The organism is Pelovirga terrestris, assembly GCF_014773365.1.
In the GTDB taxonomy this organism is placed as follows: Bacteria; Desulfobacterota; Desulfuromonadia; order Desulfuromonadales; family Geopsychrobacteraceae; genus Pelovirga; species Pelovirga terrestris.
In genome coordinates this window covers 115,145-172,815 of record NZ_JACWUN010000002.1, presented here as the reverse complement: position 1 = coordinate 172,815, position 57,671 = coordinate 115,145, and the positions used below count along the sequence as shown (strand labels likewise).

52 protein-coding genes, 6 tRNA genes and 1 riboswitch (2 of these 59 running past the window's edge) are annotated in these 57,671 nt (G+C 52.9%); of the genes, 16 read left to right on the top strand and 42 right to left on the bottom strand.

The window, feature by feature from the left end; all coding sequences use genetic code 11:
• On the top strand, positions 1 to 391 hold the final stretch of the coding sequence (locus ICT70_RS02405; protein WP_191153786.1) for an energy transducer TonB. It extends 620 nt beyond the left edge of the window; 391 of the gene's 1,011 nt are visible here — the last part of the coding sequence; its start codon lies off the left edge, out of view; it ends in the stop codon at positions 389 to 391.
• Positions 392 to 412: 21 nt separating this feature from the next.
• On the opposite strand, the gene gcvH is transcribed toward ICT70_RS02405, so the two are convergent.
• From gcvH to ICT70_RS02370, 7 genes are all read right to left on the bottom strand, one after another.
• On the bottom strand, positions 413 to 799 hold the full coding sequence (gene gcvH / locus ICT70_RS02400; RefSeq protein ID WP_191153785.1) for a glycine cleavage system protein GcvH: 387 nt from the start codon (positions 797 to 799) through the stop codon (positions 413 to 415).
• A gap of 84 nt (positions 800 to 883) precedes the next feature.
• Positions 884 to 1,732 carry a bifunctional methylenetetrahydrofolate dehydrogenase/methenyltetrahydrofolate cyclohydrolase FolD gene (gene folD, locus ICT70_RS02395; RefSeq protein WP_191153784.1) on the bottom strand — a complete coding sequence of 283 codons (849 nt, stop codon included), beginning with the start codon at positions 1,730 to 1,732 and terminating at the stop codon, positions 884 to 886.
• A 310-nt stretch (positions 1,733 to 2,042) separates the two neighbouring features.
• A complete protein-coding gene (locus tag ICT70_RS02390) occupies positions 2,043 to 2,306 on the bottom strand; it encodes an FmdB family zinc ribbon protein (protein WP_191153783.1) in 264 nt (87 codons plus the stop codon).
• Between the two features lie 113 nt (positions 2,307 to 2,419).
• The gene (locus tag ICT70_RS02385) at positions 2,420 to 4,846 is read right to left on the bottom strand and encodes a TonB-dependent receptor (RefSeq protein WP_191153782.1); all 2,427 of its coding nucleotides are present in this window, start codon (positions 4,844 to 4,846) and stop codon (positions 2,420 to 2,422) included.
• Between the two features lie 52 nt (positions 4,847 to 4,898).
• Positions 4,899 to 5,201 (bottom strand): DUF167 domain-containing protein, encoded by a 303-nt coding sequence (locus ICT70_RS02380; RefSeq protein ID WP_191153781.1) that lies wholly within the window; start codon positions 5,199 to 5,201, stop codon positions 4,899 to 4,901.
• A complete protein-coding gene (locus ICT70_RS02375) occupies positions 5,201 to 5,731 on the bottom strand; it encodes a DivIVA domain-containing protein (RefSeq protein WP_191153780.1) in 531 nt (176 codons plus the stop codon). The genes ICT70_RS02380 and ICT70_RS02375 overlap by 1 nt, the downstream gene beginning before the upstream one ends.
• 27 nt (positions 5,732 to 5,758) lie before the next feature.
• Positions 5,759 to 6,043 (bottom strand): YggT family protein, encoded by a 285-nt coding sequence (locus ICT70_RS02370; RefSeq protein WP_191153779.1) that lies wholly within the window; start codon positions 6,041 to 6,043, stop codon positions 5,759 to 5,761.
• A gap of 243 nt (positions 6,044 to 6,286) precedes the next feature.
• On the opposite strand from ICT70_RS02370, the gene ICT70_RS02365 reads away from it, so the two are divergent.
• Positions 6,287 to 7,342 (top strand): 3-deoxy-7-phosphoheptulonate synthase, encoded by a 1,056-nt coding sequence (locus ICT70_RS02365; RefSeq protein ID WP_191153778.1) that lies wholly within the window; start codon positions 6,287 to 6,289, stop codon positions 7,340 to 7,342.
• Positions 7,343 to 7,460: 118 nt separating this feature from the next.
• Here ICT70_RS02365 and ICT70_RS02360 read toward each other — a convergent pair whose 3' ends face one another.
• Positions 7,461 to 7,781, bottom strand: coding sequence for a hypothetical protein (locus ICT70_RS02360; RefSeq protein WP_191153777.1), 321 nt, complete (start codon positions 7,779 to 7,781; stop codon positions 7,461 to 7,463).
• 164 nt (positions 7,782 to 7,945) lie between these two features.
• Positions 7,946 to 8,051, top strand: a riboswitch (TPP riboswitch).
• 37 nt (positions 8,052 to 8,088) lie between these two features.
• On the opposite strand from ICT70_RS02360, the gene thiF reads away from it, so the two are divergent.
• Genes thiF through thiE form a run of 5 tightly spaced genes read left to right on the top strand, consistent with a single transcriptional unit; the run spans position 8,089 to position 11,720 of the window.
• Entirely contained in the window at positions 8,089 to 8,919 is an 831-nt protein-coding gene (gene thiF, locus ICT70_RS02355) for a sulfur carrier protein ThiS adenylyltransferase ThiF (RefSeq protein WP_191153776.1), read from the top strand.
• A 7-nt stretch (positions 8,920 to 8,926) separates the two neighbouring features.
• A complete protein-coding gene (gene thiS, locus ICT70_RS02350; protein WP_191153775.1) occupies positions 8,927 to 9,127 on the top strand; it encodes a sulfur carrier protein ThiS in 201 nt (66 codons plus the stop codon).
• Positions 9,128 to 9,173: 46 nt separating this feature from the next.
• Positions 9,174 to 9,950, top strand: a complete 777-nt coding sequence (locus ICT70_RS02345; protein WP_191153774.1) for a thiazole synthase — start codon at positions 9,174 to 9,176, stop codon at positions 9,948 to 9,950.
• On the top strand, positions 9,947 to 11,077 hold the full coding sequence (gene thiH / locus ICT70_RS02340; RefSeq protein ID WP_191153773.1) for a 2-iminoacetate synthase ThiH: 1,131 nt from the start codon (positions 9,947 to 9,949) through the stop codon (positions 11,075 to 11,077). Before ICT70_RS02345 ends, thiH begins: the two co-directional genes overlap by 4 nt.
• 7 nt (positions 11,078 to 11,084) lie before the next feature.
• The gene (thiE, locus tag ICT70_RS02335; protein WP_191153772.1) at positions 11,085 to 11,720 is read left to right on the top strand and encodes a thiamine phosphate synthase; all 636 of its coding nucleotides are present in this window, start codon (positions 11,085 to 11,087) and stop codon (positions 11,718 to 11,720) included.
• A 198-nt stretch (positions 11,721 to 11,918) separates the two neighbouring features.
• Here thiE and ICT70_RS02330 read toward each other — a convergent pair whose 3' ends face one another.
• From ICT70_RS02330 to ICT70_RS02215, 24 genes are all read right to left on the bottom strand, one after another.
• Positions 11,919 to 12,806 carry a F0F1 ATP synthase subunit gamma gene (locus ICT70_RS02330; protein ID WP_191153771.1) on the bottom strand — a complete coding sequence of 296 codons (888 nt, stop codon included), beginning with the start codon at positions 12,804 to 12,806 and terminating at the stop codon, positions 11,919 to 11,921.
• A complete protein-coding gene (locus ICT70_RS02325) occupies positions 12,803 to 14,347 on the bottom strand; it encodes an alternate F1F0 ATPase, F1 subunit alpha (RefSeq protein ID WP_191153770.1) in 1,545 nt (514 codons plus the stop codon). The genes ICT70_RS02330 and ICT70_RS02325 overlap by 4 nt, the downstream gene beginning before the upstream one ends.
• Positions 14,344 to 15,198, bottom strand: a complete 855-nt coding sequence (locus ICT70_RS02320; protein WP_191153769.1) for a F0F1 ATP synthase subunit delta — start codon at positions 15,196 to 15,198, stop codon at positions 14,344 to 14,346. The genes ICT70_RS02325 and ICT70_RS02320 overlap by 4 nt, the downstream gene beginning before the upstream one ends.
• A gap of 4 nt (positions 15,199 to 15,202) precedes the next feature.
• Positions 15,203 to 15,475: a F0F1 ATP synthase subunit C gene (locus ICT70_RS02315; RefSeq protein ID WP_337906547.1), complete on the bottom strand. Its 273-nt coding sequence runs from the start codon at positions 15,473 to 15,475 to the stop codon at positions 15,203 to 15,205.
• Between the two features lie 58 nt (positions 15,476 to 15,533).
• Positions 15,534 to 16,232, bottom strand: a complete 699-nt coding sequence (locus ICT70_RS02310; RefSeq protein ID WP_191153767.1) for a F0F1 ATP synthase subunit A — start codon at positions 16,230 to 16,232, stop codon at positions 15,534 to 15,536.
• On the bottom strand, positions 16,213 to 16,536 hold the full coding sequence (locus ICT70_RS02305; protein ID WP_191153766.1) for an ATP synthase subunit I: 324 nt from the start codon (positions 16,534 to 16,536) through the stop codon (positions 16,213 to 16,215). The genes ICT70_RS02310 and ICT70_RS02305 overlap by 20 nt, the downstream gene beginning before the upstream one ends.
• Positions 16,529 to 16,867, bottom strand: coding sequence for an AtpZ/AtpI family protein (locus tag ICT70_RS02300; RefSeq protein ID WP_191153765.1), 339 nt, complete (start codon positions 16,865 to 16,867; stop codon positions 16,529 to 16,531). Before ICT70_RS02300 ends, ICT70_RS02305 begins: the two co-directional genes overlap by 8 nt.
• Positions 16,860 to 17,249: a F0F1 ATP synthase subunit epsilon gene (locus ICT70_RS02295; protein ID WP_191153764.1), complete on the bottom strand. Its 390-nt coding sequence runs from the start codon at positions 17,247 to 17,249 to the stop codon at positions 16,860 to 16,862. Before ICT70_RS02295 ends, ICT70_RS02300 begins: the two co-directional genes overlap by 8 nt.
• Entirely contained in the window at positions 17,239 to 18,669 is a 1,431-nt protein-coding gene (gene atpD, locus ICT70_RS02290; protein ID WP_191153906.1) for a F0F1 ATP synthase subunit beta, read from the bottom strand. Before atpD ends, ICT70_RS02295 begins: the two co-directional genes overlap by 11 nt.
• A gap of 482 nt (positions 18,670 to 19,151) precedes the next feature.
• Positions 19,152 to 19,228 (bottom strand) — tRNA-Asp (locus ICT70_RS02285).
• A 7-nt stretch (positions 19,229 to 19,235) separates the two neighbouring features.
• A tRNA-Val gene (locus ICT70_RS02280) sits at positions 19,236 to 19,311 on the bottom strand.
• Between the two features lie 23 nt (positions 19,312 to 19,334).
• Positions 19,335 to 19,411: transfer RNA gene (locus ICT70_RS02275), tRNA-Asp, on the bottom strand.
• A 112-nt stretch (positions 19,412 to 19,523) separates the two neighbouring features.
• Positions 19,524 to 19,796, bottom strand: coding sequence for an HU family DNA-binding protein (locus ICT70_RS02270; RefSeq protein ID WP_191153763.1), 273 nt, complete (start codon positions 19,794 to 19,796; stop codon positions 19,524 to 19,526).
• A 146-nt stretch (positions 19,797 to 19,942) separates the two neighbouring features.
• A complete protein-coding gene (gene lon / locus ICT70_RS02265; RefSeq protein ID WP_191153762.1) occupies positions 19,943 to 22,291 on the bottom strand; it encodes an endopeptidase La in 2,349 nt (782 codons plus the stop codon).
• Between the two features lie 102 nt (positions 22,292 to 22,393).
• Entirely contained in the window at positions 22,394 to 23,641 is a 1,248-nt protein-coding gene (gene clpX, locus ICT70_RS02260) for an ATP-dependent Clp protease ATP-binding subunit ClpX (RefSeq protein ID WP_191153761.1), read from the bottom strand.
• Positions 23,642 to 23,655: 14 nt separating this feature from the next.
• Positions 23,656 to 24,252 carry an ATP-dependent Clp endopeptidase proteolytic subunit ClpP gene (gene clpP / locus ICT70_RS02255; protein WP_191153760.1) on the bottom strand — a complete coding sequence of 199 codons (597 nt, stop codon included), beginning with the start codon at positions 24,250 to 24,252 and terminating at the stop codon, positions 23,656 to 23,658.
• A gap of 2 nt (positions 24,253 to 24,254) precedes the next feature.
• Positions 24,255 to 25,589, bottom strand: a complete 1,335-nt coding sequence (gene tig / locus ICT70_RS02250; RefSeq protein WP_191153759.1) for a trigger factor — start codon at positions 25,587 to 25,589, stop codon at positions 24,255 to 24,257.
• A 105-nt stretch (positions 25,590 to 25,694) separates the two neighbouring features.
• A tRNA-Leu gene (locus tag ICT70_RS02245) sits at positions 25,695 to 25,779 on the bottom strand.
• A 97-nt stretch (positions 25,780 to 25,876) separates the two neighbouring features.
• Positions 25,877 to 25,952 (bottom strand) — tRNA-His (locus ICT70_RS02240).
• 51 nt (positions 25,953 to 26,003) lie between these two features.
• A tRNA-Arg gene (locus ICT70_RS02235) sits at positions 26,004 to 26,080 on the bottom strand.
• Positions 26,081 to 26,181: 101 nt separating this feature from the next.
• On the bottom strand, positions 26,182 to 26,856 hold the full coding sequence (locus ICT70_RS02230) for a hypothetical protein (RefSeq protein ID WP_191153758.1): 675 nt from the start codon (positions 26,854 to 26,856) through the stop codon (positions 26,182 to 26,184).
• Positions 26,857 to 26,959: 103 nt separating this feature from the next.
• Positions 26,960 to 27,802: an energy transducer TonB gene (locus tag ICT70_RS02225; RefSeq protein WP_191153757.1), complete on the bottom strand. Its 843-nt coding sequence runs from the start codon at positions 27,800 to 27,802 to the stop codon at positions 26,960 to 26,962.
• Between the two features lie 48 nt (positions 27,803 to 27,850).
• Positions 27,851 to 30,010, bottom strand: a complete 2,160-nt coding sequence (locus ICT70_RS02220) for an LVIVD repeat-containing protein (RefSeq protein ID WP_191153756.1) — start codon at positions 30,008 to 30,010, stop codon at positions 27,851 to 27,853.
• Positions 30,010 to 32,004 carry an ATP-binding protein gene (locus ICT70_RS02215; protein ID WP_191153755.1) on the bottom strand — a complete coding sequence of 665 codons (1,995 nt, stop codon included), beginning with the start codon at positions 32,002 to 32,004 and terminating at the stop codon, positions 30,010 to 30,012. Before ICT70_RS02215 ends, ICT70_RS02220 begins: the two co-directional genes overlap by 1 nt.
• A gap of 242 nt (positions 32,005 to 32,246) precedes the next feature.
• Here ICT70_RS02215 and ICT70_RS02210 point away from each other — a divergent pair, with 242 nt between their 5' ends.
• Both ICT70_RS02210 and ICT70_RS02205 read left to right on the top strand, forming a co-directional pair.
• Positions 32,247 to 33,560, top strand: a complete 1,314-nt coding sequence (locus ICT70_RS02210) for a DUF6178 family protein (RefSeq protein ID WP_191153754.1) — start codon at positions 32,247 to 32,249, stop codon at positions 33,558 to 33,560.
• Between the two features lie 286 nt (positions 33,561 to 33,846).
• A complete protein-coding gene (locus ICT70_RS02205; RefSeq protein ID WP_191153753.1) occupies positions 33,847 to 35,109 on the top strand; it encodes an OmpA family protein in 1,263 nt (420 codons plus the stop codon).
• 90 nt (positions 35,110 to 35,199) lie between these two features.
• Here the strand turns inward: ICT70_RS02205 and ICT70_RS02200 are convergent, their stop codons facing one another.
• The 4 genes from ICT70_RS02200 to ICT70_RS02185 form a co-directional block, all read right to left on the bottom strand.
• The gene (locus ICT70_RS02200; protein WP_191153752.1) at positions 35,200 to 36,879 is read right to left on the bottom strand and encodes a B12-binding domain-containing radical SAM protein; all 1,680 of its coding nucleotides are present in this window, start codon (positions 36,877 to 36,879) and stop codon (positions 35,200 to 35,202) included.
• A 220-nt stretch (positions 36,880 to 37,099) separates the two neighbouring features.
• Entirely contained in the window at positions 37,100 to 37,756 is a 657-nt protein-coding gene (locus ICT70_RS02195) for an ABC transporter ATP-binding protein (RefSeq protein ID WP_191153751.1), read from the bottom strand.
• A complete protein-coding gene (locus tag ICT70_RS02190; RefSeq protein WP_191153750.1) occupies positions 37,753 to 38,919 on the bottom strand; it encodes an ABC transporter permease in 1,167 nt (388 codons plus the stop codon). Before ICT70_RS02190 ends, ICT70_RS02195 begins: the two co-directional genes overlap by 4 nt.
• Complete coding sequence (locus tag ICT70_RS02185) at positions 38,916 to 39,281, bottom strand: DNA-binding protein (protein ID WP_191153749.1); 366 nt, start codon at positions 39,279 to 39,281, stop codon at positions 38,916 to 38,918. Before ICT70_RS02185 ends, ICT70_RS02190 begins: the two co-directional genes overlap by 4 nt.
• A 269-nt stretch (positions 39,282 to 39,550) precedes the next feature.
• Between ICT70_RS02185 and ICT70_RS02180 the strand changes: the two genes are divergently transcribed.
• Positions 39,551 to 40,888 (top strand): radical SAM family protein, encoded by a 1,338-nt coding sequence (locus ICT70_RS02180; RefSeq protein ID WP_191153748.1) that lies wholly within the window; start codon positions 39,551 to 39,553, stop codon positions 40,886 to 40,888.
• Between the two features lie 21 nt (positions 40,889 to 40,909).
• Here the strand turns inward: ICT70_RS02180 and ICT70_RS02175 are convergent, their stop codons facing one another.
• The gene (locus tag ICT70_RS02175) at positions 40,910 to 42,016 is read right to left on the bottom strand and encodes a tetratricopeptide repeat protein (RefSeq protein ID WP_191153747.1); all 1,107 of its coding nucleotides are present in this window, start codon (positions 42,014 to 42,016) and stop codon (positions 40,910 to 40,912) included.
• 128 nt (positions 42,017 to 42,144) lie between these two features.
• Entirely contained in the window at positions 42,145 to 42,792 is a 648-nt protein-coding gene (locus tag ICT70_RS02170) for an L-fuculose-phosphate aldolase (protein ID WP_191153746.1), read from the bottom strand.
• 385 nt (positions 42,793 to 43,177) lie between these two features.
• Between ICT70_RS02170 and ICT70_RS02165 the strand changes: the two genes are divergently transcribed.
• On the top strand, positions 43,178 to 44,311 hold the full coding sequence (locus ICT70_RS02165; protein WP_191153745.1) for a M20/M25/M40 family metallo-hydrolase: 1,134 nt from the start codon (positions 43,178 to 43,180) through the stop codon (positions 44,309 to 44,311).
• A 36-nt stretch (positions 44,312 to 44,347) separates the two neighbouring features.
• On the top strand, positions 44,348 to 45,136 hold the full coding sequence (locus ICT70_RS02160) for an enoyl-CoA hydratase-related protein (RefSeq protein ID WP_191153744.1): 789 nt from the start codon (positions 44,348 to 44,350) through the stop codon (positions 45,134 to 45,136).
• A gap of 8 nt (positions 45,137 to 45,144) precedes the next feature.
• Here the strand turns inward: ICT70_RS02160 and ICT70_RS02155 are convergent, their stop codons facing one another.
• Positions 45,145 to 46,023 (bottom strand): PHP domain-containing protein, encoded by an 879-nt coding sequence (locus tag ICT70_RS02155; RefSeq protein WP_191153743.1) that lies wholly within the window; start codon positions 46,021 to 46,023, stop codon positions 45,145 to 45,147.
• Positions 46,024 to 46,201: 178 nt separating this feature from the next.
• Here ICT70_RS02155 and ICT70_RS02150 point away from each other — a divergent pair, with 178 nt between their 5' ends.
• The 3 genes from ICT70_RS02150 to ptsP all read left to right on the top strand — a co-directional run bounded on the left by ICT70_RS02150 (position 46,202) and on the right by ptsP (position 50,573).
• Positions 46,202 to 47,161 (top strand): ABC transporter ATP-binding protein, encoded by a 960-nt coding sequence (locus ICT70_RS02150; RefSeq protein ID WP_191153742.1) that lies wholly within the window; start codon positions 46,202 to 46,204, stop codon positions 47,159 to 47,161.
• A 2-nt stretch (positions 47,162 to 47,163) separates the two neighbouring features.
• Positions 47,164 to 48,147, top strand: coding sequence for an ABC transporter ATP-binding protein (locus tag ICT70_RS02145; RefSeq protein ID WP_191153741.1), 984 nt, complete (start codon positions 47,164 to 47,166; stop codon positions 48,145 to 48,147).
• 110 nt (positions 48,148 to 48,257) lie between these two features.
• Positions 48,258 to 50,573, top strand: a complete 2,316-nt coding sequence (gene ptsP / locus ICT70_RS02140; RefSeq protein WP_191153740.1) for a phosphoenolpyruvate--protein phosphotransferase — start codon at positions 48,258 to 48,260, stop codon at positions 50,571 to 50,573.
• Positions 50,574 to 50,720: 147 nt separating this feature from the next.
• Here the strand turns inward: ptsP and ICT70_RS02135 are convergent, their stop codons facing one another.
• Positions 50,721 to 54,173 (bottom strand): pyruvate carboxylase, encoded by a 3,453-nt coding sequence (locus ICT70_RS02135; RefSeq protein WP_191153739.1) that lies wholly within the window; start codon positions 54,171 to 54,173, stop codon positions 50,721 to 50,723.
• 435 nt (positions 54,174 to 54,608) lie between these two features.
• Positions 54,609 to 55,259 carry a putative metalloprotease CJM1_0395 family protein gene (locus tag ICT70_RS02130; RefSeq protein WP_191153738.1) on the bottom strand — a complete coding sequence of 217 codons (651 nt, stop codon included), beginning with the start codon at positions 55,257 to 55,259 and terminating at the stop codon, positions 54,609 to 54,611.
• 181 nt (positions 55,260 to 55,440) lie between these two features.
• On the opposite strand from ICT70_RS02130, the gene ICT70_RS02125 reads away from it, so the two are divergent.
• Positions 55,441 to 56,820 carry a sigma-54-dependent transcriptional regulator gene (locus tag ICT70_RS02125; RefSeq protein ID WP_191153737.1) on the top strand — a complete coding sequence of 460 codons (1,380 nt, stop codon included), beginning with the start codon at positions 55,441 to 55,443 and terminating at the stop codon, positions 56,818 to 56,820.
• Positions 56,821 to 56,823: 3 nt separating this feature from the next.
• Here the strand turns inward: ICT70_RS02125 and typA are convergent, their stop codons facing one another.
• A protein-coding gene (typA, locus tag ICT70_RS02120; RefSeq protein ID WP_191153736.1) for a translational GTPase TypA crosses the window boundary here: on the bottom strand, positions 56,824 to 57,671 show its 3' end. The gene runs 967 nt beyond the window's last position; the window shows 848 of its 1,815 coding nt (coding positions 968-1,815); its start codon lies beyond the right edge, outside the window — the gene reads right to left on this strand; its stop codon occupies positions 56,824 to 56,826.

The following is a 57,671-nucleotide window of genomic DNA, read 5'->3' as shown; positions in this document are numbered from 1 at the left end:
GCAGCAGGATCCGCGGGACAGAAATCGGCAACGGGATGATGTTGAGCCTGGTGAGGAGATTTGGCTGAATCTGCAGCACGACCGTTTGGTCTCTTTTTTCAGGCGCTTCCACGATCGGGTTGAGCGGGTCTGGAATTATCCTGCTGAGGCAGCGATGAACGGGATTGACGGTACCTTGGAATTACTGATTATCGTCAACAAGGAGGGAGAATTAATCGATGTCGATTTACGCCGCACCAGCGGCTCTGATTTGCTGGACTTCGAGGCGATTCAAGCCGTCTACCGGGCGGCCCCGTTTGGGCCGCTCGGCAGACATTATCCCCACGATCAGCTCCGGATCAGAGCTTATTTTGAGTATCGCTTATCCGGGCGCTATATTTATGGGCGGTAAAAAAGTAAAATCAGCAAATGACTATTCTTCATCTTCGATCATTTCTTCATAACTTGCAGCATCAAGCAGGTCATCAAGTTCAGCAGGATCAACCAGCTTCACCTTGATCAACCAGCCATCTTCATAAGGGGAGCTGTTAATGATTTCCGGACTATCGGGCAACTCATCGTTGATCTCAACGACATCACCAGTGACCGGCGCATACAAATCAGAAACCGTCTTGGCTGACTCAACCACGCCATAGGGCTTTCCTGACTGCAACTGATCACCCACTTCAGGCAATTCGAGAAAAACAATCTCACCTAATTGCTCCTGGGCAAAGTCGCTGATACCGATCAACGCGATATCATCTTCTGCCTGCACCCATTGATGCTCTTCGGAATATTTTAAATCATCCGGTATATCCATGAAATCCTCCCAAACCGGTTATCGGTGAGCGGTCAACAAAAGGGCAACAATTCTTTAAGTATCAACAACTTAAATCATCAACAGTTAGCTTGCGCGCCGCTTGGCACTTTCCAGGGTGTTCTGCAGGAGCATGGCAATCGTCATCGGGCCGACCCCGCCAGGGACCGGGGTAATTGCTGACGCACGTTCGGCGGCGGCGGCATATGCCACATCGCCCACCAGCTTTTTCTCACCAACCCGGTTAACACCAACATCAATGACGACCGCACCAGGTTTGATCCAGTCACCTTGAATCATCTCCGGACGTCCAACCGCAGCTATCACCACATCAGCAGCCAAAACCTTGGCGGCAAGATCCTGGGTGCGCGAATGGCAGATGGTGACCGTAGCATGCTCGGCCAGGCACATCAGCGCGACCGGTTTGCCGACGATATTAGAACGGCCGACAACCACCACGTTTTTACCCTTGAGATCAACACCGATGCGCTCCAGCATCACCATCACACCATAGGGTGTGCACGGCTTGAACAGCGCATTACCCGTGACCAGGCGACCAACATTGTAAGGGTGAAAACCGTCGACATCTTTAGCAGGAGAAATGGCTTCAAGTATCTTAGCTTCGTCAATCTGTTCGGGCAAGGGCAGCTGGACCAGAATTCCATCAATGCGGGCGTCTTGATTAAGGCGGGTTACCAGATCAAGTAACTCCTGCTCGGTTGTCGTTGCCGGCAACTTATGTTCCACCGAATAAATCCCTGCTGCGGCACAGGCTTTTTCTTTCATGGTCACGTAGACCCGACTGGCCGGGTCTTCACCCACCAGAACCACCGCCAGACCGGGGGTCACACCGTTGGCAATAAGTTGCTGTGTCTGTTGCGCTATCTCTTCACGAATTTGTCCTGCCAGGGCCTTACCATCAATAATCAGTGCCACTGTTTCTCCTCCCGAGTATGTTTCCCGATAACATAGAAATTTTGTAACTATTCACTACTGTCCTTGCGCAGGGTCGGGGTTCCTGTGGCAAGGGTGTTTGTCGCCATGGACGGCGACAACAAGCGGTCATGGATGACGAAAAGCGTCCCTTGACATAGGATCCGAGATCTTGCGCTGAACAGATACGAATTTTTTAACTCTAAACACAGGCATGTTCGTTTGTAAAGCAACCTCTAACGAAAAAAATGGCAAAAAAAATCCCCGTGATAATCAACGGGGACGTTTTTAAGGGATCATAGGATGAAGGGTCTCAGCCGTTAACTGCCTTCGGGCAACCGGCACAGGAATCGCCGGGAGCACTGCCGGCAGCCGGACAGCTTTCCGCCTTGGCCCCGGCATTATTATATCCCTGCTGATACCAGCCGCCCCCCTTCAGGGCAAAACCGGCAACAGAAATAGCTTTTTTCGCATGGCCGCCACATTTGACGCACTCTGATACCGGCTGGTCAGAAAATTTCTGACGAACTTCAAATCGGTGACCGCAATCTTCACACTGATATTCATATACTGGCATGTGATGAACCCTCCATCGGCTGTAAATAGTTATTGAACAACCTTGAATTTTAGTTATATGTCCAGGCATTTGTCAATATTCTATTGCGGATTTTTTTAACTGACGGCGGTTCGTCAAAAGACCATATTAAAGCCCAGATAAAAGCCGCGCCCGTGATTAACAATTCTGGTGTCATCCACCGACTGCCCGGTTTCTGCCCGCCCATTAAAAAGATTAAGGACTTCGCCAATCATGGTAACCGTGCGCTCATTGTACCGGTAAAGGTCAAATTCGATAGTCAGATCAGTTGTAGCGCCGCCCGATATCTTGTCGTATGTGTACGCTTGGGAATAACCACCCTCGGGATTGATCCAGAAATTGCTTGCTACCGTGTTGCTACCGGACGTTGTCCCATAGGGGGTTTCATCGCTGATCCGGCGATCAGCTACCAGTCCCCTACTCGAATCACGCCAACGCACCACCGACATCAAACGCAAACGATCCTGGTAAAAGCTGCTATTGAGGGTAACAGCAAGAATCCATGGAGCATTGTAATTTTCAGCCGGAAGATCCGAGCGCGAAATAAGTCCCTCCCGATAAAATACCGTATCGTAAGTAAGGTCGTACCCCTGAATAACAAGATTTTCCCTTACGTTGGAATCAAAAAAGCCTGTCACGGAATAGGTCTTCGATTTTGTCGCACTTAACGAAACCCGATGGGTACCAAGATAATCCGTTGCAAAGACACGGGACAAGGTGCCAGTGATGCCCAGGTACTCACTTTTGCCATCGTTAGTTAAAACATAGTCTATCCCATCACTGGACTTACTGATAAGCTGCTTTTGGTGTTTGCGGCGGACAGCAGAAACCACATAATCAGTACCAACAATCGATCCTGACAGATCTCCAGAAATTTCATCGGAGTAAGGGGTTGACAGCCCATCGCTACTGAAGTTTCTGACGGCACTGATCGTCGGATCACGTGGAACTTCGCTGCCATCTTCCTGAATATCATATATCTGCGTATGAATCGGTCGATGTCGGCGAAATGCATAAGCGCTTAAATGCTGGCCATAGTAGCGGTTTGCGCCAGCACCAAGACGCAAACTGCCATTAGCGAATACATCAACTTCAGACTTAAAACGGGGCGCAATATCGGTGTTACCGGAAAAACGGTCGTAGTCGATACGTACCCCCGGACGCAACAAGAGCCTGTGCCAGACAACTTCCAGTTGCCCATAGCCGCCGATGTTTGAATTATGCCGCGCTTGGGAGATTTCTTCATAGGTTTGTATGGTTCTTCTGGTCGCTGTTAAATTATGGATCACCAACCCCTCATTCCACATATCGATATGCTTGTAACCATATTCGATACCGGTTGTATAACTGATGTGACCGACATTGATATCAACATCCGTCGAAACAAAGCTGACAGAGGCGCGGGCATCACGGGTTCTATTCTTGGTATCACCCAACCCGCCGTATTTGTCCTCCAAGCCGGCATAGCGGAAGCTAGTCTTGCTATCACGACTGAAGCCATGCCGAGCAACAGCGGCCTTGGTCGTTAACACGCCACTGGTTAAAAAATAATCTGCCTGGGTGGCAAAACGCCAGGAACGGTTGTTGATGTACCATTCACTGCCACGGAAGATCGGATCCCAGCGCAATGCTTCGTAGGGGGCGTAGGTAAGATCAAGATTGAGATTCAGCTCATTGTGGGGTTGCAGATTCAAGCGAGCGAAATAGTTTTCATTGGTACGGGTTTGGTTATCTTTGTAGGTTGTTCCGTCAACCTTGACGCGCGTCAACGGAATCGTGGAATGATGGCGAACATACGACAACAAAACGGCAGCTTTGTTACCAACAGGCCCTTCAGCACTGGTGCCTGTCCGATAGATGCGAAACCGGGGCTGATTGTTCGGGGTGACTGATTCCTTGTCTTCATCACGCAAATCAAACCAACCATCGTAGGTATATCCGCCGCTGAGACTAAAACGCCAGTAATCGGAGCGCGGCTCACGCAATTTAGCATCAACAACGCCGCCAACAAATCCCCCATAAACTGCAGGGATATTGCTAGTATAGACCTGAATCGACTCGAGCAATGAGGAATCGTAGAACAGCACGACATCACTGCCCCCTACGGGCAAATCAGTAGTGTTCCTTGAATTATCCAACCCCGACGGATTCAAGGTATTAGTCACACTCATGCCATCGATCATGAAGTTATTTTCGTATGGTCTGGCACCGGAGATAGAGATCCGCGGCGGGGCGATTTCACCAACGGTAAGACTGGACTGACGCTCGTAGTCGTACTGGATTTGCGACATGCCCTTCAGGGCTTCAGTGACAGAACCGGTGGCGGACGGCATCAACTCCAGGGCCGCACCTTCGATGATGGTTTCACCCGATTCAATCGAGGTGGCGTGGACAATGACCGGAGTCATTGTGTGCAGATTTGGGGCGGCTTGTCCCTGCCCGTCCCCAAGGGCGAGCAGAGAATCCTCAGCCCACAGCAGGGGCGAATAAAACAGCACAATCATCAGCAGGCAGATTTTCATCAGATAACGCTTTTTTAGTTGATGCCCGTCCCCCCCAGTCTGAGCTGTTTATTTATTCATCGTTTATCGCACCAAGGCGTTCAATAATATCGTTCTGACAGAGCCCGTGGATCAGCAAGCGCTTATGGCGCGACCTTACTCCGGAGAGGATTTCTATGTCACGTAGCGGAACCCGCAGCAGCTTTGCCAGGAAAGCACAACAGCACTTGTTGGCGGCACCGTCAACCGGTGGCGCCGTCAGCCTCACTTTGAGGGCTCCATCATGGCAACCTGCCAGCTGATTTTTGGACGAGCGCGGCTGTACTACCAGAGAAAGGATTACTCCATCTGCTGTTTCGCTGAGATAGTCAGGCATTAATCAGAAAGGTCGTCATCCGTTATGTCGTCGGCAAACAAAGCCTGTAATTTTTCCGGATGCTGTTGCAGATCAATCTGCAGGGTATCAATATCCATATCAAGAAGCTGCTGATGGTTGTTAATCAGGGCGCGCAAGCTGTTTCTGAAGGAATGTCTGATCCGTTTGATTTCCTGAATCTCCCCGACCAGCTGGATGCGCCGCTCATTGGCATCGCGCAATACGCGCTCTCCCTCGATATGGGCTTCGGCAATAACAATTTCTGCGTCACGGCGCGCCTGGTCTTTCAGCTCCTCGGTCATTTTCTGCGCGGTGATCAGGGTTTGCTGCAGCAGCTTCTCACGCTCGCGCATCTGTTCCAGAGAGGTTCGGGTGCGCGCCAGGGATTCCTTCAAATCATTGTTCTGATGATACAGCTGCTCCAGCTCATCGGCGAGCATTTCCAGAAACTGGTCAACTGCGGTGGTATCATAACCAAAGAGTCGACTTTTAAACCGGTGCTGCTGGATCTCGATAGGAGTAATACGCATAAGTTGCCCTGCTTAATCGCAAATAAATCAGGCCGCCAGACGGTAAAGAAAACCGACTACCAGCTGCTGCACAACTGACAAAAGGAGCAAAAGAGCAACAGGAGATAAATCCAGCCCGCCCATTTGCAGGAAAGGCATCAGCCGCCGCAGTCGATAAAGGGCAGGATCGGTCATATTATGAAGAAAACGCACAATGGGGTTGTACGGGTCGGGATTAACCCACGAAATCAGCGCCCTGGCGATAACGATAAAAATATAAATGGTAAATGCCAGTTCCAGAATCCGGGCAATGGCAATAATCAGAAAACCCATATCTCACCTCACTTAAACCGGGCCCATCCAAAAAATGCAGGATCATCCCCATGCAGTTTGCGAATGAAAAACCAGAAAAATCGCGACAATTGCTGGGCGTTATATAACTAAAAGGCCGGGACAGTGTCAATAAATCCCTGAAAAACCCAAGAAACAATCTTTGACAGCAAATAGTAAAAATGGTTAGATTACTAGCCTTAAATGTGAAAGCAGCCTAACCACTTGTTTCGCGGAGACGAGCTCATGGTTCAAACCAACAACCTGAATGTGCTTGATGTCACGCCCATTATCGCGCCGGCCGAACTCAAGCAGGTGTTCCCTTTGCCCCTTGATGGGGCCAATTTTGTCAATAACAGCCGCAACACGATTAAAGCTATCCTGCGCGGGGAAGATAAACGCCTGATGGTAGTCGTTGGCCCCTGCTCTATCCATGACAGTGCCATGGCCCTGGATTATGCCCAGCGCCTGTCAAAACTGGCACATGCGTTGAGCGACCAGATGTTCATCATCATGCGCGTCTATTTTGAAAAGCCGCGCACGACCATCGGCTGGAAAGGGTTGATCAACGATCCTGACATGAACGGCAGTCACCAGATTTCCAAGGGCTTAGGAATCGCGCGCCAGCTGTTTTGCGCCATGACCGCCATGAAACTACCCATTGCCAGCGAGATGCTGGACCCTATTACCCCGCAGTATCTTGCAGATATCATCAGCTGGGGCGCGATCGGTGCGCGCACCACCGAGTCACAGACCCATCGCGAAATGGCCAGCGGTCTGTCCTTTCCGGTCGGCTTTAAAAACGGTACCGACGGCACCCTGACCATTGCTGCTGATGCCATGGCAGCGGCTAAGCATCCCCACAGCTTCCTCGGCATCAACCGCGAAGGGCGCTCATCCATCGTCCAGACCAGCGGCAACCCGAACGTTCATATCGTCCTGCGTGGCGGTAACGACCGCCCCAATTACTACCCGGAAGATATTGAACAAACAACAGCTTTGCTTAGCGCCAAGAATCTTTCCACCGCCATCATGGTGGACTGCAGTCACGCCAATTCCTGCAAGGATCACGAGCGCCAAAAGGAAGTTCTTGACAACGTTGTTGACCAGCTGGTAGCGCGGCCTGGCTCCATTACCGGTGTTATGATCGAAAGCAACATCAACGCCGGCAACCAGTCCTTACCGGACGACCCACGGGAGCTGAAGTATGGCGTTTCAATTACCGATAAATGCGTTGACTGGGATACCACTGTCGAGATGCTGACCTGTGCCTATCAGCGACTAAAAGCCCGACAACGTTAAACCGGAGGTAACGATTCAGCTCTCTCCTTGCGCAGGGCTTTTGGACCCTGTAGCAAGGGAAACTGTCACGTCCCTTGACAGAGGATTCCCGCCCCGGCCCTGAACAGTTATAACAGGACTACAGATCATTGAGCAGGCGATAGAGCAGCTGTTCCATCTCCCAGATCAGAGCGGCAACGGCATGGTGCTCAGCCTGCTCAAGTTGAACCCGGGCGCGATCAAGGTCACCATGTGCTTTTAGCAGAACCGGCGACAATTTGATTTCAAGCTGGTTGCGGGGAATTTCCCCAACACTTTCCACCCATTCCTCCAATTCCTCAGCTGCACGATCAACAAAATGCAGTGGTTTGGTCGCTTCTTCCGGCAACATGGTATAAAAATCATCAGCCTGCTGCTCAAGTTGTTGCACAATATCTCGATAACGTTCAGAAATCGTCATACCTGTCCCTTTAATTCAATTCTCTGGTTCAGCAAATTCTCAAAAACGGCGTATCATACGTGAAGCTTGAGCAAAAAACCACGGATTTAAAGCGCTGATCCCGCGCGAATATTCAGCCTTAGCTGTTGACTTGAAGAAAACCGGTCTGGTAACGTTCAAAGCATTGATAACGCTAGGGGAGTCATTGTTACTGAGAGTTCCGGACAAACGGAACGACCCTTGGAACCTGATCCGGCTGATACCGGCGTAGGGAAGCGGCGTAAAAACGAATACTCTTCGTCAGCCGCCTTGCCTGGTGGCTTTTTTTATGAACAGAAAACAAATACAGATTTACCTCAACGAACGCAGCCTGACCGTCGCTGCGAAGATGCCTTTACGCGATCTGCAACAACAACAGTGTCCAAATGCCGATCTGTTGATTGTCAATGGCTACCCTTGCCCCGATGATCATCTTATCGCCGATCAGGACCATATTGTCATGATCCGCCGTGGCGTTGCACCATCACCTCAGGAACTAGAAGCCTTAATGATGGCGCGCCACACCCCTGGAGTCCACGCCAAAGTCAAAAAGGCGCGGGTCGGCATTGCCGGTGCCGGTGGTCTTGGTTCAGCTATTGCCATCGCCCTGGCTCGAACCGGTGTCGGCTTTATCAGAATCGCTGATTTTGATGTGGTTGAACCATCCAACCTCAATCGTCAGCAGTATTTTGTTGATCAGATTGGTTTGCCCAAGGTGCATGCCCTACGCGATAATCTGCAACGCATTAATCCACTGGTCACCGTGGATAGTTATTATGGCAAAATTACTGCAGAAAACGTCAATGAACTTTTTGCTGACATGGATATTCTTGTTGAGGCCTTTGACCGAGCCGATCAGAAGGCCATGCTTGCTAATACGTTTTTGCGCGATGTCCCGGAAAAATATCTGGTTGCGGCATCGGGCATGGCAGGCTATGAACCCGGCAACTCGATTCGTACCAGAAAAATCAACAACCGCTTCTATCTCTGTGGCGACAATCTGACCTCCGCCGGACCTGGTTGCGGCCTGATGGCACCACGTGTCGGAATTGCCGCTCATCATCAGGCCAACGCAGTGTTAAGGCTGATACTCGGAGAAGATCCGGCAACACAAGGGTAGCTCACCTATGAGAATTACTGTTAACGGTAAGCACAAGCAGATTACTGACCCCACCAGCATCGCAGCCCTCTTTGAGATGGTCGGTGTCAACCCGGAACAGGTGGTGGCTGAACATAACGGTACGATTCTTGCGCCGCAACAGTACCGCGAAACCATTCTACGTGAAGGTGACACGATTGAACTGATTCAATTTGTCGGTGGCGGATGAAGACCACTCAATTTCACTTATCACCCCTAGCGAGGCGTTAATTATTATGGATCTATTACAGATCGCGAACCGTACCTTTCGTTCACGACTGATGGTTGGCACTGGTAAATTTTCATCCCATCAAGCCATGCTTGACGCCATGGAACACTCCGGCTGTGAAATTGTCACTGTTGCCTTACGACGGGTTGACATCAATAATCCGCAGGATAGTCTGCTCTCTCATATTGACCGGGAGCGTTATCTACTCCTGCCCAACACCAGTGGTGCGCGCACTGCTGAAGAAGCTATTCGACTGGCCCGCATCGCCAGAGCAGCCGGCTGCGAACCATGGATCAAGCTCGAAGTGACACCGGACCCCTATTATCTCTTGCCTGACCCCATTGAAACCCTTAAGGCCACTGAAATCCTGGCAAAGGAAGGGTTTATCGTATTGCCCTACATGCCGGCCGATCCGGTCCTGGCCAAACGCCTGGAAGAAGCCGGAGCTGCCACCGTAATGCCCCTGGGTGCTCCCATTGGCACCAACCGCGGTCTGCTAACCCGCGACTTGATCGCTATTATTATTGAACAGGCCCGCATACCCGTCGTTGTCGACGCCGGCCTGGGTGCCCCTTCCCATGCCGCCGAAGCAATGGAGATGGGTGCAGCGGCGGTGTTGGTTAATACCGCCTTAGCCGACACACCCGACCCGGCAGCCATGGCCCGCGCTTTTTCCAAGGGGGTTGAGGCCGGACGTGAAGCCTACCTTGCTGGACTAGGACCAAAACGTCTGCAAGCCAGCGCCTCCAGTCCATTGACGGGCTTTTTAAGGAATGAGTCGTGAGTTTTTTAGATCAGATCAACAATTATCCACGGGCGGCGGTACTGGATGCCATTAACTCAGCCACGGCAGCGCAGATTGATCAGATCCTCGGGCAACCACGGATCAGCATAGAGGATTTTGCCTGCCTGCTGAACCCTGCAATAACCGCTGAGCAACTCGAACGGATGGCTCTTAAGGCCCAGCAGATCACCCGTCAGCGGTTTGGCCGGACAATTCTACTCTATGCTCCTCTTTATCTGTCCAATGAGTGTCTGAACGGCTGTCGCTATTGTGGTTTTAATGCCGAGAATGACCTGATACGCAAAACCCTGACCCTAGATGAAGCTGAACGCGAAGCCCGTTATCTGCACGATCAAGGATTTCGCCACCTGTTACTGCTGACCGGCGAAGCACCGCAAGCGGCTGATGTCGACTACCTTGAAGCGGCGGTAAAGATCATCAAGCCGTACTGTGGTTCGATTTCAATTGAGGTCTTCCCCATGTCGACTGATGACTATGGGCGGATGGTCAACGCCGGGGTTGATGGACTGACCCTGTATCAGGAGACCTATGATCGGGAGCGCTACCGTGACCTGCATCCCTACGGCCCCAAAAGTGACTATAACTACCGCTTGCTTGCCCCCGAACGTGCCGGTCAGGCCGGCATGCGCAGGATTGGCATTGGTTCACTGCTCGGTCTTGGTAACAGCCTGAGTGATCTGTTCTACTCCGGCCTGCACGCTCGCTACTTGATGCACCGTTTCTGGAAAACACTGGTGACCCTCTCCTTCCCACGCCTGCGCCCCGCTGCGGGAGGATTTACGCCAGAACATATAGTCTCGGATCGTCAATTAACCCAGTTTATCTGTGCCTTGCGCCTGTTGTTGCCCGACGCCGGGCTGGTTCTTTCGACCCGTGAAAGCGCTGCCTTGCGCGACAATCTCCTGCCGTTGGGGATCACCCAGATGAGTGCCGGTTCCTGCACCGCTCCCGGCGGTTATGGCAATCACTCAGATGAAGGAGGACAGTTCAGTATCAGCGATGATCGCAGCCCGGCTGAGATTGAACAGCTGCTCAAACAGGCAGGCTATGATCCGGTCTGGAAAGATTGGGACACGGCTTTTTTAACCTCTGCAGAAGAACGATAGGACTCCAATGAAACAGTCCCCCCTGCCGCCCCTTTACCTGATCACCGATCGCCGGCTGATTCGACCGGAACAGAATTTTTTCGAGGTACTGGAACAATTGATGGTAACCGGAGTACGGATGATTCAGCTACGTGAGAAGGATTTGCCGGCACAGCAGCTCTACGACATGGCACAACATCTTCGCACCATCACCTTGCGTCACAACTGCCTGCTGCTCATCAATGATCGCGTTGACATTGCCCTGGCGGTTAATGCCGACGGTGTCCACTTAAGAAGTCGCTCCCTGCCCACAGCGGTAGCGCGACAATTGTTAGGCAAAGAAAAACTGATCGGCGTTTCTACCCATTCCACCGAAGAAGTGACCACTGCCGCCGATCAGGGCGCTGACTTTGCCACCTATGGTCCGGTGTTTTATACCCCCTCAAAGGCAAGCTACGGTGCGCCCAAGGGGCTTTCGGAACTACAAGAAGCCTGCCGGGCATCTGCGCTGCCAATGTACGCCCTGGGAGGCATAACGGTCACCAATACCCCAGCGGTTATGACCACCGGTACCCATGGGGCTGCGGTCATCTCCAGCTTATTGACGGCAAAAAACCCTACATCGGTATGCAAAAAACTCATAGACGCTATCGGTCACTGCTAAAAACCCGTCCCTTTTTGTTGAATTAATGGCGGGGCTGACGGGACTTGAACCCGCGACTCCGGCGTGACAGGCCGTCTACTGAATAATTTATAAAATTCGAGTCCATCAGGTGAAAACAATAGCCAGGAGAAAAAAATTCGGTTAACACAACAGGGGTACCAAAATCGACCAACCTTCACCGAGTCAATGTATCACATTTTAGTTTGTGCTCAAGGCTTCAAAGCCGGAGATAACGTCAAACAGTTCCTCGTCGATGCCGCTCTGACGCAGTTGGTGGAATGTCCTATTGAGACCCTCCAGCAGCTCGTCGATGTTTTTGTCGGCGCGCTGCATCGCTGCCAGGCGGCTTGCGTTCTCGCTGGCGAGGGATTCGGCACAGGCCCTAAAAAGTGAAACGAAGAGATATTCGCGGATCAGCGCCCGCAGTGTCTCGGTTTTGTCGCCAATGATCTCAGGCAAATTCTCCAGCGGCCAGTGAAGTTCGGCCAGCTCGCGGCGCCAGGTTGCATCTAGCGGCAGCAATCGTTGGCTAACGGGGGTGTAAACCGCCCCGGACGCAGGGCGGTTGTAAAAGAGGTAAAGTTCACTGACTTCACCCTGATCGCGATGCGTCTTGCTTTCCACGAGAATCTGCCCGACCAGCGAGGAGATGGCTGTGACCGAGTTCGGCACGGTAAAGAGTCCCAACAGTGGCAGTCCCACGTCCGCCAGGCGTGCCTGCACGCGCTCGCCGACAGCCCAGACATTGGCCTTGGCGGTCAGAGTCGCCAGCGTCTTGACCGCATAATCGGCCACCAGGTCATTAAACTGGCCCACCAGCCCCTGGTCTGAGCCGAACACGACCGCCTCGATCACACCCTTATTCGTTTGTTTGGTCTCTCCGGTCATCAGGCCAGAGGAATCGGCGTCGCGAAAACAGACGCCCAATCCCAGCTCCACCGTATGATAGTAATCACCGAGCGCCCGCACCGATTGCTCATATTGACCGATACTGGAAGCGGCCAGGGCTTTCATCGTGCGGACGACCGACTGCAAATTTCCGGCACTATCGATTTTTCGGCGCAGGCTCGCGGAGGTGTCGCTCATGACATCTCCATTGCGGTTAAAAACGCAGCGAGGGCCTGGCGGGCGATCTCAATGATCGTTTCACGATCCGCAGCGCTCAAGGTGTCGGCGCTCTCCAGGCGCTCGCTCACCTCCGCCGGAATCTTGGCCGCCGCCTGGCGCACGGCCCGCTCGGCCGCGTTCATCCGGTCAAGCGGTACCTCGACGAACAGATCTGCGGTCAACGCCAGCAACAGAGTGATTTGGCCGGGCATGGATACCGGCGCGAATTCCGGCTGCTTGAGGATGGCCCGGATGCGCTGCCCATGGGCAATGACCTTGCGGTTATCTTCATCGAGCCGAGCACCGAACCGGGCAAAGGTTTCGAGTTCTTCAAATTGCGCGTAGGAGAGTTTGAGATCGCCGGCTACCGCACGGTAAGCGGCGCGTTGCGCCTTGCCACCGACGCGTGAGACGGACTTTCCGACATCGACCGCGGGCAAGACACCCAGCTCGAACAGCGCCGGCGAGAGGTATATCTGCCCATCGGTGATCGAAATCAGATTGGTCGGAATGTAGGCGGAAATATTCTGCGCTTCGGTTTCAATGATGGGCAGCGCGGTGAGCGAGCCGCCGCCCAGTTCCTTGCGTAAGTGCGTGGCGCGCTCGAGCAGCCGCGAGTGGATATAAAAAATGTCGCCGGGAAATGCTTCGCGGCCGGGCGGTCGGCGCAGTAACAGAGAAAGTTCGCGATAGGCGCGGGCATGATGGGTGAGGTCGTCATAAACGATCAGCACATCGCGCCCCGCTTCCATGAAAAACTCCGCAATGCTGGTGGCGGCATAAGGGGCGATGTACGCGAGACCGGGCGGATCATTGCCCTCGGTGACGACCACGACGGTATAATCCATCGCCTCTTTTTCCCGCAAAGTGGCCACCGCTTTGGCGATGGCGGCCCCTCGCTGACCGATGGCGCAATAAACGCACAGGACATCCTTGCCGCGCTGATTCAGAATGGTGTCGACGGCGATGGCGGTCTTGCCGGTCTGGCGGTCGCCGAGGATCAGCTCGCGCTGACCGCGACCGATGGGAATGAGCGCATCGATAACTTTAATTCCGGTCTGGAGCGGCACCGTGACCGGCGCCCGATCCATGATGGGCGTGGCGGGGCGTTCGATCGGCTGACGCCGGCTGGCGGCCACCGGTCCGTTGCCGTCGAGAGGCCGGCCAAGTGGGTCGATGACACGTCCCAGCAATCCGTCGCCCACGGCCACGTCCATGACCCGGCCCGTGCGCCGGACTTCATCCCCGGTGTTCAGATGCCAGTATTCGCCGAGCAGGACAACGCCGATCTCTTCCGGGTCGACATTGAAGGCGATGCCGAAGACATCGCCGGGAAACATCACCAATTCATCAAAGCCGACGCCGGGAAGGCCCGTGACCTGGGCGATGCCCGTGGCGACACCGGTAATCGTGCCCACCTCCCGCGCCGTCAGTTGCGGCGTGAAGATTTCGCGCCCCCGGCCAAGAACGGTGAAAGCGCGGTCGACACCGTTTTGTAAAGCATCTGCCGGGGCGCTCATTGCGTCTCCTTGGCAGCGACAGGTTGCGTCCCGGGCTTCGGCTTGGGTTCGGCTTGCGTGGCCGGATCAACCTCCGGTTTGGTTTTGGGTTTGGCCGGTCCTTGCAACAGTTCGCCAATGCTCTCTTCCAGTGACGTCAAATAATCGGCGATGCTCCAGGCGATCCTTCGTCCGTTCGCGGTAAGTTCGATGCCGCTGATCAGGTCCGGTGCGATCTCGAAACAAACGTCGATTTCAGCCGCGAAGGTTTCGTTGAGCGCCTGATGGATCGCGGCTCGCTGTTCAGCCGGCAGCTCAAAGGCGCTGCGCACCAGCACCGGAGCGGATGATGTGTTCAGGATCTTGGCAAAGCGTCCCTTCGCCTCAGCGTCCAGCTCTCGCAAACGGCGCCTGAACACCTCGCTGATGCGCTCTTCCAGGCTTGCCCCGGCGAGGTCCGTCAGCGTCTTGCGCGTGATGGCGAAAACTTCCTTGCGCGTCCGGCGGGTTATTTCGTCGTTCAGGGTCTGTTGTTCGCGCACAAGGGCCTCCTGCCGTTTGGCGCGAAGAGCTTCGGCCGCCTGTAGTACCTCGTCAAGAAGACGCTGACGTTCGACTTTTACCTCCTCCGTTGCCTGGCTCAGAAGCGCGTTGCGCTGCTGGTCAAATTCCTGGTTTTTGCGCTCGAACGCCGCACTCTCTTTTTGCGCTTCAGCCTTTTTTGCGTCGGCATCGGCAAGCTCTCTGGTGATCCTCTCCTCCCGCGCGTCGATGGCGTCGAGGATGGGTTTGTAGAGAAAGCGTTTCATCAACCAGACCAGGATGAGAAAGTTGAGCACCTGCGCAGCGATGGTGAACCAATCGATTAACATCGGCTTACTGTCCTGTGGTTTGAGCGATGAAGTAGTTCCAGAACGGGTTGGCGAATATGAGAATCATCGAGACCACGAAGCAATAAATGGCCGTGGATTCGATCATCGCCAGCCCCACGAACAAGGTCCGGGTGATGGTGGCGGAGGCGTCTGGCTGCTGAGCCAGCGATCTCAGCGCGGTCGATACTGCCCACCCTTCCCCCAGCGCCGGGCCGATACAGCCGATGCCGGTGGTGAGGCCTGCAGCGAGAATAGATGCGATTGCGATTAACGTCATGCTATCCATAGTATGAGATCTCCCTGGTTGTCATTATTTATGGTTCAAGGTTTATGGTTCATGGTTCAATGGGGTCCACTTCAGATTTTGATGTATTCACACGGGTAGCGGCCGCGATGTAAACCGTGGACAGGATAAAGAAGATGTAGGCTTGCACCATGCCGGTGAGCAGGCCGAGGGCCTTCATCACGACCGGAAAGATAAAGGGCGTGATGGTCAGCAAAATACCGATGATCATCGCCCCGCTCATCATGTTTCCGAACAGACGAACAGCCAGGGCCAGCGTGCGCGAAAGTTCGCTGATGATATTAAACGGCAGCATGATGAACGTCGGCTGCACATAGGACTTGAGATAATTGCCAAAGCCGCGTTCGATGATGCCAAACAGCGGCACCGCCACAAACACACAGAGCGCCAGCGCCGCGGTGGTCGAGAGCGAGCCGGTCGGCGGCTCGTAGCCGGGAAAGACAGTGAACAGGGCCGCCATGGCGACGAACAGAAAGAGCGTGCCCAAAAAGGGGAGATATTTTCTCGGGTGGCCAAGGCCCACTTCTTCGATTTGTTTCTCGGTCAGGGTGGCGACAATTTCCAGCAGATTTTGCCACCGGGAACGGGCAAGACCGATGGAAATGTTACGGGTGATGAGTAATGACCCGACGGCCATGACCAACATCAGTCCCCAGGTGAAGACAATGGTGGCGTTGAGCTTGAAAAAACCGCATTGCCAGAAAATGATCTCATCGGGACTTAAATTCATGACAACCCTCCTTTGCCGGCACATTGCGAGAATCGACCGGCGGGCGGGTGAGCCACGTCACGATCAGGCGCGCCGTCACAAATCCAACGAAACACACCAGCAGTCGCTGCCACTGACCATCAGCAACAACATAAAATCCGGTCAGGACGATGCTCATCCGCAGCAGCAGACTGCCGAAGAACCAAAGCGCCGGCCGTTGGGACGAAACGCCCTGGCGAACTGTCCACCACAGGCCGCCATAAAAAATCGCCCCGAGCAACACGCCCGCCACCAACACCGGCGCCAAACGAAACGCTTCATTCATCGTCATCCTCCTGTTCTTCACGCATGGCCCGGTTTTCTCTGGTCACCCAATGCCAGGCATTCAAGCAGCCGATGGCAAGGCCGACAACCAGCAGGGCCAGGGTCCAGGATCGACCTCCCGGATACTGCTGATCCAGCCACAGACCCAGCGCCGCACCGAGCAGGGTCGGAATCGTTACCGACCAGCCGATCAGCCCCATCATGCCCAGCCCGAACCAGACGGTACGGTTGACATGGCGTTGCGCACGCAATTTGCGCTCCGCCTTGACGCCAACTTCCCGGCTTAGCTTCGGCGGCGACTTCAACGGTTTCTGATCGGATTCGTCAGTCATGATGGAACCCCGCTAAGCGGCTGATAAATCCGCTCTCCATTTTCGCCAGCGCCGAGCGCATGCTCTGCTCCCGTTCGTCCAGGTTCAAAAACTCCCGCTCCACCGAATCGCGTAGGGTGCTAAGGTCGGTTCCGGCGATGGCGTTGCGCACCGAAACAAGCACATCTAAGCCGGTCTTGATCAGCACCCCTTCATCCACCGCCAGGTATACCTCGCCTTCGATGTCGTTTTCGTAGATCAGAATCCCCGGTGCCAGTGCCGCAACGCAGTCAAGTCGGCGCGGCAGGATACCGAATGAGCCGGTATGGGTCTCCGCCACGATGCGGGTCACACCGGTTTTCTCGGCAAAGATGCGAAACGGCAGCAGCACCTTAAGTTTCATGGCCACTCCCATTTTTCCCTTCCTTCCCTTCCTTCGGTTTACGTTTCACTTCATCAATCGTTCCAATCATGTAAAGAGCACTCTCCGGATCCTCTTTGAATTCATCGCGCAGGATGCGCTCACAGCCGTCAAGCGCGTCCTCAAGGCTGACGAGTTTGCCTTTAAGTCCGGTTAATTGCTCGGTCGTGAAAAAGGGCTGGGTGAGAAATCGTTCCAACCTACGGGCGCGCGCCACCACGTTACGATCCTCCGGCGAAAGCTGTTCTAAGCCAAGCATGGCGATGATGTCCCTGAGCTGCGTGTATTGGGCGAGGGTTCGCCGAATTTCCTGGGCTAAGGCGTAATGCCGTTCGCCGACGATGCCGGGCGTGGCCATCTTGGAACTTGACTGTAGCGGGTCGATGGCCGGATAAAGTCCTTCGCTTGCCCGTTTGCGCGACAGCACGATGGAAGCGGAAAGATGCGAAAACGTATGCACCGCCGCCGGATCGGTGAAATCGTCTGCCGGCACATATACCGCCTGAATCGACGTGATGGCGCCGGTGTCGGTATTGGCGATGCGCTCCTCCAGCCGGGACAACTCGGTACCCATGGTTGGCTGATAGCCTAACCGGGATGGCATTTGCCCCATCAAGCCGGACACTTCCGAGCCAGCCTGGATGAACCTGAAGATATTGTCGATGAGCAGCAGCACGTCACGGTGCTCGTCATCCCGGAAATACTCGGCCATCGTCAGCGCGGCATGGCCCACGCGGAACCGACTGCCCGGCGGCTCGTTCATCTGCCCGAACACCATGACCATGTTCGGCAGCACGCCGGCGTCCTTCATCTCGCGGTAAAGCTCTTCACCTTCGCGACAGCGTTCTCCGATGCCGCAAAATAGACTGACCCCCTCGTGGTGGCCGATCATGTTGTGGATCATTTCGGTGAGCAGGACCGTTTTGCCGACACCCGCACCGCCGAACAGCCCCGCCTTGCCACCGCGTTCGAGGGGTACGAGCACATCAATAACCTTGATGCCCGTTTCAAAGACCTCGGATTTTGTGGAACGTCTTGCCAACGCCGGCGGGGCGTGATGGACGGAGCGCCACTCCACGTTTGAAACCTCACCTTCGCGATCGAGCGCATTGCCGAAGACGTCGAACATGCGCGAGAGAATTCCCTTGCCGACCGGCGTCATTAACGGCCCGCCTGTGTATTCAACCACCATGCCACGGGCCAGACCCTGAGTGGGAGTCAACGCAATTCCGCGCACGCGATGGGCGTCGAGTTGAGCTAAAACTTCGATGGCAATTTTTCCATCCTGCGCGTACAACAACGAATAGATGGGCGGCAAATGCGCGTCGAAACGGATATCGACGACGCTGCCGCGCACCGAGATCACTGCGCCGGAGTTCGCAGGACTATTTTTGTTCTTCATCTTCTGCATGCTTGCCCTCGACAATCCGTCTTCCTCGCCCGCGCCAAATGTTCACCGAAGCTCTGCACGCAACAAGCGGTATCTGTTCAAATAGATCCTCAGCGCATCCGTTAAGTTTCTGTAGTTCTTACATTTGTTTGTGCGTAGCATTCTCTCGGCAACAGTTTAAATTACGCTGAATGCACCACCTTACTCATGTCTTACCGAAGTGTCTTATATCGCAACTATCGGGCCAGAAAAGAATAGTTGATTAAGGTAATACAACCCATCGATAACAATGAGTAAAGAGAACAGTGCGTAGGCTAGTGGCAGGTAAAGTCAACAACGGTATCTGTCATACTTGACATAACTGTCATATGTGGCGGCCAATGGAGGGGGGCTCTGCTTCATTGCGAGCTACACTTACATGGAGTTTAGTTCCTGGTGGAATGGGCACAAATGAAAAAAGCACCTAACCAAAACTGGCTAAGTGCTTGATTTTATGGCGGGGCTGACGGGACTTGAACCCGCGACCTCCGGCGTGACAGGCCGGCGTTGTAACCGACTCTACTACAGCCCCTTAAATATGGTGGGCGAAGAGGGGCTCGAACCCCCGACATCCTGCTTGTAAGGCAGGCGCTCTCCCAGCTGAGCTATTCGCCCGACGTTGATACAATTCTAAAAAATGGCGGGGCTGACGGGACTTGAACCCGCGACCTCCGGCGTGACAGGCCGGCGTTGTAACCGACTCTACTACAGCCCCTCTTCAGACAGAAACAGGAAGCTTGTATGCGCCCAGACGGAATGACATGCCGGACGGCAAATGCTTCCTGTTCCCACTATCGTTAAACTGCTTCGAACGTGACTAACAGGGTTTAATTGACTGCATCCTTCAACGCCTTGCCGGCCTTGAACTTGGGAACCTTGGCAGCTGCAATTTCAATTTTCTGACCTGTTTGCGGATTCTGTCCTGTCCGTGCAGCACGATCGCCAACACTGAAGGTACCAAAACCAACCAGTGCAACCTTGTCACCTGACTGAAGCGCCTCTGTTACAGTTTCGATAAATGCCTTGAGTGCTGCTTCAGCATCAGTTTTGCTAATTTCAGCTTTTTCTGCCATTGCGTTGACAAGATCCGCTTTAGTCACGGGATACCTCCTTGATGATTGATTAATGTGATCCGTCCGAAAACGCGTAAGGTATATCAGGTTTGCGAAAAAAGTGTCAAGCTCTTTTTCCCGTCATAACGGGGCTTGAGCAAGTTTTCGCAACTTATTTGTCATCCTCGTTTTTATTATCCCAAGGGTGGGAGCAGCGCCAGGGCCAGAACCTGATCCATATGCTCCACTGTTTCAACCTCGATACTCTTCACCAGTTCCTGCGGCAGTTCCACTAGATGCTTACGGTTATCTGCCGGAATGATGACCCGTGCTATGCCGCCACGCCTGGCAGCAAGAATTTTATCCTTTAATCCACCGATCGCAAGGACTCGTCCACGCAGGGTAATCTCACCGGTCATTGCAACTTCTTTGGTGACACGCCGACCGCTAAGGGCTGACGCCAGCGCGGTGGCAATGGTGATGCCGGCAGAGGGTCCATCTTTGGGTACGGCACCTTCCGGCACATGGATATGAATATCAAGGGAGGAGATCATGTTTTCTTCAAGGCCCAACTCTTGCCAGCGTGAACGGATGTAGCTTAAAGCGGCCTGGGCGGATTCCTGCATAACCTCTCCCAGTTGCCCGGTAATAATGAGCTTGCCCTGTCCTGGGAAGGTTGTGACCTCAATAACCAGCAATTCTCCACCGGTTTCAGTCCAGGCGAGGCCGGTAGCCAGCCCGACCTGATCCTCTTTTTCACGTAACCCATACGTGAATTGTGCCACTCCAAGAAATTTTGTGATCTGCTTGTCCGTCACCCTGAAGTGTTTTTTCTTCCCCTCAAGCAGCGCCCTTTTAGCCAGCTTGCGCATCACGGCAGCAATTTGACGATCGAGGCTGCGAACCCCTGACTCGCGCGTATAGTGGCGGATAATATCGTAGAGTGCCGCGTCGGAAAATTGGACCTGATCGGCCTTCAGGCCATGAGCTGCGATCTGTTTTTTCAGCAGATAGCGCCGCGCAATATGCAACTTTTCTTCTTCGGAATAGCCCTCAATACGGATCACTTCGAGCCGGTCGTGTAACGGTCGGGGAATCGAGTGCAGGCTGTTGGCGGTCGCGACAAAAAGCACACTTGACAGATCGTAGTCCACGTCAAGAAAATGGTCGACAAAACTGTTGTTCTGTTCAGGATCAAGCACTTCAAGCAGCGCAGAAGAAGGATCACCGCGAAAATCAGTGCTCATCTTGTCGATTTCGTCCAGCATGAAAACCGGATTTTTCACCCCGACCTTGCGCAGTCCCTGAATAATCTTCCCCGGCATCGCACCGATATAGGTACGCCGATGACCACGGATTTCCGCTTCGTCACGAACCCCCCCCAACGACATGCGGACGAATTTTCGTTGTAAGGCTTTGGCGATCGATTGTCCCAGCGAGGTCTTGCCAACACCGGGGGGGCCTACCAGACACAGGATGGGTCCTTTGATTTTTTTAACCAGCGCTTGTACCGCCAGATATTCAAGGACACGTTCCTTAACCTTGAAGAGCCCATAGTGATCCTCATCAAGGATCTGCTCAGCCTTCACCAGATCATGGCGATCACGGGTGCCCTTATCCCACGGCAAGGACAACAGCATCTCGATATAGTTACGCACCACCGTCGCTTCTGCCGACATGGGGGACATCATCTTGAGCTTGCGAATTTCGGCCCGGGCCTTGACCTGAGCCTCTGTTGACATTTTTTTATCATCAACCTGCTGCTCAAACTGCAGAAGCTCCTGCTTAAAATCATCCTGCTGACCGAGCTCCTTCTGAATGGCCCGCATCTGTTCATTGAGATAGTATTCCTTCTGACTGCGCTCCATCTGACTCTTGACACGACTGCGGACCCGCCCTTCAATTTGCAGGATTTCCGTCTCCTGTTCCAGCAATACCAGCAGATGCTCAAGTCGCCGCGCAGGATTAAGGAGTTCCAGCACCTCCTGCTTTTCCGCAATCGTGACCTGCAGATGGCCCGCTACGGTATCTGCGAGCCGGGCTGGGTCATCAATGCCGACAAGTGCTGCGTTGACCTCAGGCGGGATTTTTTTGCTTAAGGTGATATAGGCATCAAAAGCACTGACCACTGCCCGCATCACCGCTTCCAACTCGGTCGAGCGGGTCGATGCGTCTTCCTGCAATGGCGTGACAACGACCCGGTGGTAATCTTTGCCCGGCGCAAAAGATTGAATTTCACCGCGCTGAATTCCCTCAACCAGAACCTTCACCGTGCCATCGGGAAGCTTTAGCAGCTGGACAACCTTTCCCAGAGTGCCGACTGAGTAAAGATCATCTCCAGCAGGGTCATCGTTTCGTGGATCTTTTTGGGTCGTCAAAAAAATCAGTTTATCGGCGTCCTGTACCGCACTCTCAAGGGCGCCGATTGACAGCGGTCGACCAACAAAAAGGGGGGCAACCATATAGGGAAAAACAACGATATCGCGTAGCGGCAACAAAGGATACTGGCGTTGATCAATAACCCGGGCATCGTCATCGGACATAGTTTTACCTCTACAGACAAAAGGAGCGCAGACGCCCAACAAAGGGTCTGCGCTCCAGAAAATCAACCGGAAGTGATTGCCACCATAGAAACAATGAAGGGGTCAGGCGCTTTCAGCAACATCGTAGAGAATGATCGGCTTGTTCCCTTTGGTAATCACTTCATCATTGAGGACAACTTCTCTGACGCGATCCTGTGAGGGAATATCATACATCACCTCAAGCATGGAATTCTCAAGCACCGAGCGTAAACCACGGGCACCGGTCTTACGTGCCAGGGCTTCCCGGGCGACCGCAACCAGAGCACCATCGGTAAACTTCAGTTTAACATTCTCCATGTCAAACAACCGCTGGTACTGTTTAATCAGGGCGTTCTTTGGTTCACGCAGAATCTGGATAAGGGCCTCTTCATCCAGCTCATTAAGCGTGGCAATCACCGGTACCCGGCCGACAAACTCGGGGATCAGGCCATATTTCAGCAAATCACCCGGCTGGATTTTGGTCAGCAGATCACCAAGGTCTTCTTCCTTTAACGAGCGGACTTCGGCACCAAAACCCATGGCTTTGGAACCGATACGCTTGCTGATGATCTTTTCCAGCCCGGAAAAAGCACCACCACAGATAAACAGAATGTTGGTGGTATCAACCTTGAGGAACTCTTGTTGCGGATGCTTACGCCCGCCCTTGGGCGGCACGCTGGCGGTTGTTCCTTCGATGATTTTCAGTAGCGCCTGCTGTACCCCCTCCCCTGACACATCACGGGTGATTGAGGGAGACTCTGACTTACGGGCAATCTTGTCGACTTCATCGATATAGATGATTCCCTTTTGTGCTTTTTCAAGATCATAGTCCGCCGCCTGTAACAGGCTCAGGATAATATTCTCGACATCCTCACCAACATAGCCGGCTTCGGTCAGATTGGTCGCATCGGCAATAGTAAAAGGCACATCCAGAACCCTGGCTAACGTCTGGGCCAACAGGGTTTTACCACTGCCGGTGGGACCAAGCAGCAGGATGTTGCTTTTCTGAATTTCAATGTCGTCATTTTTATCAGAAAATTCGACCCGTTTGTAATGGTTGTAGACTGCAACCGAGAGAATTTTTTTGGCACGGTCCTGGCCAATCACATACTCGTCAAGGACGTCCTTGATTTCTGAAGGTTTTGGAAGATTCTTTCCGCTGCCAACAGTAGCCTGATCCTGCCGCGCTTCCTCATCAATGATATCGTTACACAGCTCAATGCACTCATCACAGATATAGACCGTCGGACCGGCAATGAGCTTTTTGACTTCTTCTTGTGATTTTCCACAAAATGAACAGGTCAAATGGCTATTTTCTTCTTTTGAACTCACCTGGTGTACCTCCGTTACTCTTGACGACCGGGTTTCTTCTTCACGATGTCGTCAATGATACCATAATCACGGGCGCTTTCGCTATCCATGAAAAAATCCCGTTCCGTATCAAGAGCAATCTTCTCAAGTTTTTGGCCGCTATGGCGAGCCAGCAGTTCATTCAGGCTTTCACGCATGCGCAGAATTTCACGGGCATGGATATTAATATCCGACGCCTGTCCCTGAAATCCACCCAGCGGCTGATGAATCATTATCCGGACATGGGGCAGTGCGTAACGCTTACCGGGAGCTCCAGCCGCGAGCAGAATAGCCCCCATGCTGGCGGCCTGGCCGATACAGATGGTAGAAACAGGGGATTTAATGTACTGCATGGTATCATAAATCGCCATCCCCGCTGTCACCACACCGCCTGGTGAGTTCACATAAAGGTGAATATCACGATCAGGATCTTCTGATTCAAGGAACAATAACTGAGCAATAATCAGGTTGGCCATGTGATCTTCGATGGCACCACCTAAAAAGATGATCCGGTCTTTTAACAGGCGTGAATAAATATCGTAGGCTCGTTCGCCGCGACCGGTATCTTCAACAACCATGGGTACCAATGACATGTTCAGGATTCCTTTTCTGGGTTTTCAGAGTCGTTCTCATCCTCAGGGGTCTTGGGCTCAACCTCGGTAATAACGGCGCTATCAAGCAAAAATGCAGAAACTTTTTCCTGCAGCAATTGCCCCTTAAGGCCGCGTAGGGCCTGATCGTTTTCAAAGAACTGTTTGACCTGCTCGAGCGGGGTGTTGCTCTGCTCGGCAAAAGCTGCGAATTTTTTTTCAACCTCGTCATCAGCAACAACAAGCTGCTCCTGCTGAGCGATCGCATCGAGCAGCAATTCTCCCTTGACCTGTTGGGTCGCCATATCCCAGTAGGTTTTGTTGAAGCTTTCGTCATTCATGCCCAACATTTCCAACGACATCCCCTGGGCCTTTAAGCGCTGTGAAAAGCTGTCTTTAAGGTACATGAGCTGGTTGGTGACCATCCCGTCCGGCACCTCAAAGGGGTTCTTTTCCAGCAGGGCATTCATCAGGTTTTCCTGCAGCTGATTATCGATCTGCTGCTGCTGCTGGGACTTCAGGTTCTCACGGGTTTTTTCTTTGAGCTGCTCCAGGCCTTCCGCTTCCAGCTCTTTGGCGAAATCATCATCCAGGGCAGGAACCTTTTTCTCCTTGATTTCCTTGAGCAGGACCTTGAAGACAGCATCCTTGCCGGCCAGATTCTTGGCGCCATAGGCCTCGGGGAAGGTCACACTGATGTCTTTTTCCTCGTCCCGCTTCATGCCAACCAGTTGCTCCTCAAAACCGGGGATAAAACTGTTAGATCCCAGCTCCAGCTGATAGTCCTCTGCGGCGCCATCTTCAAAGGCTACACCATCAATATAGCCGGTAAAATCGATCACCACGGTATCATCATGGCGGGCGCTCTCGGATTCAGCAACAACCAGCTGCACCCTGGACTGGCGCATTTGCTCCAACTGCTGATCGACTGCCGCCTCATCGAAAACAAGCTTCTCTTTTTCCAGCTCAAGGCCGGTATAATCTTTTGCTGTCAGCTCCGGTCGCACATCGACTTCCGCTTCATAAGCAAAGGGCTTCCCCTCTTCAATGGCTCCGGTTTGGACAACTTCCGGTTGGGATACAGCTTCAATCTTGTTATCGATCAGCGCCTTATAAAGGCTGTTGTTAATCAACGATCCAATGGTGTCGTAATGCGCTTTGGGGCCGTATTGTTGCTCAAGTATCTTTTTGGGCACCTTTCCCTTGCGAAAGCCTTTGATATTTGAGGTCTTGGCGATTTTTTTAAAAGCACTGTCCAACTCACTGGCAACCAGATCGGCATGGACTTCGATGGTGACTTTCTTCTTGATCGGGCTCAAATCTTCGACGGTAACATTCATTAATTAACTGTCCTTCCTGATTTGCAATTCAACATCTTTAGGGATATGGAGACAAGGGCACATAGCAAAACCCGGTGAATTGAATTAAAAGAAAACCTTAATGTCTGGTGCGGATGGGGAGACTCGAACTCCCACGCCTTGCGGCACTAGATCCTAAGTCTAGCGTGTCTGCCAATTCCACCACATCCGCACAACATCAACACGACAAGCAACAATGCTCACCCCCCATACCCACCCGGTCTGACCGGCTAACTGAGCGTGGAAGGTGAGCATTGTTCGCGCTTAAATGGGGTGAGTGAAGGGGCTTGAACCCTCGACATCTGGAGCCACAATCCAGTGCTCTACCAACTGAGCTACACCCACCAGAAAAACTTCGGTACTTTATAAAATAAATAATAAATTGTCAAACAAAAATGGCGCGCCAGGAGGGATTCGAACCCCCGGCCTACGGATTAGAAGTCCGTTGCTCTATCCAGCTGAGCTACTGGCGCCTACATTGCAGCCTGTGGTAACCGACAAGGGCTGGTTTCTAGCATGCTGATAAAAGATTTGCAATGAATTTTGTCGCAACTCACGCCTCTAGCAAGCCCGATTAATCCTGATTGTTCTGATCTCCATCGTCACCCCGACCGGGGTCTGCAGCTAACATGTCGACAGAACCGGTACCGGTAGCCTGGGGATCCTGAAAAAAAGGATCCGCAGGGAAGTCCGCCCGCAATTCTGTGGCGTGACTCAAGGTTCGCTGCAACAGATCAAACAAGTGGCCAAAGCCCGGATCATCGACAAAGGGATCATTATCCTGAACATAGGAGTTCCATGCCTCTGATGTCGCTACCGGATCCTCATCAAAGAGGTCTGAGGGTCCACCCTGTTCAACGCGCTGAGCACCGACGGCTTGTTCCAGCAGAGAAAAACTGTAGAGCAGATCGGCAATCAGCTCCCTTGGTTCCGGTAAGCCTCCGCGATAAAGGCGGGCCAGTTGTTCCAGCCACTCTGCGGCAAGACTGTAGTTTCGACTTTCCAGTTGCTGCAATCGTGACGGCAATCCACCAGGCCTGGCTAATGAGTAGCACACCTGGTCGGCTATTTTCTGCACACTGCTTAAATTCACGGCGTCAGCATAAAGCGCCAACTGCTGTAAATATTCCATCAATGTGGCGGTAGATTCCGGCTCCGGGCCAGGCAACCTGTCGGCGTGTTGACGCAATGCCTCTGCACACTTACTGATCCGCTGCAACATATCACGTTGCTGATGACCTTCATTCATAAAACTCCTCATGTTCTAGCAAAAAGCCACCAGCAGGAACGGTCAAAACACCAGGGGCAGAAATTGAAACAATACCCTTGCTGGCACCAAAAGAGCAACCTGGCTAGGGTGTGCGCGGCTGCCCATCCAGAACAAAATGGACCGGGACCACAACCCAGCTCTCAACCACCTTTCCGGCTCGACTGGCCGGGGTAAAGCGCCAGCGGTTAATGGCTCTGTGGGCGGCCTGATCAAGATTCTTATAACCACTGGAACTTATGAGCGTCACCTCACCAACCTGACCATCAGGAAGTACACGGACCTTAAATTCCACAGTTCCTTCCCACCCACGATGTCGCGCCAGGCGTGGGTAGGCAGGGGCAGGATGATAACCATAGCGCGGCGCGGCGGCCACCTGCTCGATCAATGGCGCCCTGATGCCGTCAATGCTCTCTGCCTTTTTGGCCTTTGCCGGTCTGACAGCCGGTTGCTCAGAAAGAGAGCGTTGTAATACCGGTACGGCCTCAGCCTCTGCATGGCGATCGACTGCTTGCTGGGTAACTTGGGCGAGAACAGGTGCTGAGTTGTTATCCGGCGTTGCAGCAACCGTCGTATCGTCAGGCAGTGGCTGCTGATATGGTCCCGGAATGGGTTGCGGCGCAGGACGATTCATGGCAACCGCCCGTTTCGGTTCAATCAGTTCGTTAACAGGCTCTGGTGAAGTGGCCACCTCAACCGCAACGACGTTGTCAATCCGGTCAGGCAAGGACGGCTCGGATCTGTCAGTGGCTGTTGACTCCTGCCCTTCGCTAAAGGTATCAGCTGTGGCAGAAGAATCCATCTGTCGCTGGACCAATTCAACCCCGACCAGGATGTCGTCAAACCGCTGATTGCTGCTATCCGGGGTTAAAACCAGCACAACTACATGCAGCACAGCCGCTGATAGGATAAATCCGAGTATACGCATGATCCCTTAACAACCTGACCTGTTTTCATCCCGACATCCGGGAGCAATTCATTCAAGACCCGTTTCTTCATAAATCTCAAAAACCGCATTATGATTAACCATGCCGTGGCGATTACTGACCACCAGATTGTAGCGCCCCGGATGCTTCGGTGCCGACAAGACGAAACTCAGTCGGTTGCGCGATTGCAATGTCATCCGGTCGGCAAAATGAGGAAGAGGAATGGCCGATATACCGCTTGCATGTTGAAAAAAATACAGCAGTCCAGCATCGACAAGCAAAAACTTTGATAATCGACTCAACGGCACGGTACCGACCACCAGTGGCCGGCCGGGCACCGTTACATCAACAATATGAACTCCGTTGCGCAAGGTGACAAGATAGACCAGGTTCTCATGAAACCGCACTCCTTTGCTATAGCCCGGCACGGCAATGGTACTGACCAGTTGTGGCCGGGTTGGATCCTTGACATCGACAATCAACAACCCGGAGCGACCATTAGCGATATAGGCCAGGCCTTCATGGACATCAACATCGACCTGTTGAGCAAATTGTTGCGCCGGAAAGGGAGGCCGCAGCTGGGCGACCTGTTCCAACTTGCCGTTAGCATGAACGCGATACGTCAATAGCCCCTGGTCATAGGTGACACAGATCAAATAATCATTCACGGCGACCATGCCAAGAATCTGTGGCGCCGCCATCTGGTCGACTACCGAAGCGGCATCGATATCGGCGACAGTGGTCACCCGCAGGCCGGTTCGCAGTGAAAAGCTGATCAGATAATCATTGATGACCAGTAAGCGATTTGCTGTATAATCAGGCCATTCCGCGAGGAATTGGGGGCTGGTGCGAACACGGATATCGAACACCTTGATACTGCCATTGTCCTGGTTAACAAAAAGTACATCTTCATATCGAGCCAGAGCGTAGCTAGGATATGAAGCATGGTCAAAGTGAACGGCGCGCCCTTGCTGTTTATCTACAAAGGCAACACCGCCAACCCCCGTGTGCTTGAAACTGAGATAAAACAGGTCATCAACCACGATGCCATCGCTTACGCCGGGCAAGGAGCTGATCCAGGAGATGACCTGGCGCGAACGTAAATGCCGACGATCAATGGTCAACAGTCCTTCCAGCGAACCGGTTACGTATAAATAATCACCCTTTTCGGCCAGGGTTTGCAGCCCTTCCGCGAAGGCCATCTGCTCAGACAATGTTTGATCACGAAGATCAAAAATCCGCAAACCGACACTACGGTCAATCAGGTAGAGATGATGCTGTCCTTCGATCAGACTCATAATCGAGCCGAAACCATCCCAGCTCTGAACCAATGTCAGCTGGTCCAGCCGATTGAGCTGATCCGTCTGGTCCAACGCAAAGACCCTGAAACTGTCGGGCAGAGCAACATAGAGCCGCTGCTTATTTATCAGTACAGCACGCACACCTGATTCGAAGCGCACCTGATCTATCAGTTTCAAAGCCGCTGGATTGCTGCAATCGTAAAGGAAAAGTACCCCGCTACGATCAAAGAGAAAAAGCCGCTCACCATAAAACGCCATCCCTCTGATGATGCTGTCAAAATCCAGTTGTCCAACCTGCCGTGGCGACAGTAACTCGTTCAACCGGTACATCTTAAGACCACCGAAGTGACTATTCACATACAAATGACCCGCATGAAAATAACTTGTGGTCGTGGTATCGCCGGTCCAGATTTCAGCCTCGATGGTAAGACGCCCCTGCTCCAGGGTCATAATAACCAATCCCAGTCGCCCACAGGAGACAAACAGCTTACCATCGCTGTAGTGCAGATCAACAACCGAACGTCCGGGCAGGTAGGTCTTAAGCAGCCGGGGCGAGTCAGGGTCCGCAATACTGACAAGATTCAGACCGTCATTACTGCCAAGGATCAGGGTCTCACCCATGATCAGACTGGTATTGAAAAATCCATCCAGCGGATAGCGGTTAACTACTGTGTCCTGATTGCTGACATCCATGATCAGACTGACCTGAGTATCACCATCAAAGCCATTACCGGTTAGCTGCAAGGTCGTGGTGCTGCCAACCGCCAATCGCTGAACCGGGGGCGGGTTGACCACCAGGCTTTCGCTGGAACCGAGGTAGCTTAGGAATAGCCCGCCCGACCAGATCAACAGAAGCACCCCCAGCGCAATACCGGAGAACAAGGCAATCATTGGTAAAGAGCGGTTCATCAGCCAGCCTTCCCGGCAGCAACGGAAGACGCAGTGGCTGATGTCACCAGTAAAGGATCGATAATCCGGCGCAAGGCGGTTTGATTGAGCGGTTTTTCAAGGTATCCAAGCAGAGGGTCCGTGATCAGATCAGCAGATTCATAGTCACCAAGCAGACAACAGGGTGGCAATTCGTTTTTTAATGCCTGCAGCTCTTTAAGATTCCCGGGTGTGAGCTCGGCCGCATCAAGGATCAGCAGAACAACATGAGCGCGCTGACACATGGCCACCGCCTGTTGGAGATTGTCGACAAAAACAGGGACAGCCTGCCAGACAGCCAGCGTCAATCGCAGCAACTGCCGCTCGGCAGCATGCCGACCCACATAGAGCACGCGAGGGGCGCTGGAGGGGCTAATGACATCCGCCTTGGTCACCGGTTTCGTCGATGGTATCTGCTCAAGCAAAGGCAAACTCAGCTCCACGGTAAAGCAGCTACCTTCTCCGGGACGACTTGCGACAGTGATGTTGCCCCCCATCAGATCAACCAGCTGTTTAACAATCGGCAAACCGAGGCCACTGCCCAGAGCACCCTCGGAGGGCAGACTTTTATCTTGATAGAATAGCTCAAATATCCGCCGACTGGTCGCCTCATCCATCCCAATCCCGGTATCCTTTACGATAAAGATAAATTGCCCCAGCTCCTGCTGTTCCGACACCAGTTGCAAGCCTACAGTAATGGTTCCTTTGGGCGTAAATTTGATCGCGTTACCAATCAGATTCATCATGATCTGTCGGATTCGCGCCCGATCTCCACGAATCCGGCGCAAGGCGCTGGTGGGGATATCGGCGATAAGCTCGACCCCCTTGGCCTGTGCTTGGGGTTTGAGCAGCGCGACAACCTCCGCAACCATGTCCGCCGGAACGATTTCGTGGTGCTCAAGCTCTATCACCCCGGCTTCAATCCTGGCAATATCAAGAACATCGCTGATCAGAGCCAGCAGGTCGTTACCAGAGCTATCAACGGTATCAACCAGGGTGCGCTGGTATTCTGTCAACGCGGTGCGCTGCAACAGGCCGTTCATCCCGAGGACACCAATGAGCGGGGTTCGCAGTTCATGGGTCATGCGCGACAAAAACTGCGACTTGGCCTCATTTGCTGAATCCGCCAACTGACGCGCCTTATTCAGCTCCGCCACCGCTGTCCGCAGCTCGGCCGTTCGTTGATGAACGGTCAACTCGAGATGGTCCTGATAGCGAGATTGCTGCCGTTGATAATCTTCAACCTGATCAAGCATGTGATTCAGTCCATCAACCAGCAGGGCAATTTCGTCATTGCTCATTTTTGTCGCCCGTACCGAATAATCCTGTTGCACCGAAATTTTTTCCATGACCCCGGCAAGGTTCAGCAAGGGCTCAGAAACAGGCTTATGCAGACGGCCTGCAAGAAACCAGGAAAAAATGAACAACAGCATCAGCGACAGGGTCGTGCCTAGCGCGACACCACTCAAGCGCCCGTAAAGGGTAGCAAGATCACTGAGCACATAAATGGTGCCAATACGATTTTCAGTATAGAAGATCGGAATAAAAACACCCAGATGTGAAAGACTGGAATGAATTTGTTCTTCGGTTGCAGTGGTCCAATGAGCTTTATTGGAAGCGTTGAAGTCCTTCTCAAGAAATCTCCAGGTAAAAGCAGCCTTGTTATGAGACAGATATTCTGCTACCGGCTCACCCTGGTGATTAAACAGATAGGCAGCATGGATATGTTTCTGGGTCGTTAACGCAGCAAGAAACTTTTCTGTTTCCTGGTATTGACCGAGGACCAGAGCCTGACGGCTACTGCTTCCTATTGCCGCTGCAAGGACCCTGATTTCCTGAATCAACGCGGCCCGGGTGGCAAAGATTTCAGCCGTCAGCACAACCAGGCTGAAAACCAGCAACAACAGCACACTGATCAGCATCAACAAAATGACCAGCTTGTTTTTAATGGATTGTTCTGGCTGGGTTCTCACCATGAATAGGAAATCCGAAAGACTGAAGGCCCAAGGTAATACTGCAGATTATCAATTCATGAAAGAAAAATGAAGTTATTAACGACAATCACCAGGTCCGGGACAATTTATAAGGCTCGGGCACATGGTGATTGCGCTATTGAGATGGCTGTTTTAGAGTATCGCTGCAAGCGACAAAGGACAAAAGGCAACCTGATCATGCCTGACCTTGTTTTCACAACCTGCTGACCGGAGTTTTCATTTTCATGAACGAAAAAAACCAGATCACAAACAGATCGCAACAGTCTGTAGCGGTGCCGATATCCTTCCATCAAATGCCCCTCAAAGAGCAATTGCTGCAGATTCATCAGGCACAGGGCAAAGATAAATATCGCCTGATCTTTAACAGCAGCAAACCGGAGATTGTTGTTCCCAGGCTGCATCCCCAGGAACTCTACCTGACCGTCAATGATCTTGGCGCGGAAGACTCTCTGGAGTTGATTTCTCTGGCCTCCCCGGCGCAAATCACTCTGATTCTCGATCTTGATTGCTGGGATCTGGACACCCTGAACCCGGAATCAGCGTTAAACTGGCTGGAGTTTTTATCCAACTGCGATGAAGAAACAATATGCCGGTTAGCGCGCGAAACAGAGCCGGAAATCCTCGCCCTGATGATCGGCAAGCATGTGACCATTATCCGTGGTCTTGAAGCCTATGATGATGACGATGCAGAAAATGCCAAGCGCCTTGAAGCCATTTACGACATTGAATACAAGTCAGAAGACGCCGCCAAGATCCTGGGTTCGCTGTTCAACATCTGGCAGGAACGTGAGCAAAACCATTATCTGCAGATCATGGAAATTATCCGCAGCGAAAGCCTGTTGGTGCTGGAGGAAGAGGTTTATCAAGGGCGCAGTGCCCGCTTGCTCGATCTGGGGATTATCCCGACCATGGACGCCAGGGTGATCTATAGCAGAACCAATCCACAAACCTTCGTTGTTGGCGATAAACAGGATTTTCGTCTCGAAGCTGACAGCCTGCCCAACCCACTGGCATTGCTCAAGACTGCCACCCCGCACCATTTTCTCGCAGCAGTGATGGAAGAAGGGATCCCCCATGAACTGGCCTGTGAGATGCTCCACCTGGTCAACCGCAAATTCAGTGCTGACCGCATTGATCTGTCGTCAAGCACAGAAGTCCGTGACGCCCTGCAGCAAACCTACGACAACCTCAATCTGGCCCTGCAGTATCTCGCCGGCACCGATCTTGACCAGGCTAGCGAGATTTTCCACACGACCTGGCTGCAGCGCCTGTTTCAACTCGGCCACAGCCTGATCAGTCATGAACAGGATCGTGCCACTGCGATCAAAAAGGACCCTCACTTTGCTGACCTTGATGAGTCTTCAACTTTTTTCATCGAGCTCTTGACCCAGCTACCTCCACGTCATTTTTGTGAAGGTTGTGACACCTGCCCCAGTGAGATTTGTGCCATCAACACAATAGAACAGATTCAGCGTATTGATGAGCGCCTGACCCAACTGGAGAGCATCCTTGATCGGCTTAACAAAAGTCCAGCCTAACAAGGACGGTTAGCCGCGGCAAAGAACCTCATGCGGCCAAAGCACCTGGTCGGCTGACGCTGACACTTCGTTCTTAATGAGAAATAATGTGTCTTCTGTCCAGCGCTCAACCGCCCCGCTAATGCCTTGAATCTTTACAGATATCGGCTAAGGACCTGACCACTACCCCAGGCTGAACGACGGTTATTACCCGTCCGCCCCCCTTGCATCTACCAAACAACATGATATTAAATAATTCATGCAATTCCGCAATTTTATTCAAGAGGAACGAATCATGACGGGATGGATGAAATTTTTTACCGGGTGTGCACTCATCGCCCTTGTCGGTGCCTGCGCGCCGGTACCGCAACCCCCTTTACAACCACTGACAGCACCAGCGGTTAACAGTGGCGGCAAGGTTGCCAAGATCGATAACTTCCAGATCATTCTCGACTCATCGTTGAGCATGGAAGAGGGCGGCAAATATTTTATCACAGCCAGAGACATCGCCAGTCGAATTAACCAGGGGATTCCTGCCGATCTGTCCTACAATTCCGGCTTGCGCACCTTTGGTCATAACAGCTATCAGTCCCAACATCCTACTGATTTGGTCTATGGTATGACCCGTCATGAGCGTCAAGCCTTCCATGACAGCCTCGGACAAATCAAATACATTGGCGGCACCAGCCCCCTTGGCGCAGCTCTTGGCTCGGCAGCGCAGGATGTTAAAGCTGCTGGTGGTCAATCGGCACTGATTATCATCAGTGACGGCCTCGACATGGACAACGCGCCTGCGGCCGCCAAACAAGCGAAAGATCAGCTGGGCGACGACCTCTGTATTTACACGATAGCCGTTGGCAATGAGCGCAATTCCATGGGTCATAAAGTCCTTGAGAAGGTTGCCCAGGCCGGGCAGTGTGGCTTCGCGACCAGCGCCGCCAAGCTGGCAGACGCGCATGCCATGTCACAGTTTGTCTCCGCTGTCTTCCTGACCGAACCCGCAGCACAACCGGCCCCCGCTCCGGCACCGGCTCCGGTTGTGCGTGACAGTGATGGTGATGGCGTACCTGACCATCTTGACCAATGCCCCAATACCCCCCGTGGCGTTGCCGTTGATGCTAAGGGATGCCCGCTTGACAGCGATGGTGACGGTGTTGCGGACTATCTTGACAAGTGCCCTGGCACCCCGCCCGGCGTCCGGGTTGATACTGAAGGATGTCCGACCGTCCTCTCTTTGCGCATCAATTTTGGGTTTGACAGTGCAAACGTTTCAACCGAGTTTGATAGTGAATTAGCCAAAGCGGCAGCCTGTATTAGCAATTACCCCGGCCACGAGGTTGCTATCATCGGTCATACCGACAGTGCCGGTCCTGAAGCCTACAACCAGACCCTCTCCGAGCGGCGGGCCACCGCGGTAAAGAATGCCCTGGTCGAACGCTTCAATGTTCCGGCGACAAAGATGACAACCCAGGGCATGGGAGAATCAAAACCGGTTGCCGACAACAACACCGAAGAGGGACGAGCCTTTAACCGGCGGGTCGATGTTGCCTGTGGTTATGATGTTGAATAACCACTAAGCTAGAAACGACACAGCTGAGCCGACAAGAAAAGGCCGGGGATTCCCGGCCTTTTCTTGTCGGCCAATACCATAAAAAAGTCCCTACAACATCACTTCCTCGACCTCAACCCCGGTTGACGTTCTGGTTACATAGAGAAAAGTCATAATGCGGCGTCCGGGGGATTCCGGTAAGTGATAAAAAACGCTGCTGAAAAACTGCACTTTCCCTTCCCGCACCAAACCTTGCAATTGCTTTTTCACTTGTTGACGGACCTGCGTCTGCTCCTGCACCGTTAAGCGTTGATCAAAAAAATCGGGAGCGGTACCACTGACGACCCGCTCAAGATGTGCATAGTCGCGGGCCAGGGCTTCGCGCAGGTGAAGCTGGGACTTGCCGGCGGGACACCATTCCAGGTAGCGATTCAGTTCGTCAGCCAACTGCCGCAACGAACGGCTGCCGGCATGCAATTGCTGCTCGCACCAGTAACGGTTCAACTCATCCAGAGCCCTTGAGAGGGATCCGGCAGTGGCAATAAGGGCCGCCATCAAGCGCGGGAACTTATGGCTGTTAACCAACAGGTCATTGAGCCGACTGATGCCGCGCACCCGTTCCAGCTCAGAAAAACTCCAGTGGCCGGTAGACAGCACCGTATAGGGAGGGGCCCGGTCGTAACAGATTTTTTGTTCTACGGCCTGCTGCCGCAGAGGCGTACCGGGCAGCAGCTTTACCAGTTCAATCTGCAGGTGATCTGTACCCAGGTCATAAGTCCAATCGATGGCATCAAAAAATTCCGGCAGCCCCCCGCCCGGCAGCCCGGCAACCAGATCCAGATGGAGGTGTATGCTCGTGCGTTCACTCAAGGCCCGCACATTGTCTGCCAGCAGATCCAGCGACATGGCACGGGAAACCTGCTGCAAGGTTTCCGGCAGGATTGCCTGGACCCCGATTTCAAACTGAAAAATCCCAGGCGGAACCTGCTCCAGCAGCTGGAGGGTCGGTTCATCAAGCAGGTGGGCGCCGATTTCAAAATGAAAAGCGCTGGCATGATTATGCTCCAGGATATAACGAAAAATCTCACGGGTACGCACGGCATCATAATTAAAGGTGCGATCTACGAACTTGATCAGCTTGACCTGTTGTTCCATCAACAGACCGAGGTCGGCCTTGATACGCTCCATGGAAAAAGAGCGAACCCGGCGACTGCGGGCACTCAGACAAAAGCTGCAACGATACGGGCAACCCCGACTGCTCTCGTAATATACCAGTCCACGGGTCAAATCAACCAACCCCGCAGCAAAAGGGGATGGGATTTGATCGAGCCGGTCGAGCAGGCTCTCCTCGCCGGATGAATACTCTCCCCGCAGTTGCACACCAGGAAAAGAAGATGGCTCTTTGCCGGCCTGCCAGGCAGCAAGGAGATGACGCAGAGGCAACTCCCCTTCCCCACAGATAATGGCATCTACCGGAACCTGGTGAAAAAAGTCAGGGACCTCAAAAGAGATATCCGGGCCACCGAGAACGATCCGATAGTCAGGATTGATCTGCTTCAGGCAGTTGACCAGTTCCAGGGTTGTTACCCGATTCCACAGATAAACGGAAAAACAGATGATCTCGGCATCAGCAGCTACGATCTGGGCGAGGAGATTTTCTTTAGGTTGATTGAGGGTAAGCTCTAGAATCTGGATGGTCGGGCAGACCGGGAGGCAATAGGCCTTGAGGTAGGGCAAGGCCAGGCTGGCATGGATATAACGGCTGTGCAGGGTGGTCAACAGGGTCTTCATGGCGACAGATTAACCGATTGCCCACCCCCAGCCAAGGATTAAGAAAAAGGTATCTTTTCAGCACCGGGCCGGGAATCCTATGTCAAGGGACGCGATTGTTCCCCGATGGGTCATCCATGACCGCTTTTTGTCGCCGTCCATGGCGACAAAAACCCTTGCCATAGGATCCCCAACCCTGCGCAAGGATGGTGCTGGGTAATTACAGAAAAATGAATATATCTCAGGGGCAGATCAAACCATCCCTGATTTTGACGGTGCGTTCAGCCCGGGCAGCCAGCTCCGGGTTGTGGGTAATCATGATCGTCGTCAACCCCTCATTGCTGAGGCGTCGTAAGATGGCATAGATCTTTTCACTGTTTTCCGTGTCCAGGTTGCCCGTCGGTTCATCCGCCAGCAGGATCGCCGGATCATTGACCAGGCCACGGGCGATGGCGGTACGCTGCATTTCCCCGCCGCTTAACTGGGCAGGGGCATGGTTGAGGCGATGTTCCAGTCCAACCATTTCAGCCAGTTGTTCAATCTTTTTACGCTGCGCCGGCTTTTTACTGAAGAGCAACGGCAGGGCAATATTATCAAACACACTCAAGCCCGGAATCAGATAGAACTGCTGGAAGACAAAGCCGATTTTCTCGCGGCGGATTTTGACCAGTTGTGATTCGGGCATGCCGGCGGTATTGACACCGTCAAAAAGCACATCGCCGTTGGTCGGCTGATCAAGGCACCCCAGGATGTGCAGCAGAGTCGTCTTACCGGCCCCGGAGGGACCGACAATGGCCATTAATTCACCGGCGTTGATGGTCAGGTTGACACCACGCAAGGCGCGCACCGTTTCGACACCGCGACGATAGGTTTTTTCGATATGCTTTAGTTCAATCATCCCTTGATCGCCTCTACCGGATTAATTTTCGATGCTTTGACCGCTGGATAAATGCCGGCACAAAGCCCGATAACAAAGATAAATGCCACGCTTCCCAAGGCCACGATGGGATCAAAACGGATCAGGTCGCCGGAAGGGACAAAGGGCATGACGGAGCGGACAAAGGCTTCAATCAGGCGGGCACCAAGGGTCGACAGCACGATGCCGACGACACCACCGACCAGGGCAAGGATCGTCGTTTCATTCAAGATAATGCGGAAGATATCCCACCGTGACGCCCCGACAGCGCGCATCATGCCGATCTCCTGAGTGCGTTCAAAGACCGCCATGAGAATCGAGTTCATCACCCCGACGGCACTGATCAGGATGGCGATCAGCACGATGGCGAGACTTAAAGCCCGCGCGGCAGCGGCCAGATTGGAGACGGAATTCATCACTTCGCCCATGGTGACAATCTGGATACCGGGCACTGTTGAGGTTAAGGACTCAGTAATGGCGCCGATGCGGGTCGGGTCATCAACCTTGACGCCGATGGCCGTGGCTGATTGGGGATAACCGAGCAGGTTCTGGGCGGTTTGTATCGGCAGGTAGACAAAGGCATCATCCTGACTACCGGAATAGCCAACAATGCCGGCAACAATGAGATCAACCCCTGCTGCCGGGGAAGAGAAATGATCGCCGGGTTGAAGGTTGTCATGCTGGGCAACCTCGTAGCCTAACAGTACCTCATGTTCATGGCGCGGGATCGTGCCGGTGATTTCCCACCCGGGTTTAATCGCTTCGAGCACGTTCATCTCAATGCCGTAGATCAGATCGATCTTGCCCCGTTGCTGGTCGGGCAGCTGCGCCACCAGGATCGGAGTTGCCAGATCAATCCCTGCCGTGCCCTCGACATGTTCCATCACCCCGGTATCGAGAAACTTGGGGATAACCGCCCCATGCAACACCAGCGCTGCGACCTCGTGGGCACAGCCGGACGGTACAATCATGAAATGCAGACCGGTGCGCTCCAGCTCAACCGCCAGACCTTCGGTGAACCCTTTATTGAAGGACAACACAGCGAACAGTACACCAACCGATGCGGCAATGCCGAGCATGGTCAGTAAACTGCGGGTGCGATGACGCAGGATGTTTTTTGCGGCAAGCTTTAAATAGCTGGTCATTTAATTTCAACCCCGGTGGCGATCAGTAAAAAAGCCTGTTGGGTGCGCGCAACCGTCCCACTGGCGATGGCCGTTTTGTTAGGCATCGAAGGCAACTCAAAGCCGTTGCGCGCCAGGTCGACATAAACCTGACCGGTGTCATCCTGCAGATAAAACCAGCAACCATTGGAGGCACACTGACTAACGATGCGCCCTTCGAGCGTAACTGTTTTGCCCATCAGATCCGGTTGCAGAAAGATATCCTTGACCTGGACTTTTGGCGCAGCAGGATCAACCCCGGCGCCGTATTTATCGCTGTTACCGCTACAGCCGGCAAGAAACAGAAAAACAAGCAGAACCGATGCGAATACCATATTTTTCATCAACAAAACTCCTGATTGTCAAATTCAACCGAACGATCATCAAGGTAACGAACGTCAGCCGGTTTGGATTCTTTTGTTATTAGATAAAGAACTTTTGGCAGTTTTTTTTATCAAGGACTACTATTTTTGTAAAGTAGATGCGGCCGTCTGGTGTTTTTTTAGGGCAATGAACAGTCGTTCGTTGTGCATTTGAGCAGTTTTTGGTCAGATCACTCGTCGCCAACAGCTTTGTATGCTATATTCCGAGGCTTCGCGAAAGGAAGTGGCGCATGAGCAAAAGCAGAACATTTTTAACCGTCGTTGCCGATTCTGACGGCGAGGTATTCGAGCATCCGGATCTTCTGATGGCGGGCATGAACGGTTTATCCCTGTGTCGGCCCCAAGCAGAGGAACTGATTCCCCTACCGGAAGGCAGCCGCCTGTTTACCATTCCCAACACCCCGCCGATCGGCTTTGATCGCCGCAGCGGTCAGCAGAAAACCGTCGGCCGGATGCCGAAATCCTGGGGCGGTGGTTGCTTGCAGGCGGTTTCCGCTTTTGTCACTCCGGGGTTTACCCGTACCCTGTTGCCTGCCGCAGACTATCTTAACAAACCGGTTGAACTAACCCTCTGGTCTTACACGGCAGTGGGCTGGTGCGTTGAGGAAGAGCGTTTCTATGTTGCGGCGGTCCGGGTCGATCGCAACCGCCAGTGGGAGCCCGAGCACTTTGACGACCGCAAACTGGAGCCGTTGGTACGCCGGCGACTGGCAAACGAAGCGGATAATCGTCTACTGGAACAATTGTCCCGCTGTGCCCTTGATTATCACTGTTTCGCCGCCAAGAATCTGTTTTTCGGACGCTGGGAAGCTCCCCTGCCCTGTTCTCCCGCCTGCAATGCCCAGTGTCTTGGGTGTATTTCCCTGCAGGATGAGCCCAAAGCCTGTCAGGCCAGTCAAGATCGCATTGATTTTGTCCCGACCGTTGATGAAATCTGTGCGCTGGCCGTTCCTCATCTAGAAAAGGCAGAGAACGCCATCGTTTCCTTTGGCCAGGGGTGTGAAGGGGATCCGATCATGCAGATCGATATCGTCTGCGCAGCAGTCAGACAAATGCGCCGCCAGACCGATCGCGGCACCATTAACTTCAATACCAATGCTTCGATCCCTGGGGCCATCGACCAGCTGGCGGCGGCCGGGGTTGATTCCATCCGGGTCTCTCTTAACTCGGTACAGGAGCGTTTCTACAACGCCTATTACCGCCCACGCTGCTACCGCTTTGCCGATGTCCTGGAGTCGATCCGCCGGGCTAAACAGCATGGTTTATTTACCATGCTCAATTATCTGGTGTTTCCGGGAATCACCGATCGCGAGGATGAAATTGAAACCCTGTTAAAGCGGGTGGAAGATACAGGAATCGACCTGATTCAGATGCGCAATCTCAGCATTGACCCCCTGCTCTACTGGTCAACCCTGGGTGCCGAAGGCAAAGGGATCGGCATGAAGAAGATGCTGGATCTGCTCAAACAACAGGTTCCGCGCCTCCAGTTTGGTTATTTTAACCGAACCCGCGAAAACTTTTATCCTCGCGGGTTTGAAAACGACTGGCCGCTACCGGCGCAACTCTGATCCGCGCTGCCACAACCAGCATCAACAATAGGTCCGCACGGCCGTAGCCAGATCGGCTTCGAGCTTACCATGAGAGTTTAACAAATAACGGTAGAATGCCTCCATGACAGGCTGTGGCAGAGTACGGAGCAAGCGCCGGCTAAGCATATCGAGCTGATAGAGGGGATCGTCATCCGCCACAACCAGATCAAAGAAAGTAGCGACCGCCGTATCCAGATCGCCGATATCAACGGACAGACAGATCAGCCCGGCCAGCGAAAAAGGATCACGACCGAAACTAATAGAGCGCCGATAAGACCGGGCAGCTTCGTCCTTCATGCCAATATGGTAATAGGCATCGCCCATCCGTGTATGCAGGGCCTGCGTCCCCTCAGAATTTTTAAGAATTTTCTGCCAGACCGCGATCGCTTCCTGATAGCGTTTATGCCAGCGGTGACAGTTCCCCAGACCGTAAAGGGCGTAGGGATTATCCGGGTCGACCTCAAGGGCACGGCGAAAATAAACTTCCCCCTTGTCAAAATCGGAGACCCGCCAGCACAACTTGCCGAGAATCGTAAGGATATGCAGTGACTTGCCGCCAAAACCCAATATCTTTTCATAAATCCGGATCGCTTCCTGGTCGTTACCCAGACGATGCTGTAAATCAGCCAGGCCCGACAGGGCGAACCGATCATCCGGAGCAAACTGAATAATACTCTGATACATCTGTTCAGCGCGCTCAAATTGCAACAACACTTTGGCACTGTCGGCAATCCGCGACATCACGTGCTTGTCACGGGGCCGCAGATGCAGATAGCGCTCCCACATGGTGATGGCATCGTTGTGCCGATTCAGTTTCTTGTAAACATCACCAAGACCGCGCAGGGCAAACAGGTTGTTTTTATCGATCTGCAAAAGCTTAAGATAACACTCTTCGGCAACCTCGAAGTTACCCATCTCGCGACTGGCATCACCCATTCCCGACAACAGATAAGGGTTGTCCGGCTCAAGTTCGAGGCCTTCAGCAAACAACTGTCTGGCATCGTTATAGCAACTTGCCCGCAATTTCTGTCGTGCTTTTTTAGACAGATCGATGATCGAACTCTGTGCCTGCGGATTGTCACTAGATGGATTGAAAACCTGACTCACATTGACTCCTTACTTTGCCTTTATCATAGACATTCCAGCGAGACTGGAACTTAAAAAAAAGTAGCTATTCAGCTCTATCCCAGCACCGGGTCGGGGATCCGGTGCTGAACAGATACAAAAAAAACTGCTCACGTTGACTGTTGCCCATAGGTCGTGAACTTTTTCAAGACGGCTTCCATCTCTTCATGATTGACCAGAACCGGTTCACCAACCGATTTGGCTTGATAGTATATTCTAGCGACCAATTCAATTTCTTCTGCCACGTTAAAAGCCTGCTTGAGGTCAGCACCGACAGCGACCAGACCATGATTCGCCAACAGCACGGCATGATAATCAGCGATCCCGGTCACCACATTCTCAGCCAGTTCAGGACTGCCGAATGTAGCATAGTCGGCCAAGGGAACTTTCTGACCCGAGAAAGCCACAAGATAATGGACTGCTGGAATTTCCCAGTGCAGGCATGCCATTGTGGTGGCGTAAACAGAGTGCGTATGAACCACTGCGGCGATATCAGGTCTGGCTTTGTACAACGCCAGATGAAAGCTCAATTCGCTGGAAGGTTTCAGACAGCCTTCAACTCGCTGGCCGTCCAGATCAACGATAACAATATGGTTACTGCTGACGTCAGCGTAGTCAATGCCACTCGGCCCGATTGCGACCAGACCGGTCTCACGACAGAGCATACTGAGGTTACCACCACTGCCAGTCGTTAACCCGGACTGAATCATCTTCATACCATAATCAACAATCTGTTGTCGTTGTTCGGCTAACATCATAAATATTTTCCGCGTGCGGGGAGTCCAGTATAATGTGGTTGTTGAAAGTCCTGGTTGAAAGACGCGTTTTTCCCAGGACGATAGGTTAGTTCAACTTTTATTAATAAATTGAGCACCTTTTCAACACCGGGTCGGGGATCCTGTGGCAAGGGTTTTTGTCGCCATGGACGGCGACAAAAAGCAGTCATGGATGACGAAAAGCGTCCCTTGACATAGGATTCCCGACCCGGTGCAAGGATAGAACTGAATAGTTAATAAATTTAATTTAAGGATTGTAACAGTTAACACTTTTCTCTGTCCAGCACTGGTTTTAGCTGCTAGCATTGTTGCCGGAAAATAAATCAAACGACACAAGAGAAGACACCATAAAAAAAAGGAAAAAACAATGATCAACCAACAAAGAATTGCCGATGAATTCTTTCGCCTTGCCTCAATCGACAGTCCATCCTATCGGGAAGCGTCTATCGCAGCCTATCTGCACCAGCGTTTTTCTCAGCTTGGTGCCACGGTGGAGGTTGACACTGCCGGCGCGACTATCGGCAGCGACAGCGGCAATATGATCGCCCGTTTTCCCGGTACCCGGGCAGGAGATCCCTTTGTTATCAGTGTCCATATGGATACCGTCAGCCCGGCCGAAAATGTTCAGCCGGTGCTGAACGATGGAATTTTCACCAGTGCCGGCAATACCATTTTAGGAGCCGATGACAAAGCCGGAATTGCCGAACTGATTGAAGCCATCGAGGTCCTTAACCAACAGAACATTCCCTACGGACCGCTGGAGGTTGTGATCACCGTCTGTGAAGAGCTGGGACTATTGGGCGCTAAAGCCTTTGATTTTTCAGTGCTTAAAGGCAAGCGTGGGGTCGCCCTTGATACCACCGGCATTGACCGCATCATCACCCGTGCCCCCGCTGCCAACCGCATGAAAATTGACATCTACGGCCTCGAAGCCCACGCCGGGGTTTGTCCGGAACAAGGAATATCTGCCATCACAATTGCCGCTAAGGCGATTGCGCGCATGACCCTGGGGCGCATTGATGAACACACCACCGCCAACATCGGCACGATCAACGGCGGCGTTGCTACAAATATTATCCCCGGCCAGGTCAGCCTCCGCGGCGAGGTGCGCAGCCACGCGCCTGAGCGGTTACAACAGGTTACTGAAGCAATCATTCGATGCTTTGAGGAAGAGGCGTACAACAGTTCAGTGGTTGTTGACGGTAAAACCCGGTCGGCATCCATGGCGATTGAAATCCAGGAAGATTTTCCTGCTATGCAGATAGCGGAAACAGCCCCCATCGTGCAACTGATTGTGAATGCCGGCAAGACCTTGCAGCGTCCGCAGCAGATTGCCGCCGCCGGCGGCGGCTCCGACGCCAATATTTTTAATGGTCATGGTATTGACATGGTGATTCTGGGCACCGGCATGGCCAAGGTTCATACTCCGCAGGAACAGGTTGCGGTTGCTGATATGGAGAAGGTCAGTTCCCTGCTGGTGGAAATTATCCGTAACGCCTGAGCCACACTACCGACATCACAGCAAAAGGAACCTCACATGGAAACAGCCGGCGATCTGGTTATCACCGAAAAATTTGACGCCCTTGCCCTGATGACCATCAACCGACCCAAGGCCCTTAATGCCCTGGATCAGCTAACTTTGCAACAGCTGGATGCTGCCGTCAGCGCAATTGAAGCCGATCCACAGATCAAGGTCGCTATTATCACCGGATCCGGCGAAAAAGCCTTTGTCGCTGGTGGGGATATCGGCGTGATGCAACCCCTTGACCCGCTGGGCGCCCGCCGGATTGCGGTCGATGTCCAGCAGTTGCTGAATAAAATTGAATACGGCAGCACAGTCTATATTGCTGCCATCAACGGCTATGCCTTAGGCGGTGGCTGCGAACTGGCCCTGGCCTGCGACATCCGGATTGCTGCCGACAGTGCCCAGCTCGGCCAGCCCGAAGTAAACCTTGGCATCATCCCCGGCTGGGGTGGCACCCAGCGCCTGCCACGGCTGGTGGGCAGCAGCATGGCAAAACAGCTGATGTTCACCGGTGAACGGATCAGCGCCGCCCGGGCCGCACAGATTGGCCTGGTGAGCGAAGTGGTCCCGGCGACCGGGCTATTGGCCAGGGCCCGGGAGTTGGCGCAAATCATCGCAGCCAAGCCTAAAATGGCGCTACAATTGATCAAGGAAGCGGTCAATAATGGTCGGGAAATGGATATGCAACGCGCCTTTGCTTACGAGGCTGACCTGTTCGGGCTATGCTTTGCAACTGCTGACCAAAAAGAAGGGATGCTCGCGTTTCTGGAAAAACGCCAACCACAGTGGCGCGATCAGTAAAAGATTGATTACCAGCGCAGGGGCTCACCACGCCGGATCAGTGCATCCTTAATCTGCTCGACACAGTCATAAGCAACCCTGATACCGCGCAGGCCATGGCCGATCTGGATAGCAGAGCCAGGCTCACCATGAAAATCCGAACCGCCGGTAATCACCAGGCCATGGTGCGCCGCCAGACGAATCAGCCAGTCGCTGTCCTCCAGGCCGGAACCATTATTGTAGACTTCGATCCCATCGAGCCCCAGGCGTACCAGTTCTGCTACCAGTTTTTCAAGCTGATGGCGATCACGGGTAACGTAGGGTGGATGTGCCAGAACCACGATACCTCCGCAGGCGTGCACCAGACGAATAGCCTCGTCTGCGGGAAAATAGTGTTTTTCCACATTACAGGGCACCAGATAGCGGGTAAAAGCGTCCTCGTTACTATTGGCATATTTTTTTTGACGCAACACCTGGGCAATGTGTGGCCGCCCGATACTGCCACCAGCCAGCTTGCGAACCTCCTGGGCAGCGATGGGCGCCCGACCTTCTTCGGCCAGTTTAAGATTCACTGCATCGATAATCTGTTCGTTGCGGCTGGCGCGAAACAACTGGAAGTGCTCAAGTTCGGCAATCAGTCGCGGATCATGGTAATCGAAACCATAACCAAGCAGGTGCATATCGGTGTAGCTTTGCCACTGGCTGGACAACTCGACTGCGGGAATGACCTCAATCCCCAGGGAGGAAGCGGTCAGAGTGGCCGGAATAATACCGTCAATATTGTCATGATCGGCCAAAGCAATAGCCACCAGCCCAGCCCGGGCCGCCTGCATGACGACATCTTCAGGACTGAAAAACCCGTCTGAACAGGTCGTATGGATATGGAGATCAACATAGTTAAAATTCATGTTGCTATTATTCTTGTTTGTTTCAGGTAACGCCAGTATTTTAATGAAAAATATGGGGACGTTCTTCCTTCTGTTTTAACCCTCATCAGGGACGACGAACACAGACCAACGGGAGCCCTTGACCATTTCACCACCAGCATGTACACATGGATCAGCCTGCTAAGGAGCAATAAGCCGTATGCCCCCACGTTTGTCCGTCGCCAATCTCAAGAGTTACTTCTTCACTCGCAATGGCCTGCTCAAGGCCGTTGATGGTGTGTCTTTTCATATTGAGCAGGGCGAAACCCTGGCCCTGGTTGGTGAATCCGGTTGCGGCAAATCGATGACTGCCCTCTCCATTTTACGCCTGCTGCCGGAACCGGGGCGTATCGTCGGTGGTGAGATCCATCTCGACGGACGCGACCTGCTCCACTTGCCCGAAATCGAAATTCGCCGAATCCGCGGCAATGACATCTCGATGATTTTTCAGGAACCCATGACTTCTCTGAATCCGGTGCTGAAGATTGGTGATCAAATTGCTGAAGTGCTGCGCCTGCATCAGGGACTTTCGCGCCGCGAAGCACGTGCTCACGCGACACAGAGCCTGGTTCAGGTCGGCATTTCCGATCCACAGCAGCGCTTAGGTGACTACCCGCACCAGCTTTCAGGGGGACAGCGCCAACGGGTGATGATCGCCATGGCCCTGGCGTGTGACCCAAAGCTGTTGATCGCCGATGAGCCGACAACGGCTCTCGATGTCACGATTCAAGCCCAGATCATGGACCTGCTGCTCAAACTCAAACAAGATCGGCGGATGGCAACCCTGCTGATCACCCATGATCTGGGAATTGTCGCAAGCAACGCCGACCGGGTGGCCATCATGTATGCCGGTCAGATTATTGAACTGGGGAGTGTAGACCTGGTGTTTTCTAACCCGCTCCACCCTTACACCAGGGGATTATTGCAATGCGTTCCGCGCATCGGTGAAAAAAACAGCCTGGCCACCATCACCGGCCAACTGCCAGATTTAACCAAAAACCATGAAGGGTGTCTGTTTGCCTCACGCTGTAGCTGTTTGTGCGACAACGGCCAGCAGCAACGCCCAGCCCTCAAGGAAGTTGCTGAAAACCACCTGGTTCGCTGTTGGAGACAGTCATAAATATGGCACTACTCGAAGTTAAAAACTTAAGAAAAAGCTTTAAAGTATTGGATCCACTTGGCCGGAATAGTGGCAGACTAGTCGCTGTCGACAACGTCTCCTTCACCATCAACGCCGGGGAAACTCTGGGGCTGGTCGGCGAATCCGGATGCGGCAAATCGACCACCGGCAAACTGATCCTGCAGCTGCTCAAACCGGATCAGGGGCAAATATATTACGCCGGCACCGAGTTAACCGGCCTCTCTGCAGCAAAGATGCGACCCTGGCGGCGGCGTATGCAAATGATTTTTCAGGACCCCTTCTCCTCCCTCAATCCTCGCATGACCATTGGCGCCATTTTAAGTGAGCCACTGATTATCCACCGGCTTGTACCTGCCCGCCAGATGCGCGACCGCGTCATCGAACTGTTGGAAAAGGTCGGTTTGTCGGCAGAGCACGAACAGCGCTACCCGCATGAATTTTCCGGAGGACAGCGCCAGCGCATTGGAATCGCCCGGGCTCTGGCAGTGGAACCGGAACTGATTATCGCCGATGAACCGGTCTCGGCGCTGGATCTCTCGGTTCAGGCCCAGGTTCTCAACCTGTTGAAACAGCTGCGCGAAGAACAACAACTCAGTTATTTATTCATTGCTCATGATCTGGCGGTGATCGAACACGTCAGTGACCGTATTGCTGTCATGTATCTGGGCAACATTGTAGAGCTTTGTGCCGCGTCAGAACTGTATAAAAACCCTCGTCATCCCTATACCGAAGCACTGCTCAACGCCGTGCCGGTGCCCGATCCACACCATGCCCGCCCTCTGGCTCTGACCGGAGAAATCCCTTCACCAGTCAATCCCCCAGGCGGATGCCACTTCCATCCCCGTTGCCCTTATGCCGACCACCGGTGCCGACAACAGGCCCCCGCGCTGGAGACGATAACCGGGGACCACCAGGTCGCCTGTCATCACAGTGATCAGGTCGGCCGTTATCTGGTCCGGGGGTAAGCGTGCGCCACGCCCATTTTCCTCTCGTGCGAAATAACATTCGCAAATAACCTGAGCTTAGGCTAAAATGCCAACTCACCTGCCGACTAACCCAATTCCTTAGATACTCCATGGCCAGAATCAAAAAAAAATCAGATCTTAAGCTCGGGTTACATACCCTGCAGGATATCAGTGCGCTGATTCTGCGCTCCCACGATCTCGACGAAACAATCAACAATATTGTTCATCTGGTCGCCGACCGTGCCCGTTCGGAAGTTTGCTCTCTATACCTGCTTGATGATGACCAGCACACCTTGGTCCTGCGGGCGAGCCACGGCCTGACCCCTGAGTCAATCGGTAAGGTCAAATTACAAATCGGGGAAGGATTGACCGGTAAGGTTGCAGCAGAGCAACAGGTGCTGGCCATCAGTCATCCCCAGAACCATCCCGATTATCGTTTTTTTCATGAAACCGGGGAGGAACAGTTCCATACCTTTGTCGGCATTCCGCTCCAGGATCGAAGTGCCTCCGTCGGTGTTCTGGTTATCCAGACTCGTGATATTCATCATTTTTCTGCCGATGAACTGGCGACCCTGACTACTATTGCCTTCCAGGTGGCTTCCATTGTTGTCAACGCCAGACTGCTGGACACCCTGCATCGTTATGAAACCCCCGGACCACCACTGCCGGCCTCTGCAGCAGCTGAAAGCGGCCATACGGCCGAGCCACAAACCATCGCTCTCTACGGCAAAATGGCCTACCCTGGTATCATTACCGGCCCGGTGACAATCCTTGATCATGACTATGGCTTTGCTGATATTTTCGATGAATGCAACATTGATGTTGAAGCGGAATTGACCCGGCTGGACGATGCCCTGCGTCACACCCGGATTCAAACCCTTTACCTGGAAAAAAGGGTAGCCTCCCAACTCAGCCAGGAAGATGCTGCGATTTTTCATACCCACTTAATGATCCTCGAAGATCGAGGTCTTATTGAACGCCTGCATCATTTGATCGAAGAACGCCACAGTGCTCCCTATGCGTTAAAGAAAGTCATCAACGGCTATCTGGCTGCCTTCGCCCGGATGGAAGACCCCTATCTGCGCGAACGTGCGGCAGATATGGAGGATGTCGGCCGCCGCTTGCTTGCCAACCTGGTCGGCCGGGCACCGGCGGGGCTGCAACTGCAACAACCCAGCATCCTGGTGGCAAAGCGTCTGCTTCCCTCAGATATGGCAATCCTTGACCATGAAAAAATCCTGGGGATCGTACTGGAGTCCAATGAAGCCAATTCCCATTCGGTGATCATGGCCAAGGGGCTCGGCATTCCAACGGTTATCGGAGTTGAGGGCGTTACCACCCAAATCAGCCCCAATGATTACCTGATTCTCGATGCCAATGCCGGCTGTCTCTACCCCAACCCATCGGCCAGCATCATTGCTGAGTACCAGCGTCTGGAACAGAACCGGCTGGAGGAAAAAGAGCGGCTGTCCCTGTTACGTGACGTCATAGCCACCACCCGCGACGGCCGGCAGGTATTCTTGCGCGCCAACATCGGCCTGATCAGCGATGTTGATGTCGCGATCAGGCACGGAGCGCAAGGGGTCGGTCTGTATCGCACTGAATTTCTCTACATGACCCACAGCGGGTTTCCCGATCGCGATCAGCAGTATCAGCTCTATAAACAGGTTGTCGAAAAATTTGCCGGTATGCCGGTTACTATTCGTACCCTTGACATCGGTGGAGACAAAAGCCTCCCCTATTTTCGCCAGCCCCAGGAGAACAACCCCTTTATGGGTTGGCGTTCCATCCGCATCAGTCTAGACTATCCCGACATCTTCCAGGTGCAGCTTGAAGCCATCCTGATGGCTGCAACGGCCGGTCCATTACGACTGCTTTTCCCGATGATTTCCAACCTCAATGAAATCCGCAGCTGCAAGGAACTGATACGACAAGCGGCGCAGCAACTGGAGCAGGAAGGGATTCCCTACCAGGAGCACATTAAGATTGGAGCAATGATCGAAATTCCAGCGGCAATCCATCTGGCGCCCCACCTGGCCAAAGAGGTCGATTTTTTTGCCCTCGGCACCAACGATCTGATTCAATACCTGCTGGCTGCCGATCGTTCCAATCCACGCGTCCAGAACCACTATGATCCTCTCCATCCAGCTGTCCTGCAGAGCATCGACCGGTTGGTTAGCGTCGCCCGTAGTGAGGGAACAGAGCTGTGTCTGTGTGGCGAGATGGCAACCGACCCGGCCTGCCTGCTGGCCTTGATCGGTCTGGGTATCCGTGATTTTTCCTTGTCAGCCCCCTATATCCCCCAACTGAAGAACATCATCAACCAACTCGACAGTAGCGCAGCTGAAGCGATCATGCGCCAGGCACTGGAGCTCGGCGACAGTTCCGATATTCGCCATCTGCTCGACTCTCATCTGGAATACTGATCGCTGCTTTGTGCTATCAGTTCAGCACCGTATCCCCAGCCCTGCGACCAGGATGACAGCCCATTGGTTTAACGTTGTCGACAAAAAAAAGCCGAACCCTCAGAGATAGAAGATCCGGCAGCACGCCTGCAATAACATTAAAAAAGTCTATTCAATAACAGCGATCAGATCTCCCTGCTCAATCTGATCCCCTTCATCAAAAACCAACTGCTTGATCACTCCGGCACGGCGGGTCTTAACATTGGTCTCCATCTTCATCGCCTCGGTAATCACCAGCACATCGCCTTCTTCGACCTTATCCCCTTCCTTCACCATCAGCTTGAAAATTTTGCCCGGCATCGGCGCACCGATCTCATGGCCATTATCCGGATCCGCCTTGACGTTGCTCTTCAAATCGGTTTCTACCGAACGATCGACAACGGTCGTCATCCGGGGTTCACCATTGAGTTCAAAATAGATGTGGCGGGTTCCATCCTCACGCACCCGACCGATGGCGCTCAGCTTAACAATGAGCGTCTTACCTGGTTCGATCTCGATGGTCACTTCATCACCGATATCCAGGCCATAGAAAAATACCGGGGTCGGCAGGACCGACACATCACTGTGCTCCTGACGGAAACGATCGTATTCTTCATAAACGCCGGGATACAGAACCGCCGAGAGGACATCGCGATCGGACACCTTATGACCGAGGTTTTTCTCCAACTCATCCTTTTTCAGGACAAAATCAGCAGGCTCCAGCAATTCTCCGGGACGACAGGTCAAGGGCCGTTCACCGCGCAGGATAATCTGCTGCAGACGCTCGGGGAACCCGCCATAGGGCTGGCCGATCATCCCTTTGAAGAAATCGACAACCCCTTTGGGGAAAGCCATCTCTTCACCGCGCTCAAACACATCTTCCGGGGTCAGATTGTTCTGCACCATGAACATGGCCATATCGCCGACAATTTTAGACGACGGGGTGACCTTGATCAGATCACCAAACATGTCGTTGACGGTACGATACATCATCTTGCACTCTTCCCAGCGATGACCCAGCCCCAAACCTTCAACCTGGGGTTTGAAGTTGGAATACTGGCCACCGGGGATTTCATGGTAGTAGACCTGGGCGGTGCCACTGCGTAATTCTGATTCAAAGGGGGCATAATAGGTGCGACAGGTTTCCCAGTAGTTGGCCAGCTTCTGCAAGCCGTCATTGTCCATCTGCGGATCCCAGATGGTTCCCTCCAGAGCAGCCAGAAGGGCATTCATGTTGGGCTGTGCGGTCAGGCCGGACACAGAGGACAAGGCTACGTCAACGATATCACACCCAGCCTGGGTCGCCATCAACAGCATGGCACCACCGTTGCTGGAGGTATCGTGGGTATGCAGATGGATCGGCAGACCGATCTCATTTTTAAGGGCTTTAACCAGTTTCTCTGCGGCAAAAGGTTTGATCAAACCCGCCATGTCCTTGATCGCCAGAATATGGGCACCCATCTTCTCCAGTTCTTTAGCCATGGAGACGTAGTATTCAAGCGGATACTTGTCGCGCTTGGGATCGAGAATATCCCCGGTGTAGCAGATCGCCGCCTCACAAATAGTTCCGCTCTTGCGCACAGCATCCATCGCCACCTGCATCCCCTTGGTCCAGTTCAGCGAATCAAAGACACGGAACACATCGATGCCGCTTTCTGCGGCCTTGGCAACAAATTCCTGAACAACATTATCAGGATAATTGGTGTAACCCACCGCATTGGAACCCCGCAGCAGCATCTGAAAAAGAATGTTCGGTACCTTGGCGCGCAAACGGTCAAGCCGCTCCCACGGATCCTCACGTAAAAAGCGCATGGAAACATCGTAAGTGGCCCCTCCCCACATCTCGAGGGAGAAGAGGCCACCCCCCAGGTGCGCAGTAGCTTCAGCAATCCGGTCAAGATCAAAGGTACGAAAGCGGGTCGCTACCAGTGACTGGTGGGCGTCACGCATGGTGGTATCGGTAATCAGTAACTGTTTGTGATTGCGCGCCCACTGGGCCAGGCCTTCAGGTCCTTTTTCCCGTAAAATATCCCGTGTGCCCCGTGGATGCTGCTGACCATAGGGAATTTCGGGAACATCCGGTTCACGTAAAGAGGAAAACTTCAAGGCTTTATGGGATGGAATACCGGGATAGCCGTTGACGGTCACATCGCCGATATAGTTGAGAATCTTATTGGCACGATCCTGCTTGGCACGGACTTCAAAAACTTCCGGATGTTTTTCGAGAAAGGAGGTATCACAATCCCCCGCAAGAAAGACCGGATGGGTAATCACCTTCTCAAGAAAACCGATATTGGTTTTAACCCCACGGATCCGGAATTCCTGCAGAGCACGGTGCATGGTGCGCGACGCATCAAGGAAGGTCAACCCCCAGGTTGAAATCTTGACCAGCAGGGAATCGTAATCGGGGGTAATCACGGCACCGGCGTAACCGGCAGCAGCATCGAGCCGCACGCCGAACCCGGCGGCGGTACGATAGGCTTTAATGGTACCGAAATCGGGCGCGAAATTGTTGTCCGGATCTTCCGTAGTAATCCGTGACTGAATCGCAAAACCACGCAGCTCGATATCCTTTTGGCTTTTGATTCCGATTTCCGGATCACTGAGCTTATACCCTTCTGCAACGCGGATTTGGGCCTGCACCAGATTGCGCAGGGTTACCAACTCGGTCACTGTATGTTCAACCTGAATCCGCGGATTAACTTCAATAAAATAGACGTTCTCCTCCTTATCCATCAGAAATTCAACCGTACCGGCGTTGATGTAACCAACCGAGTTGGCAATTTTCAGGGCATAGGAACAGAGTTCTTCCCGTTTTTTCGGGGTCAGATAGAGAGACGGAGCAATTTCGATGACCTTTTGATGACGGCGTTGGATCGAGCAGTCCCGTTCATAAAAATGCACAAGGTTGCCATGTTTATCACCAAGGATCTGGACCTCAACGTGCTTGGGATTTTTGACATATTTTTCGAGAAAAATCGTCGCATCGCCGAAAGAGGCTTTAGCTTCTGAAGCCGCGCTACGCAACCCTTCAAGTAGTTCTTTCTGATTTTGAGCGACGCGCATACCGCGCCCGCCACCACCAGCACTGGCTTTAACAATGATCGGATAACCTGCTGATTTAGCGAAGATCAGGGCTTCTTCTTCCGTGCGCACCGGATCGTTGGTACCGGGGACGATGGGGACACCGGCTTCAACCGCAACCTTGCGGCCTGAAACCTTGTCACCCAGACGCCGTTGAATGTCGGGAGTCGGCCCAATAAAGGCAATCCCAGCACGTTCACAAGCTGCTGAAAATTCTGCATTCTCAGATAAAAAACCGTAACCTGGATGAATCGCATCAACATTTTTCTTGCGCGCCAGATCGATAATCTCATCGATGCCCAAATAGGCATCAATAGCCCCCTTACCTTTACCAATCAGGTAGGCTTCATCAGCTTTATAGCGGTGCAGCGAAAGACGATCCTGTTGGGAATAAATTGCTACGGTAGAAATGCCCAGTTCCGTACAGGCACGGAAAATCCGGATCGCAATTTCGCCACGGTTGGCCGCCATAATTTTTTTAAATTTCGTTATATTCATTGTTTCAGCTACTCCTTGAAAAAAGCAAAATATCAAATCTGTGAATTTTTGAGATAACTAAATTTTTTTATTAAAAGTAAATTTATGGCTATTTTTCAATAACTTGCGGATGTTTTGAAGCTGCAAAGAGACTATAAAAAACGGTCGTTGTCAAGCTAGAATAGCGTTTTACTTTTATCAGAAAAGGTATTTAAACGCAGAAAAAAAACCACCCGAATGGTCTTTCATGTTAAAAATCAACAGCATACAAACTAAATAATATTTACCCTATATGGGAACACGGGGTTAAAAAAACAGCAACTTTTCCTTCTGTCATCAGCAAGGTCTAGTCAGGGGCACGGTGTACAAATGCATGATTGATCTGAAGGGGAAGGGTACAGGGTCTCAGAAGTGACGCGTCACCATGTGTAAGAGGTGAACAGGATGGAGATAATGTCAGCTGTAAATTTCCAATCGGGCCGGACCCGCATCATGGATGCCCCGGACGTATGCTGATATCCCCTGCTCAACAGCAAACCCGGACTCTGCGTTGTCATCAGAACTCAGCCGTCTTTCTCTTTCTGCTATCTGCTCCTGTGACATGTCACTGCGGGCCTGGGTCGCCAGCGCCTGGGCTTGTTGCGCAACCTTCATGTCCTGGGCACTTGGTTGGGCCGGGGCCAGAGCGGCTGCGCGTACCTGCTGGGCTTTTTGCAGTGTCGCCTGAGGATCACCGGGGATGGGCGAGAGATCGATACTGACAGAACCGCCAACGGCGTAAGTGCGCCCATCGGGACCACGCTGATAATCGTAACTTGGTGCACCGGCGTAAGACCCCCCGGCGGCAGCATGGGCGGCCTCGTGGGCTCGTACTTCCTGGTCGCGCAGCTGGAGTTCACGAATTTCTATTGCCTCGCGACTCAACTCCAGACGATCAGTCGCAGCAGCAAAGCCGGACGGCTTGTTATTGACTTTTTCGCGGTAATGTCCAGACTCAGGATCTCCATCATTCCTGACTGACGCAGCATGAGCGAGCCCGAAATGCGGGATCATTTCGGTAGCGCGCAAGGAATTATACGTCCCGCTATGGATCAAAAAATCGGCCATTATCTGCTCTTTAGTATGGATATCTAAATTCGCATTCTAGCACAACCTCACTATTAAATTCAAATAATCTCGCACGGGCGATCACGCCTTATCCCGGGGTTGCCGGCATCCTGGCTTGAGGATTATCACTTTTCATGCTACCCTGCCGTCAACTTAATGACGCACCTACAAGGAAGCCAGAATGCATCATCCCCGGATTCTATTGATCGACGACAAGATAGAGAGCAGCCGTGCACTGTCTAAGTTACTCATGCTGGACGGCTACCGGGTCAACAGCACCCAAACCGGCGAGGAAGCCTTTGAACTGCTTAAAAAAACCAACTACGACCTGATTATCAGCGATCTGCTGCTACCTGGGGTCAGCGGCATGGACATTCTTAAACAGGTCAAGATTGATTCACCCGGAACGTCCGTCATCCTGATTACCGGCAATGCTTCCGCCGAAACCGCCGTTGAAGCCATGAAAGCTGGTGCCCTTGATTACATCAGCAAGCCCTTCAACTTTGAGCGATTGCGTATCCAGGTGGCCAAAGCGCTTGAAAAAAATCGGCTGGTCACGGAAAACCAGTATCTGCGCCGGCAGCTCCACGGTCGTTACCGCTTTGACAATATCATCGGCATCAGCCAGGCGATGCAGCAGGTTTTTATCCGGATGGAAAAGGTGGCGTCAACCGATTCCACCATCCTTATTCTTGGGGCATCAGGTACCGGCAAAGAGCTGGTAGCCAAGGCCATTCATTACAACAGCCCACGAGCTGAGCACCCTTTTGTTGCGATCAACTGTGGTGCGATTCCCGCTGATCTGCTGGAATCGGAATTATTCGGCCATATCAAGGGATCCTTTACCGGAGCGGTCGCCGATAAACCGGGCAAGTTTGAACTGGCGAACGGCGGCACCCTGTTTCTCGATGAGATCGGCAATATGCCGTTGCAGCTACAGATGAAGTTGTTGCGGGTATTGCAGGAGCATGAGTTTGAGCGGGTCGGTTCAAGTAAAAAAATCAGGCTCAATATCCGCCTGATTTCTGCCACCAATACCGACCTGCAGGAGTTGGTTAAATCGGGTAATTTCCGTGAAGATTTGTACTACCGCCTCAATGTCATTCCCATTCACCTGCCGCTATTGCGTGAGCGACGAGGGGATATTAGCCTGCTAACGCGGTATTTTCTCGAAATCAGCTGCCGCGAGATGAAACGCAAGCCCATCAGCATCAACGCTGCAGCATTGCAGGCAATGGAAAACTACTCCTGGCCGGGGAATGTCAGAGAGCTGGAAAATGTGGTTGAAAGAACTGTTGCCCTGACCGACAGCGATGTTATCACCTGTCAGGATCTACCCCCCGACATTGCCGCCCCGTGTCTTGCGGGTGGGATATCACACCCTGAAGTCAGTCCTGAGGGGATCGACCTGAATCAGACCCTCGCTGAAATTGAGCGTCAACTGATCCATCAGGCCCTGGAACTGGGACAGGGGATCAAGGCACGTGCGGCCACGTTGCTCAGCATTAACCGCACGACCCTGGTAGAAAAAATCAAACGATTGAAGATAGAAAACCGGTAAAAGCTACTTTCCTGACTGCTTCTCCATGCGTTTACGTTCATTAGCATCCAGATAGCGCTTGCGCAAACGGAGCGATTTTGGGGTAATTTCCACCAACTCATCGTCATCAATATATTCCAGCGCCTGCTCCAGGGACAAATTTCTTGGTGGTATGATACGCACGGCCTCATCACTCCCTGAGGCCCGCACATTGGTCAACTTCTTCCCTCTGCAGGCATTAACCACCAGATCATTTTCACGGGCATGCTGACCAATGATCATCCCTTCGTACACCTGCACCCCGGGACCAACAAATAAAATCCCCCGGTCCTGCAGGTTAAACAGCGAGTAAGCCACGGTTTCGCCCGCCTCCATGGCGATCAGCACACCGTTTTTTCGTCCCTCGATCGGACCTTTGTAGGGAGCATAGCTGTGGAAACTGTGATTCATCACCCCGGTGCCACGGGTATCCGTCATAAACTCGGTACGAAAACCGATAAGCCCGCGGGCAGGGATAAGAAACTCAATCCGGTTGGTGCCTTCCATGGTCTGCATGGACGTCATTTCCGCCTTGCGGCGGCCAAGCTTTTCAATCACTGTCCCCTGATATTCCTCGGGGACATCGATGGCGAGGTACTCGATCGGTTCATTGCGTTCACCGTCAACTTCACGGAAAATAACCTCCGGTTTGGAGACCGAAAGTTCAAACCCCTCACGGCGCATGTTCTCAATCAGGATCGACAGATGCAGTTCCCCACGCCCCGACACTTTAAAGGTGTCGGTACTGGCGGTATCTTCAACCCGCAACGACACATTGGTCCGCAGTTCTTTCGTCAAACGTTCACGAATGTTGCGCGAAGTGACCCATTTAC

Excerpts from the sequence above, each read along its gene's own strand:
- gcvH (WP_191153785.1), bottom strand. The coding sequence starts at position 799 with ATGGATATACCGGATGATTTAAAATATTCCGAAGAGCATCAATGGGTG.
- ICT70_RS02390 (WP_191153783.1), bottom strand. The coding sequence starts at position 2,306 with ATGCCAGTATATGAATATCAGTGTGAAGATTGCGGTCACCGATTTGAA.
- ICT70_RS02385 (WP_191153782.1), bottom strand. The coding sequence starts at position 4,846 with ATGAAAATCTGCCTGCTGATGATTGTGCTGTTTTATTCGCCCCTGCTG.
- ICT70_RS02380 (WP_191153781.1), bottom strand. The coding sequence starts at position 5,201 with ATGCCTGACTATCTCAGCGAAACAGCAGATGGAGTAATCCTTTCTCTG.
- ICT70_RS02375 (WP_191153780.1), bottom strand. The coding sequence starts at position 5,731 with ATGCGTATTACTCCTATCGAGATCCAGCAGCACCGGTTTAAAAGTCGA.
- ICT70_RS02370 (WP_191153779.1), bottom strand. The coding sequence starts at position 6,043 with ATGGGTTTTCTGATTATTGCCATTGCCCGGATTCTGGAACTGGCATTT.
- ICT70_RS02365 (WP_191153778.1), top strand. The coding sequence starts at position 6,287 with ATGGTTCAAACCAACAACCTGAATGTGCTTGATGTCACGCCCATTATC.
- ICT70_RS02360 (WP_191153777.1), bottom strand. The coding sequence starts at position 7,781 with ATGACGATTTCTGAACGTTATCGAGATATTGTGCAACAACTTGAGCAG.
- thiF (WP_191153776.1), top strand. The coding sequence starts at position 8,089 with ATGAACAGAAAACAAATACAGATTTACCTCAACGAACGCAGCCTGACC.
- thiS (WP_191153775.1), top strand. The coding sequence starts at position 8,927 with ATGAGAATTACTGTTAACGGTAAGCACAAGCAGATTACTGACCCCACC.
- ICT70_RS02345 (WP_191153774.1), top strand. The coding sequence starts at position 9,174 with ATGGATCTATTACAGATCGCGAACCGTACCTTTCGTTCACGACTGATG.
- thiE (WP_191153772.1), top strand. The coding sequence starts at position 11,085 with ATGAAACAGTCCCCCCTGCCGCCCCTTTACCTGATCACCGATCGCCGG.
- ICT70_RS02330 (WP_191153771.1), bottom strand. The coding sequence starts at position 12,806 with ATGAGCGACACCTCCGCGAGCCTGCGCCGAAAAATCGATAGTGCCGGA.
- ICT70_RS02325 (WP_191153770.1), bottom strand. The coding sequence starts at position 14,347 with ATGAGCGCCCCGGCAGATGCTTTACAAAACGGTGTCGACCGCGCTTTC.
- ICT70_RS02320 (WP_191153769.1), bottom strand. The coding sequence starts at position 15,198 with ATGTTAATCGATTGGTTCACCATCGCTGCGCAGGTGCTCAACTTTCTC.
- ICT70_RS02315 (WP_337906547.1), bottom strand. The coding sequence starts at position 15,475 with ATGACGTTAATCGCAATCGCATCTATTCTCGCTGCAGGCCTCACCACC.
- ICT70_RS02310 (WP_191153767.1), bottom strand. The coding sequence starts at position 16,232 with ATGAATTTAAGTCCCGATGAGATCATTTTCTGGCAATGCGGTTTTTTC.
- ICT70_RS02305 (WP_191153766.1), bottom strand. The coding sequence starts at position 16,536 with ATGAATGAAGCGTTTCGTTTGGCGCCGGTGTTGGTGGCGGGCGTGTTG.
- ICT70_RS02300 (WP_191153765.1), bottom strand. The coding sequence starts at position 16,867 with ATGACTGACGAATCCGATCAGAAACCGTTGAAGTCGCCGCCGAAGCTA.
- ICT70_RS02295 (WP_191153764.1), bottom strand. The coding sequence starts at position 17,249 with ATGAAACTTAAGGTGCTGCTGCCGTTTCGCATCTTTGCCGAGAAAACC.
- atpD (WP_191153906.1), bottom strand. The coding sequence starts at position 18,669 with ATGAAGAACAAAAATAGTCCTGCGAACTCCGGCGCAGTGATCTCGGTG.
- lon (WP_191153762.1), bottom strand. The coding sequence starts at position 22,291 with ATGTCCGATGACGATGCCCGGGTTATTGATCAACGCCAGTATCCTTTG.
- clpP (WP_191153760.1), bottom strand. The coding sequence starts at position 24,252 with ATGTCATTGGTACCCATGGTTGTTGAAGATACCGGTCGCGGCGAACGA.
- tig (WP_191153759.1), bottom strand. The coding sequence starts at position 25,589 with ATGAATGTTACCGTCGAAGATTTGAGCCCGATCAAGAAGAAAGTCACC.
- ICT70_RS02230 (WP_191153758.1), bottom strand. The coding sequence starts at position 26,856 with ATGAATGAAGGTCATCAGCAACGTGATATGTTGCAGCGGATCAGTAAG.
- ICT70_RS02225 (WP_191153757.1), bottom strand. The coding sequence starts at position 27,802 with ATGCGTATACTCGGATTTATCCTATCAGCGGCTGTGCTGCATGTAGTT.
- ICT70_RS02220 (WP_191153756.1), bottom strand. The coding sequence starts at position 30,010 with ATGAACCGCTCTTTACCAATGATTGCCTTGTTCTCCGGTATTGCGCTG.
- ICT70_RS02215 (WP_191153755.1), bottom strand. The coding sequence starts at position 32,004 with ATGGTGAGAACCCAGCCAGAACAATCCATTAAAAACAAGCTGGTCATT.
- ICT70_RS02210 (WP_191153754.1), top strand. The coding sequence starts at position 32,247 with ATGAACGAAAAAAACCAGATCACAAACAGATCGCAACAGTCTGTAGCG.
- ICT70_RS02205 (WP_191153753.1), top strand. The coding sequence starts at position 33,847 with ATGAAATTTTTTACCGGGTGTGCACTCATCGCCCTTGTCGGTGCCTGC.
- ICT70_RS02200 (WP_191153752.1), bottom strand. The coding sequence starts at position 36,879 with ATGAAGACCCTGTTGACCACCCTGCACAGCCGTTATATCCATGCCAGC.
- ICT70_RS02195 (WP_191153751.1), bottom strand. The coding sequence starts at position 37,756 with ATGATTGAACTAAAGCATATCGAAAAAACCTATCGTCGCGGTGTCGAA.
- ICT70_RS02190 (WP_191153750.1), bottom strand. The coding sequence starts at position 38,919 with ATGACCAGCTATTTAAAGCTTGCCGCAAAAAACATCCTGCGTCATCGC.
- ICT70_RS02185 (WP_191153749.1), bottom strand. The coding sequence starts at position 39,281 with ATGAAAAATATGGTATTCGCATCGGTTCTGCTTGTTTTTCTGTTTCTT.
- ICT70_RS02180 (WP_191153748.1), top strand. The coding sequence starts at position 39,551 with ATGAGCAAAAGCAGAACATTTTTAACCGTCGTTGCCGATTCTGACGGC.
- ICT70_RS02170 (WP_191153746.1), bottom strand. The coding sequence starts at position 42,792 with ATGATGTTAGCCGAACAACGACAACAGATTGTTGATTATGGTATGAAG.
- ICT70_RS02165 (WP_191153745.1), top strand. The coding sequence starts at position 43,178 with ATGATCAACCAACAAAGAATTGCCGATGAATTCTTTCGCCTTGCCTCA.
- ICT70_RS02160 (WP_191153744.1), top strand. The coding sequence starts at position 44,348 with ATGGAAACAGCCGGCGATCTGGTTATCACCGAAAAATTTGACGCCCTT.
- ICT70_RS02155 (WP_191153743.1), bottom strand. The coding sequence starts at position 46,023 with ATGAATTTTAACTATGTTGATCTCCATATCCATACGACCTGTTCAGAC.
- ICT70_RS02150 (WP_191153742.1), top strand. The coding sequence starts at position 46,202 with ATGCCCCCACGTTTGTCCGTCGCCAATCTCAAGAGTTACTTCTTCACT.
- ICT70_RS02145 (WP_191153741.1), top strand. The coding sequence starts at position 47,164 with ATGGCACTACTCGAAGTTAAAAACTTAAGAAAAAGCTTTAAAGTATTG.
- ptsP (WP_191153740.1), top strand. The coding sequence starts at position 48,258 with ATGGCCAGAATCAAAAAAAAATCAGATCTTAAGCTCGGGTTACATACC.
- ICT70_RS02135 (WP_191153739.1), bottom strand. The coding sequence starts at position 54,173 with ATGAATATAACGAAATTTAAAAAAATTATGGCGGCCAACCGTGGCGAA.
- ICT70_RS02130 (WP_191153738.1), bottom strand. The coding sequence starts at position 55,259 with ATGGCCGATTTTTTGATCCATAGCGGGACGTATAATTCCTTGCGCGCT.
- ICT70_RS02125 (WP_191153737.1), top strand. The coding sequence starts at position 55,441 with ATGCATCATCCCCGGATTCTATTGATCGACGACAAGATAGAGAGCAGC.